Source organism: Kitasatospora sp. NPDC041917 (genome assembly GCF_055589745.1).
Genome location: NZ_JBVJBI010000053.1, coordinates 1 through 50,577, shown reverse-complemented (window position 1 = coordinate 50,577; position 50,577 = coordinate 1). Strand labels below are relative to the sequence as shown.

The window sequence follows — 50,577 nt, the reverse complement described above, 5'->3', positions numbered from 1 at the left end:
GCGGCGATCAGGTACTTGTTGAGGTTGATGCCGGCCAGGCGGGCGGCGGTGTCGTTGCCGCCGATCGCGTAGATGTTGCGGCCGATGTCGGTGTAGGTGAGCAGGGCGTGCACGGCGACGGCGGTGAGGATCAGCAGCCAGACCATGGTGGGCAGGCCGGCGATCCTGCCGCGGCTGAGGAAGACGAAGACCGGGTCGTTGAGCACGTACCCCTGGGCGCGGCCGTCCGAGACGAGCTGGGCGACGCCCTTGTAGGCGGCCAGTCCGGCGAGGGTGGCGATGGTCGGGTTGACCCGGCCGTAGACGATGACGACGCCGTTGAACAGGCCGATGCCGGCGCCGATGGCCAGCGCGGCCCCGATGCCGAGGAAGGGGCTGGAGCCGGCGGACGTGAAGACCATGGCGCTGGTGACGGAGGCCAGGCCGGCCTGGGAGCCGACGGAGATGTCGAGGCCGCCGCAGATGATCACGACGGTCTGGACGACGGCCAGCAGTCCGGAGATGGTGGCGGCCTCGGCGATGACCTGGATGTTGTCCCAGCCGACGAAGTTGGGGTTGAGCGAGCCGAACAGGGCGACGACGGCGACGAGGGCGCCGATCAGGCTGAGGTTCTGGCCGCCGATCGCGGCGAGCAGGGCGCGCGGGCCGCCGGTCCGGACGGGCAGGGCCCCGGCGTCCGGCGCCGGGGCGGTCGGGGGAGTGGCGGTGGTCATCGGGTCTCTCCGGTCTGGGCGGTGGTGGTGGCGGCGAGGTCGTCGGCCATGGCGAGGGCGAGGACGGCCTCCTCCGTCGCCCGGTCACGGGTCAGTTCGCCGGTCGTGCGGCCGTTCTGCATCACCACGACCCGGTCGGCGAGGCCGAGGACTTCGGGCAGTTCGGAGGAGATGACCAGGACGGCGGTGCCCTCGCGGGCGAGGTCGGCGATGATCTGGTAGATCTCGGCCTTGGCGCCGATGTCGACGCCCCGGGTGGGTTCGTCGAGGATCAGCAGGTCGGGCTTGCGGGCGAGCCAGCGGGCGAGGACGACCTTCTGCTGGTTGCCGCCGGACAGGGTGCGGACCTCGGCCTCGATGGAGGGGGCTCGCACCCGCAGCCGGTCGGCGTACTCCTGGGCGAGGGCCTTCTCCTGGCGCTGCTTGACGAACCGCCATCGGCTGAGCCGGCGCAGGCTGACCAGCGAGGTGTTGTCGCGGATCGTGCGCTGCAGGAACAGGGCCTGGGCCTTGCGCTCCTCGGGGGCCAGGCCGATGCCGGCGGCGATGGCGGCGCGCGGGTCCTTCAGGCGCAGGACCTCGCCGTTGAGGGCCACCGTGCCGGAGTGGATCGGGGCGTCGCCGGCCAGGGCGAGGGCGAGTTCGGAGCGTCCGGCGCCGATCAGGCCGGCCAGCGCCACGACCTCGCCGGCCCGGACGGTCAGGCTGACTCCGTGCACGTCGTCGGTGGTGAGGTCGCGGACGTCCAGCACGACGCGGTCGGTGGCGACCTGCTGGCGGACGAACAGCGAGGACAGGTCGCGGCCGACCATGAGCCGGACGAGTTCGCTCTCGTCGGTGGCGGCGGCCTCCACCACCCCGGCGACCCGGCCGTCGCGCAGCACGGCGATGCGGTCGGCGAGCCGGAAGATCTCCTTCATCCGGTGGGAGACGTAGACGACGGCGATGCCCTCGTCGCGCAGCCGCCCGATCAGGGCGAACAGGGCCTCGACCTCGTGCTCGGAGAGCGAGGAGGTGGGCTCGTCGAAGGCGATCGCCCGCGGCGGGACGGCGCCGGTCAGGGCCCGCATGATCTCGACCAACTGGCGCTGCGCGGCGGTGAGTTCGGACCCCAGCAGGTCGGGGTCGAGGACCTTGTCGAAGCCGAGGCGGGCCAGGTCCGCGGTGATGCGGCGGCGCAGCTCGGCGCGGTCCAGGCGGCGGCCGGCCCGGCGGGGCAGCGAGCCGGCGTAGACGTTCTCGGCGACCGGGACGTGCGGGATGATCTCGGGTTCCTGCGGGATGATCCGGATCCCGGCGCGGCGGGCGTCCTGGGGGGACTGCAGGTCCACGGTCTCGCCGTCCAGCAGCACGCGTCCCTCGGTGGGGCGGTGGTCGCCGGTCAGGATGCGCAGCAGGGTGGACTTCCCGGCGCCGTTCTCGCCCATCAGGGCGGTGACCCGGCCGGGCGGGAAGGTGAGGGTGACGTCCTCCAGGGCCCGGACGGAGCCGAAGCGCTTGGACACGCCCTCGGCGCTCAGGCCGGGGGCGCCGCTCGCCGGCGGGACGGGTGACGGTGCGGGTGTGGTCATCGGGGCCTCGTTGGCAGTGCGGTGCGTACGGTCTGGGGGAGCCGTGCACACGGTCGGCGGTGCCGGTGGTCGCGGTACGGTCTCCGGGAGCGCGCCGGTGCGGCGGGCGGATTCGGCAGGTCGGTGCCCGCCCGCCCCACCGGCGGCTCGGCGAGGCGTCAGCTGCAGGACACGCCCGCGGACTGCCAGGTGGCGGCGTCGACCATCGTGGTCGGGGCGAAGGCCTCCTGGGGGAAGTCCTTGCCGTTCTTGAGCTTGTCGTACATGGTCTGCACGGACAGGGCGCCGACGTCCTTGCCGTTGATGAACAGGGCGGCCTTCATCCCGGAGGGCTTGCCGGAGGCCCAGTTCTTGCACGCGAGGTAGGCGCCCAGGCCGACGCCGTCGATGTCGTCGGGGTTGATCCCGGCGTTCTGCAGGGCGGTGACGGCGCCCTGGACGTTCTCGTCGTTGCAGCCCCAGGTCACCCAGTGCTTGACCCCGGGGTTGGCGGTGATGGTGGCGGCGACCTTGTCCTGCGCGCCGGTCGGGGTGTTGTCGGTCGCGACGTCGATCAGCTGCACGCCCGGCACGGCCTGGTCGAAGGCGTCCTTGGCGGCCTTCACGCGGTCGCCGCAGACGGTGACGTCCTGCTTCCAGGCGGAGATGATCCGGGTGTCGGCCGGGTTCCAGCCGGCCTTCTTGAACTCCTCGGCGGCGCGCTGGCCGACCTGCTGGCCCATCTGCCGGCCGGAGAAGCCGATCCGGGGCACCAGGTCGGTCGCCGCGCACTGGGCCGGGGCCGGTCCGCTCGCGCAGACCTGGTCGTCGGAGGTCAGCAGTGCGGCCTTCGCGTCCCGGGCCGTCTGGACCACCTGCGGGCCGACCGCCGGGTCGGGCACCACGATGATCAGGCCGTTGCTCTTCTGCGCGATCGCGGCCTGCACCTCGCCGACCGTCTTGTTCGCGTCGTTGCCCAGGTTCACCACCTTCAGCTCGGCGCCGAGCTCGGCGGCCTTGGCCTTGGCGCCCGCGGCCTCGTCCACGAAGTACTGCTGGTCGCCCTGCTTCTGCAGGTAGGTGATCGTCACCTTGCCGGACACCGGGGCGACGGGCGCGTCCGCGCTGTTCGAGGACGTCTGCCCGGTGGAGCAGGCGGTCAGGCCGACGGAGGTGATCAGGCTCAGCGCGGCGATCGAGGCCAGGCGGCCACGGAGGGGGAGGTGCATGGAGGGGGCTCCTGAGGGTGGGGGCCGATCGGCAAGAAGCAACAAAACCAATCAGAAAGCACCACGATCAAACGTGGTGGGTCAAAAGAAAACGCCTGGCCCCGAGCTGAGTCAAGCTCATGTTTCCGGATCGGAGCCATCGAGACCGTCTCGTTATCCCGTCGCGCCGCGGATGGGGGGCCGAAGCCGGCGGATCGGGCCGCGATCTTCCGGATCGGAGCAGGTGGTGGCGTGTTCATCGGAACTTACTGATTGGTAGGTTGTTGTCGTGGACAGCTTCGGGCAAAGCCGGGGCGGCGTCAATAGCGCCTGGCAGGGGCATGCCTGAGGGGTGGTGCTGTGCCCCTGTGGCAAGCCGGCTCGGCCGCTGCCTCCTGGTGGCGGCCGGCCGATCGCGTTGTATTTCATCTGAAGTTGTTGATTACTGTTGAATGTTGGGTCTACTGTCCTCCCCGGCATGTCGGCATGCACCCGCCAGTCCCGGCCGCCCCGGCCGGGCCGAGTCCTGGTGGGCCCCGCTCCGGCCGACCCAGCCCGAGGACAGGAGTAGTCGATGACCGAACCACCCCACCCGCTCCGCCGGGGCGTCACCGCCCTGGCGGCGCTCGCACTCGGCGTCGCCGCCGCCCTGGCCGCGCCGGCCGCGGTGGCCGCGCCGGCTCCCGCGACGAAGTCCGTGACACTGGACGGCCGTTCGCCGGGGCGGGCGTACGACGGGCTCGGCGCGATCAGCGGCGGCGGCGCCACCTCGCGTCTGCTGGTCGACTACCCCGAGCCCCAGCGCAGCCAGGTGCTGGACTACCTGTTCAAGCCCGGTTACGGCGCCTCACTGCAGATGCTGAAGGTCGAGATCGGCGGTGACGCCAACTCCTCGGACGGCCCCGAACCGTCCCACATGCGCACCCCCACCGAGGTCGACTGCGACCGCGGGTACGAGTGGTGGCTCATGGAGCAGGCCAAGGCCCGCAACCCCGGGATCACCTTCTACGGCCTGGAATGGGCCGCGCCGGGCTGGCTGAACGGCGGCGTCTGGTCCCAGGACAACATCGATTACCTGGAGTCCTGGCTCGGTTGCGCCCGGCAGCACGGACTGAACGTCGGCTACCTCGGCGGCTGGAACGAGCGCGGCTACGACAAGGCCTGGTTCGAGAAGCTGCGCGCGGACCTGGACGGCCACGGCCACCAGGGCACCACCCTGGTCGCGTCCGACAGCGACGACGAACACTGGTCGATCGCCGCGGACATGGCCGGCGACCCCGCCTTCGCCAAGGCCGTCGGCGTCATCGGCCTGCACGGCACCTGCTGGCACTCGACCCCCGTCTACACCGCCTGCCCGGGCAGCGACACCGCGACCGGGCTGGGCAAGCGGCTGTGGGCCTCCGAGGACGACAACGACAGCTACGGTGCCGACCCGGCCGCGCTGGCCCGCAACGTCAACCGCGAGTACCTCGACGCCCGGATCACCTCGGACATCAAGTGGGCGCTGGTCAGTTCCTGGCCCTCGAACCTGCCGTACGCGGGCGCCGGGCTGATGGCCGCCGACCAGCCGTGGTCCGGCAACTACGCGGTCGGCCGCGACATCTGGGTCATGGCGCACACCACCCAGTTCGCCAAGCCGGGTTGGCAGTACCTGGACGGGTCCAGCGGCTACCTGACCGGGACCGGTGCCAACGGCGACCCGCACAGCGGCAGTTACGTCACGCTCAAGTCAGGCCGGGACTACAGCACGGTCATCGAGGCCACCGACGCCACCGCCGCGCAGACCCTGACCTTCAAGGTCGCCGGCGGCCTGTCCACCGGCCAGGTGCACGTCTGGGCCACCGACATGAACTCCACCGACCCGTCGAAGTGGTTCGTCCACGCCCAGGACGTGACCCCGAAGAGCGGCTCGTACTCGCTCACCGTGCAGCCCGGTTACGTCTACACCGTCACGACCACCACCGGACAGGGCAAGGGCACCGCCGTGCCGCCTGCACCCGCCGCGATGCCACTGCCGTACCAGGCCGACCTCGGCGGCTACCGCGAAGGGGCCACCGCCCGCTACTTCCACGACTGGGCGGGCGCCTTCGAGACCGCGCCCTGCCCGTCCGGAGCGACCACCCCGGTGTGCCTGCGCCAGGTCATCAGCCGGGCGCCGATCCCGTGGCACGACGACATGAACTACACCCCGCTGACCCTCCTGGGCGACCCGTCCTGGGCCCACTACCAGGCGAGTTCGGACGTTGCCCTCGAACAGGCCGGCACCTCCGCCGAACTGCTCGGCCGCATCGACCACGTCGACCACGACCGCTCCGGCTACCATCTGAAGATCGACGACACCGGTGCCTGGAGCCTGTTCAGCGAGGACCGCTCCGGCGCCGACACCGTGCTGGCGAGCGGCAGCTACCCCGGCGCGGGGGCCGGAACCTGGCACAACCTCGCGCTGGCCGTCCAGGGCCAGACCATCACCGCGTCGATCGACCGCACCCAGGTCGCCTCCGTCGCCGACGCCGGGCACGGCATCGGCCAGATCGGCCTGGGCGTCGGCGGGTTCCAGCACGCCGACTTCGCCAACACCACCGTCACGCCGCTGGCCGCGCCGGCCACCCACACCGTGACCAGCGTCAACAGCGGCAAGTGCCTGGACGTCACGGGCGCTTCGAGCGCCGACGGCGCCGAGGCCGTGCAGTGGACGTGTGCCGCAGGCAAGGCCAACCAGCAGTGGACGCTGGTGCCGGTCGCCGGGACCGGCAGCGTCCAGCTGGTCTCGGCGAACAGCGGCAAGTGCCTGGACGTCACGGGCGCTTCGAGCGCCGACGGCGCCCAGGTCGTGCAGTGGACGTGTGCCGCCGGCAAGGCCAACCAGCAGTGGACCCTCGTCCCGGACACCGGGGCCCGCATCCAGCTGGTCTCGGCGAACAGCGGCAAGTGCCTGGACGTCACGGGCGCTTCGAGCGCCGACGGCGCCCAGGTCGTCCAGTGGACCTGCGCCTCCGGCCGCGCCAACCAGCAGTGGACCGTTTCCTGACGGGACCGAGACGCCCCTGCCCCGACGTCGTGCCGGGCGCCCCGACCGGGCGCCCGGCGCGGAGCAACACCGCCCCCACCCCCTCCCCACCCTCGGAGACGCCCATGGGCCGTCAACACCCCTCCTCGACCTGGCGCACCGCCCTGAGCGCGGCGCTCGTCCTCGCCGGCGCGCTCGGCGGCCTGGCCGCGCCGCCGGCCGCCCTGGCCGCGACGGAGAGCGCCACCACCCCCACCACCCCCACCGCCGCCACCTCCACCGCCGTCACCGTCGACGGCACCAAGCCGGGCCTGACCTTCGACGGGGTCGGCGCGATCTCCGGCGGCGGTGGCAACTCCCGCCTGCTGGTGGACTATCCGGAGCCCCAGCGCAGCCAACTGCTGGACTACCTGTTCAAGCCCGGCTACGGCGCCTCGCTTCAGGTGCTGAAGCTGGAGATCGGCGGCGACACCAACTCCACCGACGGCGCCGAGCCGAGCATCGAGCACACCAGGGGCACCGTCGACTGCAACCAGGGCTACGAGTGGTGGCTGGCCGAGCAGGCCAAGGCCCGCAACCCCGACATCACGTTCATCGGCCTGTCCTGGGGCGCCCCCGGCTGGATCGGGAACAGCGGCAGCGGCGGCAACTTCTGGTCCCAGGACTCCATCGACTACGTGATGTCGTGGATGGGCTGCGCCGGCCAGCACCACCTGAACGTCTCCTACCTCGGCGGCTGGAACGAGCGCGGCTTCGACAAGGCCTGGTACGAGAACCTCAAGAGCACGCTCGTCGCGCGCGGTTACGGCGCCACCAAGGTCGTCGCCGCCGACGACACCTGGGAGGTGGCCGACGCCATGGCCGCCGACCCGGCGTTCAAGAACGCCGTCGACGTCGTCGGCGTGCACTACCCCTGCGGGTACATGAGCTCCTTCACCGAGTGCCCGAGCACGCCGACCGCCCAGGCGCTCGGCAAGCCGCTGTGGGCGAGCGAGAACGGCTCCCAGGACCTCAACAGCGGCGCCCCGGCGGTGGCGCGCGGGATCAACCGGGGCTACCTCGACGGGAAGATGACCTCGTTCATCAACTGGCCGGTCATCGCCGCGCTCTACCCCGACCTCTTCTTCTCCACCGACGGCATGTCGATCGCCAACCAGCCGTGGTCCGGCAACTACGGCATCGGGAGGACGACCTGGGTCACCGCGCACACCACCCAGTTCACCAAGCCCGGCTGGAGCTACATCGACGCCGCGAGCGGCTACCTCGGCGGCGCACGCGCCAACGGCAGTTACGTCACGCTGAAGAGCACGAACAAGCGCGACTACAGCACCGTCATCGAGACCCTGGACGCCACCGCCGCCCAGACCGCGAACTTCACCGTCACCGGTGGCCTGTCCACCGGCAAGGTCCACGTCTGGTCCACCGACCTCGGCTCCACCGACCCGGCGCAGTGGTTCGTCAAGCAGAAGGACGTCACCCCGTCCGGGGGCCGCTACACGCTCACCCTCCAGCCCGGCCGGGTCTACACCGTGACCACCACCACCGGCCAGGGCAAGGGCACCGCCACCCCGCCGGCCGCCGCGCCGATGAAGCTGCCCTACGCGGACGGCTTCGACACCCCGGCCACGACCACCTCGCCGAAGTACTTCACGGACATGAACGGCGCCTTCCAGACCGTCGCCTGCGGCGGCGGGCGCACCGGCACCTGCCTGCGCCAGATGGCCCCGACCTCGCCGATCCGCTGGACCGACGAGCGCTACAACGCCCCGTACACGATGATGGGCGACGGCAGCTGGTCCAACTACACCGTCACCGCCGACACCATGTTCGAGCAGTCCGGCACCGTCGAGCTCCTCGGCCGGGCCAACCAGCAGGGCCGCAACAACAACGGCCTGAACGCCTACCACCTGCGGGTGAGCGACACCGGCGCCTGGTCCATCGACAAGAGCGACACCAGCTGGAACTTCACCACCCTCGCGAGCGGCACCACCGCCGCCCTCGGCACCGGCCGCTGGCACACCGTCGCGCTCACCCTCGACAACGAGACCCTCACGGCGAGCATCGACGGTGCCGCCGTGGGCAGCGCCACCGACGCGAGCTTCACCAACGGCCGCGCCGGCCTCGGCGTGACCGGCTACCAGACCGACCAGTTCGACAACTTCGCCCTCACCCCCGGCACGCCCACCACCCACACCGGCCCGATCGCCTCCGCCCTGCCCGGCACCTGCGCCCGTCCCGCCGCCGGCACCAGCGGCGCCGCCGTGCAGCTCTGGGCCTGCGACGGCAGCGCGCAGCAGGTGTGGACCCGCTCCAACGGCACCCTCACCCACAACGGCAAGTGCCTGGACGTCACCGGCGGCGCCACCGTCAACGGCTCCCCGGTCGAACTGTGGGACTGCACCGGCGGCGCCAACCAGCAGTGGACGCCCCAGCCGGACGGCACCCTGAAGAGCACCCAGTCCGGCCGCTGCCTCGACGACCCCGCCGCGGCCACCGCCGACGGCACCCCGCTGGAGATCTGGGACTGCAACGGCGGCGCCAACCAGCGCTGGACCCTGCCGTAGCCGATCGACCCGCGGGGATCCGGAAGACCCCGCACGCGACCGGCCGGGTGCCCGTGACATCGCGGGCGCCCGGCCGGTCGCGCTCCTGGGTCCGGTGGCTGCTCGGCCGGGCCGGTCCCCAGGGGCACTCGTGCTCGGACTTTGCATGTTGGGTGCGTGTTGCTGCTTATTTCGCCCGCCATCTTGTCAAGAACGAGCAGAGCCCCGTACAAATGATCCGGCTGGGACCACAGCAGCCACCCATGCCCTGACCCCGAGATCCCGTGAGGTCGAAGCGTGTCAACTGCCCTCCGCCGGTGGCTCCGTACCACCGTCGCCTGCTGACGGAACCGGCTACGACGTGCTGAGCAAGCCGCTGGCCGGCGGGGACCGCGCGGTCGCGCTCTTCAACTCCTCCGACACCGCGCAGACCATCACCACGACCGCCGCCCGGGCCGGCCTGCCCGCTGCCGCCGGCTACAGGCTCGACGACCTGGTGACCAAGCAGGTCGTCGGGACGACCGGCGTGATCTCCGCGAACGTGCCGCCGCACGCCACGGTGCTCTACCGGGTCCACCCCGGCGCGACCCACGGCCTGGCCCCCGCCACAGCCGTCACCTGGCAGGACGTCAGCACGGCCCAGGAGCCCGGGACGTACCGGATCACCCTGGCCGACCACGGCGCCGTCGCGCTGAACGACACCAACCTGCGGATCAGCGCCCCCGCCGACTGGACCGTCACCCCGGCGACCGTCGCGCTCCCGCGCATCGCTCCGGGCGCAACCGCGTCGGCCACGGTGACGGTGCACGGCCCCCAGGGCGCTCCCGGGACCACGGTCACGGCGATCACCGCCACCGCGAGCTACCGGGCCCGGCCGGCCGGGGTCGACACCGTCAGCGGTGAGCAGACGATCGTGCGGACCGTGCCCTACCCGTCGCTGGAGGCCGCGTTCAACAACGTCGGCGCCACCTCCGAGAGCGACACCGCTCCCGGCAACTTCGACGGCGCCGGGAACAGCTACTCGGCGCAGGCCCTGGCCCGGGCCGGCGCCACCGCGGGCGCCGCGATCAGCGCCAACGGCCTCAGCTTCACCTGGCCGTCCGCGGCCGCCGGCGCCAACGACAACGTGTCGGCCGCCGGCCAGGAGATCACCTTCGGCGGCCAGGGCAGCGCGCTGGGCTTCCTCGGCGCCGAAGCGGGCTTCGCCTCCGGCACGGTCACCGTCGCCTACACCGACGGCACCACCAGCAGCGGCCAGTTGGGCTTCCCCAACTGGTGCTGCACCCCGACCGACGCCTACGGCGCGAAGACCGCGTTCACCACGGACCACCGCAACACGCCCACCGGACCGGGCAACTTCGGCATCGGCTACGGCGTGTTCACCAACACCGTCCCGTTGACGCCCGGCAAGACGATCCGTTCCGTCACGCTGCCCAGTGCCGCAGCGATCCACGTGTTCGCGCTGGCCGTCCAGCCGTGATCCGCGCCGCCCGGCCCACCGGACCGGTTCCCGTGGGCCGGGCGGTCGGCGTTCCCCTGCCCGGGACTCCGCCCCTGTTCCCCTGCCCGGGACTCCGCCCCTCCCCGCGAACGGCATCCAGGACCCACCCATGACCGTCACGAACCGCATCGCTCTGGCCGGGGCCCGCCTGGTCCTGCCCGGCGGCGTCGTCGACGGCGACCGCCTCGCCGTCGAGGGCGAGCGCATCGCCGGCCCCGGCGGCGACACCGAACCCGGCGACCTCGACCTGACCGGGTCCACCGTCGTCCCCGGCTTCGTCGACCTGCACGTCCACGTGGCGCTGTCGTGCGAGCCGATGGTGAGGGCGACGGTGCCGGTCGAGCGACTGGTCCGGTGCGCCCACAGGTCGCCGGTCGGGGGACGGCCCGGGCGGCTCACGACCTCGAAGGGGCGGTGGCCGGCGGCGTCGAGCGCGTCGTCCGCCACCCGTACCGCGCCGGCTTCCACGCCCGGCTCCGCGGCGCGTCGTCGTCCGCCGCCGAGCGCGTGATCGAGGCGGATGCCCCGTGCGATCCACTCTCCCCGGCGGGCGGGAGCTCGATCCGCTCCAGGATCTCGGCCGCGATCTCCGTCCCGGGTGCGGTGACGCACCCCCAGGACCGCGCGACCGCCGAGGCCGTGGACCCGTCGTCCTTTCGCTGCTCCGGCACGGGCTCAGCCGGTTCCGGCGAGGTTCTTCTCGAACGCGGCGAGGTAGTTGGGCAGGTGGTGGTCCTTGATCGCGTCGGTCTCGGGGGCGAACATGTCCTGGCGGTAGCCCTTCACCCGGTCCTGCAGGCCGGCGATGAGCGGCATGGCCTCGTGGAGCTTTCCGTCGGCGTCGAAGTAGCGGAGCGCGTCGACGTGGGTGTAGGCGGGCTCGGGCGGGAGCCGCGGAACGATGTCGTTGTTGTTGACGAAGCGGTAGCAGCGGTCTCTGAAGGCCGCGTTGTGGGCGCCGGCGAGGAGGCGTTCGCAGGTGCGGGGCTGGCCGAAGGTGTAGACGCCGTCGGGGAGTCGGCGGGGCTCCTCGAAGTACCAGCGGGCGCCGGCCAGCATGGCGAGGGCGCCGCCGAGGCTGTGGCCGGTGAACCAGACGCTCTGCCCGTCGCTGCGCAGTTCCTGGACGGTGTCGCGGATCTGGGGGTAGACGGACTGCAGGGCCTGGTGGAAGCCGTAGTGGACGAAGCCCTTGTTCGCCGGCCCGGGGACGGGCGGGGTGTCGACGTCGGTGAGCCAGTCGTAGATCTTCAGGACCTCGGTGCCCCGGAAGCCGGTGACGATCATGCGGTCGCTGGCCATGGTGTAGGCCTGGGTGTCCTCGATCGGGAACGGCATCCGGTGTGTCGACTCGAAGTGGCGTACTTCGTCGAAACCCCAGGCGTGGGCCCGGTCCTCGATGCCGGCGCGGTCCAGCACGGCCAGTCCGGCGGCCCGCGCCATCCAGTAGGCGTGGGGGAGGGAGTAGCGGGTCGTCGAGTGGTCCAGGGCGGGGATGGCCATCGGTGTCCTCCGAAATGCGCCGGCGGGTCGTCCAGCACCGTAGTGCTGTGTGCGAACGAAGAGGAGCCGGCGGCACTCGAGGTCACCCGGACGGACGCGATCGCTGCGGAAACCGGTGCCGTCGGGGCTTGTGAGGACCCGATCGCCGTAGCTCGGCGGGTCGGGGATCAGGTGGCCGGCCTCTCTCCCTCCGGCGGGTGCCGTCGCCACCCTGCCGGGCCTGCCGGAAGGGTGACCCGGTGCGACCACCGGCCGGTACTTGCGGTGCCGGTGGCAGTCCTCCGGTCGCCGGAGGACTGCCGGGCCCCTACGGTCGTGTTCTGACACGGGCCCGTCGTCGCGGAAGGCCAGGATCAGGATGCGGTACTACCGGTGGATTCTTGAGACGCAGGACGACGGCGGCCGCTGGTCCCGGCAGGACGGTGCTCCCATGCCGGACCCCGTGGAATACGAAGGGCCGCCCCAGCAGGCGGCCAATCATCTGCGGGACGTGTTCGTCCGTACCCTCTCCAGGCCCGCGCCCGGCCCCCGGGCGATCAGGCTCCGGGTCTGGGAGGGCCGGCACACGGTCGGCGAGCCCCAGGCCGAGACCGAGTGGTCACGCGAGTAGCCGGACCGGCCGCGGCCGTCGGGTGTCAGGGAGAGGAGGCCCGGTCGGTCCGGTGAGCCGGCCCGTCGGGGGAGGGGCGCTACGCGGAGAGGGCGGCGCGCCGGGGTGCCCGGCGTCGGTCGGAGGAGCCCTGGTTGTCGCGGCCGGAGGTGGCCCGGGTGTTGCCGCCGGTGGTGGCGGGGCCGCCGCGGCCGCGGCGGCCCCGGCTGGTGGACGTGCTGCGGCGCGGCCGCTCGACGACGGGGTCGGGGATCACGACGGGCACGCCGGTGGGCACCCGGGCGCCGGTGATGCGGACGAGCTCCTCGTCACCGGCGGTGACCCTGGTGGTGACGGGGGTGATGCCGGCGGTGGTCATCATGCGGGCCATCGCGCGGCGCTGGTTGGGCAGGACGAGGGTGACGACGGTGCCGGACTCGCCGGCCCGGGCGGTGCGGCCGCCGCGGTGCAGGTAGTCCTTGTGGTCGCCCGGCGGGTCGAGGTTGACGACGAGGTCGAGGCCGTCGACGTGGATGCCGCGGGCGGCGACGTTGGTGGCGATCAGCGCGGTGACCTGGCCGGTGCGGAACTGTTCCAGGGTGCGGGTGCGCTGGGGCTGGGACTTGCCGCCGTGCAGGGCGGCGGCCTTGACCCCGTTCGCGAGCAGGTTCTCGACCAGGCCGTCCGCGCCGTGCTTGGTGTCGGTGAACATGATCACCCTGCCGTCACGCGAGGCGATGTGGGCGATCGTGGCGTTCTTGTCGTAGTTCTGCACCTGCAGCACGTGGTGCTCCATGGTGCTGACCGTCGCCGCGGACGGGTCCACGGAGTGGGTGACCGGGTCCTTCAGGAAGCGCCGCACCAGGCGGTCGACGTTGCGGTCCAGCGTGGCGGAGAACAGCAGGGTCTGGCCGCCTTCGGCGACCTGTTCGAGGAGTTCGGTGACCTGGGGCAGGAAACCCAGGTCGGCCATCTGGTCGGCCTCGTCGAGCACCGTGATGTCGACCCGGTCCAGCCGGCAGTCGCCGCGCTGGATCAGGTCCTTGAGCCGGCCGGGCGTGGCCACCACGACCTCCGCCCCGCGGTTCAGCGCCTGGGCCTGGCGGCCGATCGACGTCCCGCCCACCACGGTCGTCATCCGCAGCCGTACCGCGTGCGCGAACGGGGTGAGGGCGTCGGTGACCTGCTGGGCGAGCTCGCGGGTGGGGACCAGCACCAGGGCCAGCGGCTGGCGGGGGTCGGCCTTCCGGCCGGCGGTGCGGGCCAGCACGGCGAGGCCGAACGCGATGGTCTTGCCGGAGCCGGTGCGGCCCCGGCCCAGGACGTCGCGTCCGGCCAGCGAGTTCGGGAGCGTCGCGGCCTGGATCGGGAACGGCGCGGTGACGCCCTGCCGGGTCAGCGTGGAGAGCAGGGCCTTGGGCATGTCCAGTTCGGCGAACGCCTCGACGGCCGGGAGTGCCGGGGTGGTGCTCACCGGCATCGCGAACTCGTGCTGGGCGGAGGAGCCCTGGCGGACGGTACGGCCGCCGGAGGGCCGGTCTCCGTAGAAGGAGCTGCCACCGGCGCGGGTTCCGTGGGCGCGGCTGGAACGGGAGTTGGCGTTCTGGTACGAGGAGCGAGTGGAGCGGTTCATGCGGGAGACCTTCCTCGGGGCGGCACGTCACGGGGAAGGCTCCGGGGCGCGGTGCGCCGACGGAGACCGCAAGGGAACGGGCCGAGAGCTGTGACGGGTGGGGCGTGGACGGGGCAACCGTGCGGCACGCCACCTGCGGTCGGCGCCCACCGGCATGGGCGGGAGCGAGGACCTCGAATTGAGATGTCACGGCAGGGGGGTGATTCGGACGCGGCGCTGTGCGTCTCGCGTGGGGGCGACCGCCGGTGGCGGTGCTTGTCAGGGGGCCCGATGGCCGGGGGCGCGCCCGGGGCAACGCCGAGGGGCCCGCACCGGGCATTGTGTACGCGGTGCGGGCCCCTCGCTGCTTGGCGGGTGCCGTGGCAGAAGAATTACAGCGGGCGAATGTTCTCGGCCTGCGGGCCCTTCTGGCCCTGAGTGACGTCGAACTCCACCTTCTGGCCCTCGAGCAGCTCACGGAAGCCGTTGGCGTTGATGTTCGAGTAGTGGGCGAACACGTCCGGGCCGCCACCCTCCTGCTCGATGAAGCCGAAGCCCTTTTCCGAGTTGAACCACTTCACGGTGCCATTAGCCATTAAAAATCTCCTTCAAGGGGCTTTCCGAAGCACGCACAGCGCGAGCTCCGAGTCGCCGCGATGAGCACCCACCCGGGGAAGAGCCGGGAAACAAAAATGCGCCTGCGGAATACATCAGCAGGCGCACACAAAGTTCATGGGAACCACTACTGCAACTGAAACGACTCTAGCAGGCCCGGGCGGGCAACGGGCGGATATTTCACCTCCGGTTTCGGGGCAGCCTCGTCCGGGGCCGCCGGTCCCGAGCGAGGCAGGGACCCAACAGGCTTTGAGGGCAAGATGGTTGGCATGACGAGCACGGTCCGTGGCGGCGCCTCCCACCGGGGTGAATCCTCTGGGCGCGCCGTGTCCGACCGCGCACCCCTGCGCCCTGGCGCACTCCGAACGGGACACGTCGCCGTCGGCGACCGCTTCACCCGCGACACGTACGGGGACCGGGCCGTGCCCTACCCTGGGAACCATGTCGAACCCTGATGGGCTGCTCGTCGACATCGCCGCGATGGTGGAGTCCGAGCACAGCAACCAGATGGCCTTGACCGTGGTGGTCCCCGGCGCGGTGATCACCGGCAGACTCGCACCGGTGGCCCTGTGGTGGGAACGGGTGGCGGAGGTCCTCCAGGCCTCGGATCACCTGAAGCCGTTCGCCGCCCTCTTCGCCCCGCCCACGGACGGTCCGCCCGCACGGCCCACCCACCTCCACCTCCACCGGGCGAAGATCCTGCAGGGCGACTTCGCGCTGCCCCACACCGGCGGCATGTACCGCATCGCCATCGAGGACATCAGCAGTTGGACGATCGGGGACCTCAGCTATTCCGACACCTGACAGCCCCGGCAGGCCGAGTGGTCGCAGGGCTTTGCCCCCTACACCCACATGCCTCCGTGCCCGCCGCCCCGGCACTGCGCCGGGGCGGCGGGCGGTCCGGCCACTCCTCGGGCTCCTCCGGAGGGTCGGTGGGGCCACGGGGCCACGAGCTTCGCTATCACCGTCGCCACGTCCAGGACCCTCGACTACGTCCGTGAACGGCGGCGCTCGATGCCGCGGCTGCGTCCCACCCGGCTCAACACCCCGAGCTGCTCCGCGTCCAGCGCCGACAGCGGGGCGTCGGGGCTCGGCGCCCCGCCTTCCTGGGCACTGCCACTGTCGCCACGGCTTGTACTTGACACGGGACACAGTGTTACGCACGGCGCCCCCGGCCCGGCGCAAGGCACACCTCAAGCCGCCACACGCTCGGCAGGGCGTGCAAGGGGCTTCGTGCACGTCCCTGCGGTCATGGGATGCTGAGCCGGTCCTCGAAGAAGAGCGAGAACCGGTTCGGCGCGCGGCGGACGGGCGCCGCGGTGCTCAGCTGTCCAGGCGGCGCCGGCTGAGCCAGGCGACCATCTCGGGGTCCCGGTGGTCGAAGAACAGCGTCGTGCCGGTGTCGAGGGCGGCGACGGCGGACATCTGGTCGTCGGTGAGTGCGAAGTCGAAGACGTCGATGTTCTGCGCCATCCGGTCGGGGTTGACCGACTTGGGAATGGTGACGATGTCGCGCTGGATCAGCCAGCGGAGCACGACCTGCGCCACGGACTTGCCGTGCGCCTCGCCGACCCCGGCGAGGACGGGGTTGGTGAACAGGTCGTTCCTGCCTTCGGCGAAGCCGCCCCAGGCCTGGTGCCGGACGCCGTGCTCGCGCATGAGGGCGTGGTCGGCGGCGCGCTGGAAGAAGGGGTGGGTCTCGATCTGGTCGACCGCCGGGGTGATCTCGTTGTTGAGGACCAGGTCGAGGAGTCGGTCGGGGTGGAAGTTGGCGACGCCGATCGCTTTGGCCAGGCCCTCGCGGTTGACGGCCTCCATGGCGCGCCACTGGCCGTACACGTCGCCGTAGGGCTGGTGCATCAGGTACAGGTCGACGTGGTCCAGGCCGAGCCTGGCCAGGGACGTCTCGAAGGCGCGGCGGGTGTTGGCCTCGGCGGGGGCGTCCTGGACCCAGAGCTTGGTGGTGACGAACAGCTCCTGGCGGGGGATTCCGCTGTTCTTGATCGCGTGGCCGACGGCTTCCTCGTTGCCGTAGGCGGCGGCGGTGTCCAGCAGGCGGTAGCCGGCGGCGAGGGCCTCGGTGACGGCCTGCTCGGTCCGGTCCGCCGGGATCTGGTAGACGCCGAAGCCGAGGATCGGCATCCGGACGCCGTTGTTCAGGGTGACGTGCTGCACGGGGGCTCCTGGAGAGGACCGGATGGAAAGGGGGGCGGTGGTAGGTCGGCCGGTGGCTTCGGTGATCGCCGCCAGGACGCCGGTGGAGCGCCGTCCGGCGGCCTGCTGCTCCGCCCGGGTGGCCGTCCGAGGGTCCGTGCACGTCGGTGCCGCGCCATGGTGGTTCGCACTCTATCCATGACTCGTGCGATGCGCGCCCGCGCGTCGTTTCCGCGCCGACGGAGGCGGAGCGAGCACGGGAACGGTCACCACGGACGGTGTCGGGCAGGGACTGCCCGACAAGGTCACCGGATCACCCCTCGGCCGGGGCGGCGCGCGAACCGAGGAGCTGTGCGACCGGATCGGCGCTGCCCGTGGCGCTCAGCTCCTGCACCAGCTCGCAGTTCCTGGCGATCCTGGCGGCGATCCACTCGCGCAGCCACGCGGACAGCTGGGGGAGCGGCAGGTCGGACGGGGCCAGCCCGGTGAGTACGCAGCCGGTCGCCGCCGCGCCGCCGACGTTGACGACCACGTCCGGCAGGACGGTGTGACCGGCCTCGCGCAGCAGCCGGCGGGCCGGCGCGGTGCAGCTCAGGTTCCCGCCCTCGACCACCAGGCGGGCCCGGACCGCGGGCACCGCCTCCTCGTCGACCGCGGAGGCGGAGGCCGCCAGCACCAGCACGTCGGCGTCGACGTGCAGCCACGCCTGCCCGGGGCCGTGGACCGTGGCCCGGTCGGGCAGCCGGTTCCGGTCGATCGTGCCGTCGCTGCTGGTGAGCGAGGCGAGTTCGGCGACGGGCAGTCCGCGCTGGTCCTCGACGGTGCCCCGGACGTCGGCCACGGCCACCACCCGGTGGCCGTGGGCGGCCAGGTGACCGGCCACCGCGCGCCCGACGGTGCCGAAGCCCTGGATCGCGATGCGCTGCGGGGTCCGCGCGCCGGAGGCCCGTAGAGCGCCGAGTACCGCGACGGCCACGCCGAACCCGGTGATGTCGGCCATGTGGTCCCACAGTTCGGCCCAGCCGACGGTGAGGCGGGTGGTGCCGGGGAGGCGGGTGACGTCGTACCCGGCGGCCTCGAAGGCCAGCCGCCGGTCGGCGTAGGTGGTGCCCTGGTCGCACCCCAGGTACACCCCGCCGTGCAGCAGCGGGGCCGCGGCGCGGCCGAACTCCCGCATCACCGCCTCCCGTTCGACGCCGGCGCCCGGGTCGGGGGCGATGCCGGCCTTGGCGCCACCGATGGGCAGGCCGACCAGCGCCAGCTTGTGGGTCATCGCCCTGGCGAGCCCGGTCAGCTCCTGCTCGGTCACCGTCCGGGTCATCCTGGTGCCGCCCATGGCGAGGCCGTCGACCATGGAGTCGACGACGACCCAGCCCCGGGCCCGGCACTCCGGTAGGTCCAGGGCGGTGGAGAGCACGGGCCCGGTCGCCCCGCGCGCACCGTGCGGTGCGAGCGCCGGGTTCACTGCGCACCGTCCTCCGGGACGGACCGCAGGCGCAGGCTGCGGGGGCGCATGTCGGTCCACACGCGGTCGACGTGCGCGAGGCATTCGTCCTTCGCGCCCTGTACGCCGACCTCGTGCCAGCCCGCCGGCGACTCGCGGTCGGCGGACCAGATCGAGTACTGCTCCTCGTCGTTGACGACGACCTTCCACTGCTCGGTTGCCGCGCTGGTCATGGCGTTACCTCCGGATGTCGCTGGTGGGTGGGGGGTCCGCCGGGCGGCGGACGGGTGGAGCCGGTTCGGGGCCGGCGTCGGGACGGGTGCCGAGGCGGGCGTCGAGGCCGTCCAGCCATCCCGGCAGGCTGGCGGTGCGCAGGAGGCCCGTCCCGACGAGCACACCGGCGAAGCCCTCCCCGAGCAGGCGGGCGGCGTCGTCGGGGCAGCGGATGGCCCCGGCACTCACCGGGCACCGGGTGCCGCTGTTCAGCACCGCGGGCAGGAGCGAGGAGCTCCGCCCGAGGTCGCCCGCGCCGCGTTCGCGGGTGGCGATGTCCTTGTTGTTCACCGCGACCACGCAGTCCTCGGCGCGTGGCACGCGGCTGATCTCCTCCTCGGTGGTGACCTCGACGAACGGCGTCAGGCCCAGGCGCAGGCCGAGGTCGACCAGGTGGCCCAGGGTGGCGCGGGGCAGCAGCGCGGCGGTGAGCAGGACCGCGGACGCGCCGCTCTCGCGGGCCTGGTGCAGTTGGCTCCGGCGGGTGATGAAGTCCTTCTGCAGCACGGGCAGGTCCGTCGCCTCCACGACCTCGCGCAGCAGGTCCGGGGTGCCGCCGAACCACCGCCCGGTCACCACGGACAGGCAGGGTGCGCCGACGTCCCGGTAGTCGGAGACCAGGCGGGCGGCCGACCTGTCACCGAACAGGTCGTTTCCTGCGGCGTCCTGCCGCTTGAGCTCCATGATCACCGGTCGGCGGGCGTCCAGCAGCGCCTCGATGAACTCGGCCGTCATCCGGGCACCCCGCTGCCGTCCGTCGCTCGCCAGCCGCGCCGCAGGGCCGTGACCCGGTCGCTGCTCAGCCGTCCGTCGGGGTCCCTGGCCGCCGTGTCCACGTCGATGCCCAGGAACAGGGGGTGGTCGACCACCTCCCGGTAGTCCTCCCGGTTGCCGGCCGTGATGCCGCCGGCCAGCAGGAAGGGGCGCGAGAGGCGGTCCGCGATCCCGAGGACGGCCGCGCGGTCCGCCGGTTGCCCGGTACTGCCGATCCGGCCGTCCCCGGCCACCGCGTCCAGCAGGAAGAGGTCCGTTCCCGCCCGCTCGTACGCCGCGATCAGGGACCGCTCCGCGCGGGTGTCGGTACCGAGGTGCAGCACCTTGACCACGGTGAGGTCCGTGGTGCTCTTCAGGGCGCGGACCAGGCCCGGCGGCTGGTAGCCGTGCAGTTGGACCCACGGCACCCGGGCCGCGTCCGTCGCCGCACGCAGCGCCCCGGCGTCGTTCAGGAAGGTCACGAGGACCGGACGCAGTCGCGCCGTTCGGTGCACGGAATCCGCCAGCGAAGTTAGTTGACGGGGCGTCAGATTCGTGCGACCCCCCGGTACGCCGTGCCACAGGCCGACCAGGTCGGCTCCGGCCCTGTCGAGCGAGGCCACGTCCCCGGCCGAGGCGGCTCCGCAGATCTTGACCAGCATCAGGCGTCACAGCCCCAACATGGCGGCGACGCGGTTGCGTTGGATCTCCGAGGTGCCCGAGTAGATCGGGCCGGCGACCGCGTCGCGCACGTCCTTCTCCAGCCCGTACTCGGCCAGGTACCCGCTGCCGCCGAAGATCTGCACGGCGGCCAGTGCGGAGGAGAGGTTGCTCTCGCTGGCGACGAGCTTGCTGACGGCGATGTCCCTCGTGACGTTCTCGCCCTCCGTCAGCCGAACCGCCGTGTCGTAGAGCCATTTCCGTGCGGTGTCCAGGCCGATGCCCATGTCCACGAGCTTGTGGGAGATCGACTGGTACGAGCCGATCGGATGGCCGAACTGGACGCGCTCCTTGGCGTATTCGACGCAGCGGTCGAGCCGGTACCGCATCTGCCCGGTGTTGATGACGAAGGAGCAGAGGATCTCCCACTTCATCACGTGGTCCAGGACCAGGAACCCGGATCCGACCCGGCCGATCACGGCGGACGCCGGGACCCTGCAGTCGTCGAAGTGCAGTTCACCCAGCGGAGCGGTCCGCAGCCCCATGGTGGCGACGGGTGGCCCGACGACGAGCCCCGGGGTGTCCCGCTCCACGACGAAGGCGGTGATGCCGAGCGGGCCGCCGTTCGGGTGGGTGCGCGCGTAGACCACGAACACGTCGGCCACCGGGCCGTTGGTGATGAAGGACTTGCCGCCCCGCAGCACGAAGCCGTCGTCCTCGCGGGTGGCCGTGGTCCTCATCGCCAGCGCGTCGGAGCCGCTCTCGGTCTCGCTGATCGCGTGCGCCCCGATCGTCTCTCCCGAGCAGATCCCCGGCAGGTAACGCGCCTTGAGCTCCGGTGAGCCGAACCGTTGCAGCGGGACCCCGGCGCCGACCAGGTGGGTGGCGACCGAGAAGTTCAGTCCGCCGTCACGGCATCCGGTCCCGAGCTGTTCGAGCACGTGCATGGTGGTGAGCAGATCCTGGCCCAGCCCGCCCCACCGCTCGTCGAACGGCAGGCCGAGGATTCCGGACCTCCGGATCAGCTTCCACTTGTCCCACGGGAAGGCGCCTTCGGCATCCCCTTCGAGATGGCCCGAGCTGAGTTCCTCGCACCACTGGGCGATCCCCTCGCCCAGGGCGATCTGGTCGGCGTTCCACCTGATCATCTGTCGGTCCCGTCAGTCCTGTCGGTCCTGTTAGTACTCGGAGAAATCGGCTGAGTCCAGGTTGTGGCGTTCGTCGCCGCGCAGCGCGGGCGAGAACACGCAGACCAGGCGGAGGTCCTCGTCCTGGCTCGCGATCAGGAAGTGGGCGTCGTGCCGGTCGAGCGCGTACAGCGTGCCCGGCTCGATCGGGTGGGACGTGCCGTCGGCGTCCACGACCTCGCCCGTTCCCTCGATGCAGTAGCAGGCCTCCAGGTGGCGGCGGTACTCCAGCCTCGACTTGGTGCCGGCGCGGACGGTGGTGTCCGTCATCGTGTAGCCCAGGCCGTCGGATTCGAGAAGGAACCTGCGGCTGAGCCCGTTGCCCCAGTCCACGGTCTTCGCTTCGTCAAGGCGTCGGACGATCATCGGGTGTGCCTCCTAGTGGTTGGCTGAACACGGCGAAAGGGTGTGCACGAAGGTGTGGAACTCCTCGACCACGTCGGCCCCTTCGGCGAGGGCCTGTTCGATCCGGGCGACCCCGGCGCTGCCCACGACCGCGGCGTCGGCGCCGAGGTCGTGCAGCAGGGCGATGTCCGCCCCGGAGCGGACGCCGAAACCGACGGCGATCGGCACGGCGGTCGCCGTCCGCAGTTCGGTCAGCGCGGCGGCCAGCTCCCGGCGGTCGGCCGTGAGCCTGCCGCCGCTGCGGCCGTAGTGGGCCACCAGGTACAGGTACGCGGTGGCGCACTCGGCGGCCGCGGCCTTCACCTCGGCCGTCGACGCGGCGTAGCAGGTGGCGACCATGGGCAGCCCCGCCTCCCGCACCGCTTCGAGGCAGCCGGCCCGTAGCCGCGGTGGCAGGCCGTGGACCAGCAGCCCGTGGACGCCCGAGTCGGCGACCCGCCGCACGAAGCCGGGCACGGTCAGGTCCCTGACCGTGTGGCTCCAGTCGGCCAGCAGCGCCACCCGCAGGTGGCGCAGCCGGGGCAGGATCCCGCCGAGGAAGTCGAGCACCTCGTCGAGTCCGCCGCCGTCGGCCAGGGCCCGCTGCGCCGATCGGCGGATGACGGGCCCGTCGGTGACCGAGTGGGGAAAGGGCACCGCCAGCTCCAGGCAGTCCACCCGGCAGTCGTCGAGCATCCGCATGACGTCGGCCAGTACGGGCAGCGGCGGGTCTCCGGCGTTGAGGAACATCGCCAGGCCGGGCCGGTCCGGCGGCCGGTGTGCGAAGAACCCGCTCACCGCGCACGCGCCGTGGCCGCCGTGCGGCGCGCCGGTCGGGCACGGAGGCGCTCGACGAGCTCGCGGGCGGCGCCGCCGCGCAGGGCGTCATCGGCCGCCCCGATCGCCTCCGGCCACCCGTCGATCAGCCCGCTCGCGACGGCCAGTGCGGCGGCGTTCAGGCGGACGGTCCGCGTCGCGAGACCCGTCCCCTCCCCGGAGAGCACGCCGAGGAAGTGGTCGACCACGTCCTCGCCCCTTCCGGCCGGCCGCAGTCCGGCGATCGCGTCGGTCCCGGTCCCGGTCCCGCTCCCGGTCCCCGGAGCCTCGGCCGGCAGCCGGATGCCGTCGGTGCCGTCATTGGTGAGGACGACGTTGTCGACGGAACTGACGAGCTCGTCGATGCCCAGCTCGTTGGAGCACAGCCAGATCCTCCGGCCGGCGACGGTGGCGGCGACATCGCCCAGAGTCGGCACCAGCGAACGGTCCGAGACGCCGACGAGCTGGGCGGAGACCGGCACCGCGGCCAGGAAGGGGCCGACGGAGTTGATGAATCCGCCGATCATCCGCAGGTCCATCGGCACGATGCTCCGGGCCAGCAGCGCGACCTCCCGCGGATAGACGAAGTTCCCCGGAAACGCGATCCCGAAGCGTTCCAGCAGGTCCTCGGTCTGCTCGTACGAGGTGGTCCTTCCGATGCCGAGACGGTCGAGCAGATCGTGGGAGCCACAGCTGCTCGTATAGGCGCGGGACCCCGTCTTGACGATGCGCACGCCCAGGGCCGCGGCGACGAACGCCGCCGCGGTGGAGATGTTGAACGTGGCCGGCCCGCCTCCGGTGCCGACGATGTTGGCCGCGCCGTCCAGCCGCGCGGGGACGGCCGGCCGCCGCTCGTCCAGCGAGCGGAGCATCGCGACCAGCGTGTCCCGATCGGGCATCCGGGTGGACAGCGAGGACAGCAGCGCCACCGTCTCGCCGGACCGCAGCGCGCCGTCGCGCAGCTGGTCCCAGAAGGACCCCCACAGCTCCTGGTCGACGGTGCGGTCCCGATCGATCAGCGCTCGCAGTACCTCGTGCATGACTAGTGGGAGTCCGTCCGGTGCGGCTGGGCCTCCTCGATGAACCTGCTGATCGAGGCGACGGAGCGGAAGCTGTCCGGGTCGAGGTCGAACTCCTCGACGCGCAGGTCGAAGCGGTCCTCCAGCCAGGCGATCGTCTTGAGCAGGCCGAGGCTGTCGATGACCCCGCCGTCCACGAGGTCGTAGTCGGAGTCCAGCTCGTGCGCGCCGACGTCCGGCAGGAACTCCTCGATGATGAACCGGGTGACTGTCGCGGCGTGCTTCACGTGGCCGTTCCTTCGCTGGACTGGGACTGGGACTGGAGTTGGGACGGGGAGCAGGTGCGCTCGATGGGCGTGCGGTCGGTCTTTCCGGTGGACGTCCTGGGCAGCGGGTCGTCCACGATCAGCAGGGTCGAGGGGACCGCGGTGAGCGGAAGCCGTTGTGCGCAGTGCCGGCGCAGTGCCAGCGAGTTCAGCCGACTGTCCGGGGCGCGACGGACCACGCTCCGCAGCAGGCGGCCGGCCACCGGGTCGGGCACGGCCAGCACGGCCGCCTCGACCACGTCGGGATGGTCGAGCAGCACCTGTTCGACCTCATGGGTGTTGACCCGCACGCCGCGGACCTTGACCTGGTGGTCGTTCCGGCCTTCCAGGGTGATGCGGCCGTCCCGCTCGCGCCGCACGAGGTCGCCGCTGCGGAAGTAGCGCCGTGTCTCCCCTGCGTGGCGGTGGGTCGCGAACCGGTCGGCGTTCTGGTCCCGGTCCAGGTAGCCGGCGGTCTGGAACGGCGTCGCGACATGGAGCTCGCCGGTTCCCGGCCCGGTCACGATCCCGCCGTCGGCATCGACGATCACCGCGTGGACGCCGGGCAGCGGGCGCCCGATCGGCACCGGGCCGTCCGCCGGCTCGGTGCCGTCGACCTCGTGCAGGAAGCTGTCGTTGGTCTCGGTGCAGCCGTAGACGTTGTAGAGCCGCGCGCCGGTGAACAGACGCGGCAGTTCGGCCAGGCAGCGGGCGGGCAGGCTGTCACCGGTGAAGACGACGTGCTCGACCGTGTCGAGCCGCCGGCCGCTCGCCGCGGCCGCGTCGACCAGCAGCCGGTAGAACATCGGTACCGCCTGGACGAGTTGGACCTGGTGGCGGGAGACGAGGTCCAGCAGGTGGCCCGGGTGGGTGGCCCGGGCCGGATCGACCAGGACGACGCGGCCGCCGTACTTGAGCGTGGTCCAGATGTCCAGCAGGCACAGGTCGAAGGTGAGCGGGGCGTAGTTGAGGACCGTGGTCCCCCGACGGATGCCGAACCGCTCGCCGGCCCAGGTGGTGAAGCGGTCCACCGCCCCCGTACTCAGCGGCACGATCTTCGGCCGCCCGGTGGAACCGGAGGTGGTGAACATGAAGGAGATGTCGGCGGGCTCCGTATCGCGCGGCGCCCTCGGTTCCGCAGGCCGGTCCACGGTGCCCGGTCCGGGCGCCGGGGCGCTGTCCGGCGTCAGGACGTGCCGGATTCCGGCCCGCTCCACCAGCGCGTGGGACGTTCCCCCCTCCGGCGTGGGTGCCGGCAGCAGCAGAAAGCGCCGCCCTTCGAGCAGGCAGGCGAGCACCAGGGCGATCGTCGAGGGCGACTTGGCGGCCGGGATGCCGATCGGCTCGTTCTCGTCCGGGGCGAGCCGGCCGATCCGGACGCGCTCCCGCTCTGCCAGTCGGTGGAGTTCACCGTAGGTCGTCTCTTCTCCGCGCCACACCAACGCCGGATCACCGGGGTGGCCGGTGGCGTGCGAGACGAATGAACCCACCAGGCTCTGCTGCTGCGTCATGCCTTCTCCGAGTTCATGCAAACGAAGTGGGTTCATATTCAACGGATGAGTTCATGCAACGGGTTCACCGATCTCATTCGGAACAATGAGGGGGTCGGCACGAAAGGGGCTCACCCGGCCGTCCACCTGGTGAAGGAAGAATTATCACGTGGCGCCCGCCCACGGAAGTGGGTTGGTCGACCGGAGTCATGACGGCACGTCAGAGACGGTTTCGCGGCCGGTCGCGCCGATGCTAGCCGTCGAGCGTGTTCGATCTACATAAGGAATCCGGTGGACTGGCGTAAAGATTGTCTTGATGCCTGCAACCCCGTTTCCTGTCTTGCGGAGTGAGACGGGAGCTGCCTACTATCCGCCGTACTGATCGCGATGTAGCGAATCGGCGAGGGGATTTCCGGGGCGTTCGAGCGTTCCCGATCGCCGTGAAAGGTGGATCCGTCATGCCTGGCTCCGATCGGCGCGCGCACGCTCCGACCCTGTTGTCCTTCGCCCAGCAACGGCTGTGGTTCCTCGACCGGCTGCGGCCGGGCCGGCCGGACCACAACGTCCCGACCGCGGTTCGCCTGCGCGGCCGGCTGGACCAGGGCGCGCTCGTCCGGGCGCTGACCGAAGTCGTGCGGCGCCACGAGGTGTTGCGCGGCAGGATCGTCGACACCGACGACGGCCCGCGCCACGTCACGGACCCGGTCGAGACCTTCGTGCCGACGATCACCGATCTGACGCACGCCCCGGCGGAGCAGGCCCGGCAGCGGGTCCGGGAGCTGGTGGCCGCCGATCTGGCGACCCCGTTCGACCTCGGGACCGCTCCGATGCTGCGGGCCCGGCTGATCCGCACCGCCCCGGACGACCATCTGCTGCTCCTGGTGATCCACCACATCGCCTGTGACGGCTGGTCGTTGTCGGTGCTGTGGCAGGAGATCTCCGCCGGATACGGTGCCGCCGTCGAAGGCCGGCCGATCGCCCTGGCGGACCTTCCCGTCCAGTACGCCGATTTCGCGGACTGGCAACGGGGCCACCAGGACGGAACGGCGCTGAAGGACCAACTCGCCTACTGGTGCGAGCACTTGGCCGACCTGAGCCCGTCGGTGCTCCCGACGGACCGGGCCCGCCCCGCGGTGTGGTCGGGCCGGGGCGACCAGGTCGAGATCGAGATCCCCACCGAACTCGCCGACCGCATCCGCGCACTGGGGCGCGCCCACGAGGTCACGCCGTTCATGACGCTGCTGGCCGCCTTCCAGGTCCTGCTCGCGCGCTGCACGGGACAGGCCGACGTGACGGTGGGGACGCCGATCTCCGGACGGACCCGGATCGAGCTGGAGCCGCTGATCGGCTTCTTCGTCAACACGCTCGTCCTGCGCACCGACCTGTCCGGCGACCCCGGCTTCACCGACGTGCTCGCCCGGGTGCGGCGGTGCGCGGTGGAGGCCTACGCCCACCAGGACGTCCCCTTCGAACGGCTGGTGCAGGAGCTGCGGCCCGAACGCGATCTCGGCCAGCACCCCCTGTTCACCGTCATGTTCCAGCTGGAGGATCCGCCGGCGCTCCCGTCCGGCCTCCCGGGGATCGAGGTGAGCGACCATCGGATACCGAACGAGGTGGCGAAGTTCGACATCGAGGTCTCCCTGACGGACCGCGGAGACCGCATCACCGGTGTCATCCGCTACGCCACCGACCTCTTCGACCGCGACACGGTGCGGCGACTCTCCGAGGGTTTCGAGGCGCTGCTCGACCAGCTCGTCGGCAGTCCCGAACGGCCGATATCGGCGTGGGAGACCCCTCCCGGCCTCCGTGCGAGCCGTTCCGCCCCCGCCACTCCCGCCGTGCCGCCCGCGGCCCCGCAGTCCGATGCCGACCGGGCCGGCGCTCCCGTCGCGAGGACCGCGACCGAGACCGAGCTTCTCGTGCTGGAGACCTGGGCCGAGGTGCTCGGTGCCGCCCCGGACGACGTGCACGGCGACTTCTTCGAGCTGGGCGGCCATTCGCTCCTCGCGTCGAAGATCATGTCCCGACTGGGCCGGGCACTCGACCTCGAACTGCCGGTCACCCTGCTGTTCTTCCACCCGACCGTCGCCGAACTCGCCGACGCCGTCGACGCGGCGTTGCTGGCGGACCTCGGCGCCGCCGAAGCGGAACCGCGCCCCGCCGAAGCCGCACCACTTACCGCCGAAGCCGCACCACTTACCGCCGAAGCCGAACCGCTCCCCGCCGGAAAGGCCCGTCACCCGTGAAGGCACCGCACAGTCGATCCGAGCCCGGCCGACCGACCGGCTCCACGCCGGCCACGACCCGGGCCCTGCTGGACCAACGCGTCCGCGCGGCCCGGAGCAGGGCCGCCGAGGGCGAGCCCGGGGACGCGGTCCCACGCCGCCCGGTGGGCGCGCAGGTGACCTCGTTCACCCAGGAACGCATGTGGCTGATCGAGCGGCTGTCCAACGGCCCCGCGATGTACAACGTCCACGAGGTCTTCCGGCTGCACGGCCCGCTGGACGTGGCCGCCCTCGGCCACAGCCTCACCGAGCTGGTGCGGCGCCACGAAGTCCTGCGCACCGCCTTCCCCGAGCAGGACGGGCGCCCCGTCCCCTCGGTCGAGCCGGCCCGGCCGCTCGACCTGCCCGTCACGGACCTCCGGGCCGAGCCCGCGGACCGCCGGACGCAGCTGGTCCTCGATCTCGTCCACGCCGAGATCCTGCGCCCGTTCGACCTGGCCACCGCCCCGCTGCTGCGCGCGGCACTGCTGCGGGTCGACGAGGACGAACACGTCCTGGTGGTGGTCGTCCACCACATCGCGGTCGACGGCTGGTCGATGCCGCTGCTGTGGGACGACCTGTCGGCGATGTACCGGAGCCGGCTGGAAGGCCGCGAGCACGAGCTGCCGCCCTTGCGGATCCAGTACGCGGACTTCGCCCACTGGCAGCGGGCCCGCCTCTCCGGCGAACGCCTGCAGCGCCAACTGGACTACTGGAGCGCACAGCTGTCCGGGCTGTCGCCGCTGGACCTGCCCACCGACCGCCCGCGCGGACCGGTCCGCGCGGGCCGGGGCGAGCGGATCACCTTCACCGTGCCCGAGGAACTGGCCGGGCGGTTGCGGCTGCTGGGCCGGCGGCACGGCGCGACGATGTTCATGACGCTGCTCGCCGCGTTCCAGGTCCTGCTCGCCCGCTACAGCGGACAGTCGGACGTGGCGGTCGGCACCCCGGTCGCGGGCCGCACCCGTCCGGAACTCGACCCGCTGGTGGGCTCGTTCATCAACACCGTGGTCATCCGCACCGACCTCGCGGGCGACCCGAGCTTCGCCGAGCTGCTCGATCGGGTCCGCCGGACCGCCGCGGACGCCTACGCGCACCAGGACGTGCCGTTCGAACGGCTGGTGCAGGAGCTGCGGCCGGCCCGCGGTCTCGACCGCAACCCGCTGTTCCAGGTGATGTTCGCCGGCCTGTCCGACCCGACCGCCTCCCTCCGGCTGGTGGGGACGGAGGTCGAACGGATCGAGGTCGACAACGGCACGGCCAAGGTCGACCTCAGCCTGGTGATCGCCGACGGGCCGGCCGGCCCGGGCGGGACGACCGGGACGGTGGCCTTCGACACCGATCTGTTCGACCGCGCGAGCGTGGAGCGCCTGGTCGGCCACTACCTCCGGCTGCTGGACGCCGCGTCCGGCGATCCCGACCGTCCCGTCTCGCGCCTGGAGCTGCTCACCGAGGCCGAACGCGAGGCGCTGCTGGTGGCCGCCAACGCCACCGACGAACCCTTTCCCGCGGACCTCTGCGTGCACGAGCTGGTCGAGGAGCGGGCCCGGCGGACCCCCGACGCGGTGGCGGTCCGCTGCGGCGCCGAGCGGCTGACCTACCGGGAACTCGACCGCCGGGCCAACCGGTTGGCCCGGCACCTGCGAGCCCGGGGAGCCCGGCCGGAACGCCTGGTCGGCGTCTGCCTGCCGCGCTCGGCGGACCTGGTCGTGGCCCTGCTGGCCGTCCTCAAGTCGGGCGCCGCCTACCTGCCGCTGGACCCGGACCTCCCGGCACGGCGCATGTCGTTCATGCTCGCCGACGCCGACGTGCCGCTGCTGCTCACCCAGGACTCCCTGGCCGACCGGCTCCCGAGCCACGGCGCCGCCACGGTGCGGATGGACACCGAGGCCCGGGTCATCGCGGCCCAGCCGGAGGACCCGCTGCCACCGCTCGCGACGCCCGCCAACCTGGCGTACTCGATCTACACCTCCGGTTCGACCGGCCGCCCCAAGGCCGTGCTGGTCCCGCACGAGGGCGTGGTCAACTACCTGGTGGTCCGCGGCCGGCAGCTGGACCTCGGCGGGGACGACGTCGTCGCCTCGGTGGCCTCGATCTCCTTCGACGTCATCGTCCCCCAGGTGCTCATGCCCCTGGCCTGGGGCGCGAGCGTGGTGATCGCCCCGTCGGAGGTCGCGGTCGACGGCCCGCGCCTGACGGAGATGATGCGCGAGTTCGGCGTCACCACGCTCATGGCCACACCCGCCACCTGGCTCCTGCTGCTGGACGGCGGATGGCAGGGCGGCCGGTTCCAGGCGATCTGCGTGGGCGAACCGCTCCAGCCCGCCCTGGCCCGGCGGCTCCTCGACCGGGTCTCCACGCTGTGGAACGGCTACGGTCCCACCGAGGCGTCCGTCGGCTGTGTCACCCGGCGCGTGGACGCCGAGCGGGACCTGGCCCGGCCGGGCGGGTCCGTGCCGATCGGCCGGCCGCTCGGCAACCTCCGGATCCACCTGCTGGACCCGGCGGGCGCCCCGGTGCCCGTCGGCGTACCGGGGGAGATCCACATCGGTGGGGTCGGCGTCACCCGCGGGTACGCCAACCGGCCGGGGCTGACCGCCGAGCGCTTCGTGCCGGATCCCTTCGGTGCGGCCGGCGGCCGGCTGTACCGGACCGGCGACCTGGCGCGGTACCTGCCGGACGGCAGCCTCGTCTTCCTCGGCCGCACCGACGAGCAGGTGAAGATCCGGGGATACCGGATCGAGCTGGGCGAGATCGAGGCCGCGCTGTGCGCGCGGCCCGGTGTCGCCAGGGCCGCGGTGACGGTGCGCGGCGGCGGGACGGACGCCGAACTGGCCGGCTACCTGGTGTGGCAGGACCGGCCCGGTGACCTGGGGGACCTGCGGCGCTCCCTGCGCGAGACCCTGCCCGAGTTCATGGTGCCGACGACGCTGACCGCACTCGACCGGATCCCGTTGACCACCAACGGCAAGGTGGACCGCGGGGCCCTGCCCGCGCCCGCCCGCCACGGCCACGAGGCGGGCGCGCTACCGCCGCGGGACCTGCCGGAACTCCTGATGACCGGGATCTGGGAGCGTGTGCTGGGCACCCCGCGGGTCGGCGTCCGGGACGACTTCTTCGCGCTGGGCGGGCACTCCCTCAGGGCGGTCGAGCTGGTGGAGGCGATCCGGCGGGAGTGGGGGGTCACCGTGCCGCTGAACACGGTGTTCCGCCATCCCACCGTCGAGGGCCTGTGCGCGGAACTGCCCCACGCGTCGCGGGCCCTGCGCCGGCTCGTCGTCCCGCTGGCCGAAGGTGACCGCCGCCGGGCGCCGCTGATCCTGGTGCACCCGCAGAGCGGCGACGTGTGCTCCTTCCTCCACCTGGCCGGACAGCTCACCGGGCGCCTCGCCGAATCCCCTGCGGGCGGCCGGCCCGTCCACGGCCTGGAGGCCGTCGGCTACAACACCGACGAGCCGCCCCTGGCCACCGTGGAGGAGCAGGCGCAGCGCTACCTGCGGGAGCTGCGGTCCGTCCTGCCCGACGGCCCGTACCTGCTGGCCGGCTGGTCCTTCGGCGGGCTGGTCGCCTTCGAGATGGCCCGCCTGCTGGAGGAACAGGGGAACCCCCCGGGATTCCTCGGGATCATCGACGTCGGAGCGCCCGCGTCCACCGCTGGAGCCGCCGACGGGTCGGTCGGGGACCTCCACGAACTCGACGAGCAGGACGCCCTCTCGCTGCTGCTCCACGACGCCGACGCCCGTGAGCGCCTTCCCCGGCGGGGGCGCACCGAGCAACTGCGCCGCATGGTGCGGGTCTTCACCACCAACGGCGACGCCGCCCGACGCTACCGGTCGACGGCACGGCTGCGGACACCGATCCACCTGTTCACGAGCGCCGAGGCCCACCCCTCGCTGACCGGCCCGGTCGTGGTCCCCGCCCGGTGGCGGGAACGCACCCGGGGGGCGTTGAGCGTGGTCGAGGTACCCGGCAACCACCACGACATGCTCTCGCCGCCCCATGTCGCGCCCTTCGCCGACGCGCTGTCGGCCGTCCTGGAGGAACTCGGATGAGCGACGGACACGAGTTGCCGCTGTCGTCGGCGCAGTCCGGCATCTGGTTCGCCCACCACCTGCGCCCCGGCAGCCCCGCCTACAACACCGGCGAGTACGTGGACATCCCCGGGCCGATCGACCCGGAGCTGTTCGAGACGGCCGTGCGGCGCGTGGTGGACGAGACCGAGTCACTGCGGGTCCGCCTCACCGACGGCGCCGACGGCCCCCGGCAGGTCGTCACCCCGGCGCCCGACTGGACGATGCACCACGTCGACCTCACGTCGGCACCGGATCCGCTGCGGGCGGCCGAGCGCTGGATGCGCGCCGACCTGTCCACACCGGTCGGGCTCACCCGGGACCCGCTGTTCCGCCAGGCCCTGTTCACCGTCGCGCCGGACCGCTTCCTCTGGTACCAGCGCGTCCACCACATCGTGGTCGACGGCTTCAGCATGTCGCTCATCGCGCGCCGCGTCGCCAGGACCTACACCGGACTGGTCGAGGGCAGGGGCGGGACAGGACCGGCCTTCGGGCCGCTGAGCCTCCTGCTGGCGCACGACGCCGCCCACCACGCGTCGGAACAGCCCGAACAGGACCGGGCGTTCTGGGCGGCCCGGCTGGCCGGCCGACCGGATCCGGTCAGCCTCGCCAGCCGTTCGGCGGCCGCCTCGGACGGCTTCCTGCGCCGTACCGGCAGCCTCGACGCGCCCACCCTGGCCGCGCTGCGGCGGGCCGCGCGACCCGCCGGGGCGAGCTGGCCCACCGCCTTCACCGCGACGGTCGCCGCGTACCTCCACCGCCTCAGCGGCGAACGGGACATCGTGCTCAGCATGCCGGTGACCGGGCGCACCGGCTCCTCCGCGCCGGCCGTCCCCGGCATGGTGGCGAACGTGGTGCCGCTGCGGCTGAGCGTGCACCCCGAACAGGGTCTGTCCGCCCTCGCGCGACAGGTGGCCGAGGAGGTCGCCGCCCTGCGCCCGCACCAGCGCCACCGCAGCGAGGACCTGCGCCGGGAGCTGGATCCGGCACGTTCGGAGCGGGTCCTGTTCGGGCCCGTCGTCAACATCATGTCCTTCTACTACCACCTGGACTTCGCGGGGGTCCGGGCCACCGTGCACAACCTGTCCAACGGGCCGGTCGAGGACCTCTCGTTCTCCGTCTACGACCGCTCCGACGGCACCGAGCCCCGGCTCGACGTCGACGCGAACCCCGCGCTCTACTCCGAGGCCGAACTCGCCGCCCACCAGCAGCGGTTCCTCCGGTTCCTGAACGCGGTGGCCGCCGACCCGGACCGGCCGATCGGCCGGCCCGACCTCCTCACCGAAGCGGAACGGCACCGGACCGTCGTGGCCGGCAACCGCACCGCGCGGCCGCTGCCGCACCCGACGGTGCCGCTGGCCTTCGCGGCCGAGGCCGCGCGCAGGCCCGATGCGCCCGCTGTGGTGTCAGGGCAAACCACCCTGTCCTACGCGGAGTTGAACGCCCGCGCCAACCGGCTGGCCCACCGGCTCATCGCCCTGGGTGTCCGCTGCGACACCACGGTGGCCGTGCTCATGGAACGCTCCGCCGACGTGGTGGTGGCGGTCCTGGCGATCGGCAAGGCCGGCGGCGCCTACGTGCCGCTGGACACCCGGGCCCCGACGGCCCGCCTGCGGCGCGTCCTGGACGACACCGGGGCGTCGGTGCTGCTCACCCACCGGGCCACCCGGGAGCACGAACTGTCCCACGGCATACCGGAGGTCGTCGTCGACGCCGACCCCGGCCTCGCCGACGAGCCGGCCACCGATCCCGTCGTGCCGCTGCGCCCGGACCACCTGGCGTGCGTGCTGTACACCTCGGGGTCCACGGGCACGCCGAAGGGCGTGGCCCTGAGCCACCGCAACGTCATCAGCCTTACCGCACAAGGCTGTTGGCGCGAACAGGACGGCCCGCGCGTGCTCGCGCACTCCCCGCACGCCTTCGACGCCTCCACCTTCGAGTGGTGGGTACCGCTGCTCAACGGGGGCCGGGTGGTCGTGGCCCCGCCCGGGGAGCTGGCGCTCTCCGACCTCCACCGGCTGATCGTCGACCACCGGGTCGGTGCGCTGTGGTTGACGGCCGGGCTGTTCCGGGTGTTCGCCGAGGAGTCGCCCGGCACGCTGGCCGGGGTCGGCCAGGTGTGGACCGGCGGTGACATCGTGCCGGCCGACGCGGTACGGCGCGTCCTGGCACGGTGTCCGGACTCCGTGGTGGTCGCCGGGTACGGCCCGACCGAAGCCGCCACGTTCACCACACGCCGGGTGCTCCGCCCCGGTGAGGCGGTTCCCGACGTCGTCCCCCTCGGCCGGCCGATGGACAACAGGCGGGTGTACGTCCTGGACGAGGCGCTGTCGCCGGTGCCGCCGGGGGTGGCCGGCATGCTGCACGTCGCCGGTGCGGGCGTGGCGCGCGGGTACCTGAACGACCCCCGCCGGACGGCCGGCCAGTTCCTGCCGTGCCCGTTCGGCGAACCGGGGGAGCGGATGTACCGCACGGGCGACGTGGTCCGCTGGAACGCGGAGGGGGAGCTGGAGTTCCTCGGCCGCGCGGACGAGCAGGTCAAGCTCCACGGCTTCCGCATCGAACTGGGCGAGATCGAGGCGGTGCTGGCCGGGCACCCCGCCGTCGCCCAGGCGACCGTGGTCGCCGGCCCGGGTGCCCCGCCCGGCCGACGCCTGATCGGCTACGTCGTCCCGGCCGGGGACCCGGCGCTCGACCCGGCGTCGGTGCGGGAGCACGCCTCGGCGGTGCTGCCGGACTACATGGTGCCCTCGGTGATCGTCACGCTCGACGCCTTCCCCCTGACCCCCAGAGGGAAGATCGACCGGGGTGCGCTGCCCGTCCCGGACCCCGCACCGGCGCCGTCCGGCCCCGGGCCGCGCACCCCGGCGGAGCGGACGATGTGCGCGCTGTTCGCCGAGGTGCTCGGCCGGCCCACGGTGGGCGTCGACGACGGTTTCTTCGCGCTGGGCGGCAATTCCCTGCTCGCGACCAGGCTGGTCAACCGGGTGCGGGTGAGGTTCGGCCGCGAACTCACCCTCGGCGCCCTGTTCCAGGCGCCCACGCCGGCGCGCCTGGTCGACGCGCTCGACGACGCCCCGGACGCCGCGGCCGTACCGGACCTCTCACCACGTACACGACTCTGACGACTCTGACAGCTCTGACAGCGATCACAGGAAGCACCTCGGCATGGCCCACACCCTCTCCCAGCCCGACGAGACACCGGCAGCGCCGGCACCACCCGAAACCCCGATCACGGCAGCACCCCCGACGGCCCCGGACCTGGGAGTGTCCCAGGTCCGCCGGTACTACCAGCTCGTCGACGCCGGGGACGTGCCCGCGCTGGTCGCCCTGTTCACCCCGGACGCCCGCTACCACCGCCCCGGGTACCGACCCATGGTCGGGCATGCCGAACTGGAACGCTTCTACCGCGACCAGCGGGTGATCCGCACCGGCGTGCACACCCTGGCCACCGTGGTCACGACCGACGACGAGGTGGCGGTGCACGGCCTGTTCCGCGGCGTGCTGCACGACGGCGGTGAGGTCGAGCTGCGGTTCGCGGACTTCTTCCGGATGACGCCGCAGGGCCGCATCGCCGCGCGGGACACCTTCTTCCACGTGCCCGCGGTCTGAGCCGCGGCTCCAGCGGCGACGGCCCACGCGGTCGCGCGTTCAACCCCGACGGGGAAACTTCAGCACAGGAAAGCGGGAAGCAGTTGACCAAGACCGTCTTCACCTCCGACATCCCGGCGTTCGTCGGCAGCGGACGGCCACCGTTCGACGCCCGGGCGATCCACGAGCTGGTCGCCGAACAGGCGGAGCGGGCCCCGCACGCGCCCGCCGTCACCTGCGACGGACGGACCCTGACCTACCAGCAGCTCAACGACCGCGCCCACCGGCTCGCCGGGCGACTGCGAGCGGCCGGACTGGCGCAGGAGGACGTCGTGGGCGTGCTGGTGCCGCGCTCGCCGGAGCTGATCGTGGCCCTGCTCGCCGTCCTCGTCGCGGGCGGGGCGTACCTCGGACTCGAACCGGACGACCCGGCGAGCCGCCACGCGCTGCTGCTCAAGGACGCGGGCGCGGGCATGGTGATCACCGAAGAGTCCCTGCGGGAGCAACTGCCCGGCACCGTCGTCACGGTGACGGAAGGCCGCCCGGCGCAGGATCCGGCCACCGGGCCGGCGGCTCCGGCCCGCCCCGGCGATCCGGACCGGCTCGCCTACGTCAGCTACACCTCGGGCTCCACCGGCGAGCCCAAGGGCGTCGGCGTGCCCCACCGGGCGATCGACCGGCTCGTCCGGGGCGCGGACTGGATGGACGTCCGCGCCGAGGACGTCTTCTTCCACCTCGCGCCGGTCGCGTTCGACGCGTCCACGTTCGAGATCTGGGCCCCCCTCGTCAACGGCTGCCGGCTGGTCCTCTTCCCCCCGGTCGCCATCACGCTGGAGCACGTTGCGCGCGTCGTCCGGGCTGAGCGCGTGACGGTCCTGCTGCTGACCACCGGGCTCTTCCACCAGATGGCGAGCTCCCACCCGGAGGCGTTCGCCGACGTGCGGCACGTCCTCACCGGGGGCGACGTGGCCTCGCCGAACCACGTCCAGCACCTGCTGGCCCGCCACCCGGAGCTGCTCTTCACCAACGGCTACGGACCGACCGAGAACACCACGTACACGACCTGCTGGACCAGCAGCACCCTCCCGGAGCTGCGGAGCGTGCCGATCGGCCGCCCGATCAGCGGCACCAGGGTCGCCGTGCTCGACGGCGACCTCGGCCCGGTGCCCGTCGGCGAGTGCGGGGAACTGTACGTGGCCGGGGCGGGCCTGGCCCGCGGCTACCTGGGCCGCCCGGCCGCCACGGCCGAACGGTTCCTGCCCGACCCGTTCGGGACCGAGCCGGGCGCCCGGATGTACCGGACCGGCGACCTCGTGCGATGGCTGCCCGACGGCACCCTGGAGTTCGTCGGACGGGCGGACGACCAGGTCAAGGTCCAGGGCTACCGTGCCGAACCGCGCGCCGTCGAGGTCGAGCTGGAACGGCTCGCCGGGGTGCGGCACGCGGTCGTGCTGCCGCAGCCCGACCCGGCGGGCGGCACCCGGCTGCTGGCCTACGTCGTGCCCGCGGAACCCGAGCCGGCGGGCAACGCCGAGCTCGGCCGGCGGCTGCGCCACGAACTGCGGGACCGGCTGCCGGGTTACCTGATCCCCTGGGCGATCCTCGTCCGTCCCGAGCTGCCGGTGAACCGCAACGGCAAGATCGACCGCCGGGCCCTGCCCACCGCCACCCGGGTGCCGCGCAACGTGCCCAACGAGTTCGTCCCGCCCCTCACCGAGGTGCAGACGCGACTGGCCGAGTTGTGGGGCGACGCCCTCGGCGTCGAACCGGTCGGCGTCGACGACGACTTCTTCGACCTCGGCGGACACTCCCTGCTGGCCACCGACCTCCTGGTCGCCACCCAGCGCGAGTTCGACGTGGACCTCCCCGCGCAGACCCTGTACCTGTCGCCGACCGTCGCCGAGCTGGCGACGGCCCTCACCGCCCGGATGCGGACGCCGGGCCCGGACGGCCCGACGGACGGCCCGATGGGGGACCCGGCCGACGGGGCGGGGGAGGGGCAGCCCCGATGACGGCGGTTCCCCCGACCACGCGCTGCCCGGTCCTCGCCCCGCGGCCGGTCGATCTGATCGACCCCGACCTCTACCTCTCGGGCGGGGCGCACGAGGCGTGGCGACGGCTGCGCCGCGACGCCCCGGTGAGCTGGCAGCCGGTCGGCGACATCGGCTACTGGTCGATCGTCGCTCACGCCGAGGCCAACCGGGTACTGCGCGACCACGACACGTTCACCTCCGAACAGGGCACCCTGCTCAACCTCCTCGGCAAGGGCGACCCCGCCGGCGGCCGGCAGATGGCCGTGACCGACCCGCCCCGGCACTCGCGCCTGCGCGGCCCGCTGCAGCAGGCGCTGTCGATCAAGACGGTGGAGAACGACCGGGAGGCGATCCGCCGGGCCGTCGTCGAACTGCTCCGGCCGCTGGCCGACGGAGGCCCGTACGACTTCGCCGCCGCCATGGCCACCCTGCCGATGGCGGTGATCGGCACCATGATGGCGCTACCGGAGCAGGACTGGCCGCGGCTGGTCCGGCTCGCCCACGCCTGCATCGCCGCGGACGACCCCGAGTTCCAGCTCGCCGCCGGACCGCGGGCCACCCTCGTGACCGCCCACCGCGAACTGTTCGCCTACTTCCAGGACCTCGTCACCGCGCGTCGGCGCGCACCGGGCGGCGACCTGATCAGCGTGCTGCTCACCATGGAACTGGACGGACGCCGACTGTCGCCGGGCGAGATCGTGTCCAACTGCTACAGCCTGCTGCTCGGAGCGACCGTCACCACCGCCCAGCCGCCGATCGCGGCGATGGCCGAACTGGCCGGGACCGCCGTCCTGGACGACTGGGCGGCCCACCCGGAACTGCTCGGCAGCGGCGTGGAGGAGGCACTGCGGTGGGCCTCGCCCACCCAGCACTTCATGCGCCACGCCACCCGCGACGTCGAGATCCGGGGCGTGCCGATCCGCGCGGGGGACGCCGTCGTCGTGTGGCTGGCGTCGGCCAACCGCGACGAGACCGTGTTCGCCGACCCGGACACCTTCGACATCCGGCGGCGGCCCAACAAGCACATCGCGTTCGGCGTCGGCGCGCACTACTGCATCGGACACACCGTCGCCCGGGTGGCCCTGCGGATCCTCTTCGCCGAACTGCTCGGCCGGTTCACCGGCTTCGAACTCGCCGGGACGCCGCGGCGCATGCGCTCGAACATCATCGCGGGCTTCACGCACCTGCCGATCACCGCGCGGACCCGCTAGGAGCCGTCACCGCGGCCGCTGTCACCGCCGCTGCCGAACCCGAGAAGAAACCCCCCACACGGAAGGTCATCAGTGGACGCTCCGACGGCCCGTACCCGCAACAAGTGGTTCCTGCGCGAGCCGTCGCCGGTGGCACCGGCGCGGCTGTTCTGCCTGCCCTACTCCGGCTGCGGTGCGAGCATGTACCGCCAGTGGCCGTCACAGGTCGACGGCGTCGAGGTCTGCCCCGTGCAGCCGCCCGGCCGGGAGAACCGGATGCGCGAGCCCGCCCACACCACCTACGAGGCGCTGGCCGACGACCTCTGCGAAGCGCTGCGCCCCCACCTGGACCGTCCGTACGCCCTGTTCGGCCACTGCGGCTCCGCGCTGGCGGCGTACGAGACCGCCGTACGGCTGGTCCAGCGGGGCTGTCCCGCCCCGACCCGGCTGTTCGTCTCCTCCGAGGTCGCGCCGCAGGACGGCCCCTACGGCCGCTTCCTCGGCATGAGCGACGACGAGCTGGCCGACGAACTGCGCCGGCTCGTCGCGGAACTGGGCGGCACCCTGGAACCGAGCCTGCTCGCGCTCTACCTCGGCGTCCTGCGCAACGACGTCGACATGAACAAGCGGTACCACGTGGCCGAGCCGGTCCGGCTGCCGTGCCCGGTCACCGCCATCGGCTGGACCGAGGACACGGGCATCGCGCCGTCCCTGATGACCGGATGGTCGGCCTGCGGCGAAACGACCTTCGAACTCCTGGAAGGGGGCCACTACCGCTTCATCGAGGCGCCGGCGGACCTGTTGGCGCTCCTGGTCGCGGACCTGACGCCCACCCGCTCCCGCACGCCCTGATGGGATGCGTCGGATCCATTCGCCGCCGGCTACCGGGTCTACGCGGTCCATCCGAAGCGGGCCGCCCGGTTCAAGGAGCGCTACGGCACCTCCGGGGCCACGAGCGACAAGGGCGACGCGCACGCGCCGGCCGACATGGTCCGCGTCGACCGCGACCAGCTGCGGCCGATCGCCGGGGACAGTGACAAGGCCCAGGCCGTGCGCATCGTCGCCCGCACGCACCAGACCCTGATCCGGGAGCGCACCCGCACCTTCCAGCGGCTGCGGAGCACGCTGCGCGAGTACTTCCCCGGCGCGTCGGCCGCCTACGCCTCCCTGGAGCTCACCAGCACCGACGCACTCCATGACGAGGCCACCGCCTGGTCACACCACGCGACCATCCCGGCCGCAGCATGACACCGCTACGGCATGGGATGTCTGACACCGGATCCGAGCGCGAGCAGCGGGGAGCGGCGGAGCCGGCACGGCGCCCTCCCGTTCGTGCACCCGGGCGGCCCCGGACGCGCCCGCCGTCCGACGCGGCGCCCTCCGCCCGACGCGCCGTCCGAATGCCGCCAGCACGCGGCCCCGTCCAAGGGCGACGATCGGAACAGCCCGACCGTGCGCCGCCCGCGGCCCTCCCGGTCTGCGGGCCCCTGCCCTCGCCCGTCCCCGCCCGCCAAGGATCCCTCCCGTGAACGACACCCTCCTCGCCACCGGCGCGCCCACCACCGCGGCGCCCGCCCCGGGCCCGGCCGTCCTGCCCGCGCTCGACTCGCTCGACTGGCAGGGCGTGCACGAGCAGTTGGACCGGGACGGTGCGGCGCTCACCGAGCCGCTGCTGTCGCCCGCCCAGTGCCGGGAGCTCGCCGCGCTCTACGACCGGCCCGAACTGTTCCGCACCACCGTCGACATGGCCCGCCACCGCTTCGGCTCCGGCCAGTACCGCTACTTCACCCACGACCTGCCCGAACCCGTCGCCGCCCTGCGCGAGGCCCTCTACCCCCGCCTGCTCACCGTCGCCCGTGCCTGGGCCGACAAGCTCGGCCGCCCCGCCCCCTGGCCCAACACCCTCGCCGAGTGGACCGCCAGGTGCCACGCCGCCGGTCAGGACAAGAGCTCCCAGATCCTGCTGCGCTACGGCCCCGGTGACTGGAACGCCCTGCACCGCGACGTCTTCGGCGACCTCGTCTTCCCCCTCCAGGTCGTCATCGGCCTCGACGCCCACGGCACCGACTACACCGGCGGCGAGTTCCTCCTCGTCGAACAGCGCCCCCGCGCCCAGTCCCGCGGCACCGCCACCGTCCTTCCCCAGGGGCACGGCCTGATCTTCACCACCCGCGACCGCCCCGTCCCCTCCGCCCGCGGCCACCGCGCCGGCCCCGTCCGCCACGGCGTCAGCACCGTGCGCACCGGCCGCCGCCACGCCCTCGGCCTCGTCTTCCACGACGCCTGAACCCCGCCGCATGGCCGCCACCGGCACGCCCGCGCCCATACCCACACCCGCGCCCACCGTCGCCACCGCCCCGGTCCTATCGCGCCGCTACACCCTGACCGGACCCGACAACCGCCCCTACTCCAGCACCACGCCCGGCACCCTCGGCGGCCACCGGCGAGGCCGCCGCTACGGCCGCCTCGACTGCCCCTCGGCCCTGCGCGCCATCGCCGCCGGCGGCTACGTGCGCCACCGCGTCTTCTTCGCCGACGAGGCCACCGCGATCGCCGCCGCCTACCGGCCCTGCTCGGTGTGCCTGCCCGGGAAGTACCGGCAGTGGAAGACCCGCCAGAAGGACCGCACCCCATGAACCCCCGCCCCGCACCCGACCGCTCCCCGCTCCTTCCCGAACCCGGGCCCACCGCCTACGGCGACCTCCCCGCACCCGCCCCCCACACCGCCCCCGAACTCGCCGCCCTGCTGCGCCTGCTCGCCGAGCACCGCCGCCCACCCCTGCGCAGCGTCACGATCGGGCACAGCCGCGACGACGCCTCCCGCACGGCCGCCGCCGCGTTCGCCGACGCCTGGCACGCCGCCGGCAACGCCGTCCTGGCCGTCGTCGACTGGCCCGAACAGGCCGCCTCCTGGCTACGGCCCGCCCAGCGCCTCACCGACCGGGAACCCGACGCCCTCGTCATCGCCGCCGCCCCGCTCGGCTGGGCACAGCTCGCCCGACGCCTGCGCCACAGCACCTCCTGGCGCCCGGACCGCACGTTCGGCTTCGCGTCCCTCGCCGAGCCGGTCGCCGCTGCGCTCGCCGGGCCCGGCGTCCTGGACGGCGTGCGCGGCGCGAGCGCGGACGGCGGCACCTGGCGCATCGAATCCGGCTGGACCGCCTCCTTCCCGCCCCTCGCCCCGGGCGCCGCCGTGTGAACAGCACCCCCGCGCTGTTCGGCCCGCCGCCCGCCGGCTACGAGCGCCGCGAGATCGCGCCGGGCGCCGTCCACCTGCCCGGCTGGCTCACCCCCGACTGGCAGCGCGAGCTCGTCGCCGCGTGCCGCGCCTGGGCCGTCGGCCCCGTCCCGATCCGGCACACCCGGCTGCCGGGCGGTGGCGTCATGTCCGTGCAGACCGTGTGCCTGGGCTGGCACTGGCAGCCCTACGCCTACACCCGCACCGCCGACGACGTGAACGGCCGCCGCGTCGCCCGCCTCCCCGACCGGCTCGCCGACCTCGGCCGCCGGGCGGTGGCCGACGCCTACCAGGACCCCGACCAGGGCGCCGCCTACGAACCCGACGCCGCGCTGGTCAACTTCTACGACGCCGACGCCCGGCTCGGCATGCACCAGGACAAGGACGAGCGCTCCCTCGCCCCGGTGGTCTCCCTCAGCATCGGCGACACCTGCCTCTTCCGCTTCGGCAACACCCGCAGCCGCAACCGGCCCTGGACCGACCTGACCCTCGCCTCCGGCGACCTCCTCGTCTTCGGCGGCCCCTCCCGCCTCGCGTACCACGCCGTGCCGAAGATCCTCCCCGGCACCGGCGACCCCGCCATCGGCCCCGCCCGGGGCCGCCTCAACATCACCCTGCGCGTCACCGGCCTGACCGACCCCGCACCCGCTCCGACCGGATCGGCCCGGTGACCGCCCCCGCCCGGTGACTGCCCCCGCCCGGTGACTGCCGCCGCCCGGTGACTGCCGCCGCCCGGTGACTGCCGCCGCCCGGTGGCTGCCGTCGCCCGGCCACCGGCCGGGATCAGGGCGTTGAGGCCGCGTCAACCCCGGGCGCGCCGAATGTGAACGCCGCATTAACCCAAACTGGTCAGTGTGTGACATATTCTTCCTCGGCGGATGAATTCGGACCAATCGTCCTGAACCCGCCCGGAGGGCATCCCCTCACCCTCCCGTACCCTCAAGCACTCCCAGGAGACCTACCTTGAGCGACCGCATACCATCCGTCACGAACGCGGTGCGGCCGATACCCGGACCCCGGGCCCGGCGCGTGCCCGGTCGTGCCGTACTCGGGGCTCTCGCCACCACGACGCTCGTGCTCGCGTCGTCCGTGCCGTTCGCCGTGCACGCCGCCGCGGCACCGCCGGCGAAGGCCGGTACGAGCGGGGCGCAGCGGCCGATCGGGCCGAAGCCGGCGCTGGATCTGCTGGCGCACGGCAACCTCACGATGGCGTCCAACTCGGTGGTCTCCTGCGACCCCGAGGACAGCGACTGCGACCTCAACGCCTACAACAACAACCGGGTCAACTGGGTCAAGACCGACCCCAAGGCCCCCGGCAACACCGCCTCCGCGGCCACCCTGACCGTCCCGCCGGGTGCCAAGGTGCTCAACGCCCGGCTGTACTGGCAGTCCAACCCCGTCGGAACCTCGCGGCTGTCCACCTCCGGTGACGCCTCCAAGGCCGACCAGGTCGAGTTCAAGGTCCCCGGCGCCACCGGCTACCAGCGGCTCACCGCCGACACCTACGACTGGTTCGACCAGAAGACCGGCGGCACGCCCCCGGCCCCGCTCACCGCCCACGCGGGTGTCAAGGACGTCACCGACCTGGTGCGGGCGGCCGGTTCCGGCGAGTACACCGTGGCCGACATCCAGGCCTGTCAGGGCCGCTCCTCCACCTCCGACTTCGGCGGCCAGAACGTCGGCTGCTGGGGCGGATGGTCCCTGGTCGTCGCCTACGAGGACGCCAAGGAGCCGCTGCGCTACCTGCAGATCTGGGACGGCTACCAGCTCATCCGCCCGCCCGAGCCCAGCGTCACCATGACCCTCGACGGCATCCGCACCCCGGCCGGCCGCGCACCGGCCGCCACCATGGGCGTCATCGTCGGCGACGGCGACGCCCCCATCGCCGGGGACTCCCTGGAAGTCGGCCCCGACGCCGGCCGGCTGACACCGCTGCTGATGCCGACCGCCACCGGACCCGCCCCCGACAACGCCTTCACCAGCCGCATCGACCGGGTCGCGCCCGACGGCACCGGCACCAACCTCACCGACCGCAACCCGAACACGGTCAACAACGTCGGCTACGACGCCCGGACGATCGACGTCACCGGCAAGCTGCCCGCCGGCAGCAAGCAGGCCGTGGTCAAGGTCACCGGCCAGGGCGACGCGCTGCACCCCCAGGCGGTCTGGCTCGCTGTCGAGGCCCTGGAACCCGACCTCCAGGTCGTCAAGGCCAACACCCCGGCCGGTACCACCACGAACAGCCCGCCCGGGCTCGTCGACCCCGGAGCCGAGATCACCTACACCTTCACCATCGCCAACCGGCACCCCGACGGCACCACCGCCGACCTCGACACCGCCAGCGGCGTCACCCTGACCGACGTGCTGCCCCAGGGCACCAGTTACGTCGACGGTTCCGGCACCGGCTGCACCGCCACCGGACGCAACGTCAGCTGCCCCACCGCCGACCTCGCACCGGGCGCCGAGACCACCGTCTCCTTCCGGGCCAAGGTCGACGCCGGCCTCGCGCCGGGCACCAGGCTCGACGACACCGCCTCCCTCGCCTACCGCGGCACCCAGACCGGCCGCGAACAGCACCGCACCAGCAACACCGTGCGCAACACCGTCGCCGAGCACACCGGCTACCGGGTCACCAAGACCGCGGACAGGAGCCAGGCCGCCCCCGGCGACACCGTCACCTACCACGTGGACGTCACCAACACCGGGAACACGCCCCTCACCGCACTGACCGTCACCGACGACCTGAGCGCCGTCCTCGACGACGCCACCTACAACGGCGACGCCACCGCCACCCTCGGCACCCCCTCCTCCACGCAGCCGGTCCTCACCTGGACCGGCGACCTGCCGGCCGGCGGCAACGCCCGGCTCACCTACACCGTCAAGGTGAAGGACCCCGCCGCCGGGGACCACACGCTGCGCAACACCGTGGTGGCCGACCGGCCCGGCGGCAACTGCCCGCCCGGTGCGACGGCCGGGGAATGCACGGCCACCGTGACGGTGACCACGTCCTCACCGTCCCCGACGGCCTCCCCGACCACGTCGCCCTCCACCACGCCGACGTCCTCGCCCTCGCCGACCGCGACCGACGGCAACGGCGTCGACCCGGCGCCCACCGGCAAGCCGCAGCAGCCGGGCGGTGGCGGCGGTCTCGCCGCGACGGGCAGCCAGGTCGCGCTGATCGGCGGCATCGGCGCCGCCGTCCTCCTCGGCGGTGCGGCCCTCGTCCTCGCCTCCCGCCGCCGGCGCCACCGGCACTGACACCCCGTCCGACCCCTGACGTGGGGGCGGCCACCGACCCTGTCGGAGGCCGCCCCCACGGCTGCCCGGCAGCGCCCGTCCACCGGCCCGGCACGGCGCCGGCGGGCGCCCATACCGGCGCGCGGTCCGGCTCAGCAGGGGCTGAGCCACCAGACCCAGTCCCAGGAGGCTTCAACGTCCCAGCTCAAGCCACCGGGTGAAGTCCAGCCGAGATTCCCGTTGCGGTCGTAGAACGTGGCGTGCAATGCGGCCCGCTGATTGTTGATCCACGATCCGGTCCCGGTCCAGGTGATGCGATTCAGCTGATTGCAGGTGAAGAACTGCAGGGACGTGCCCCAGAAGTTCGGCAAGCTGAAAGCGCATACCTAGGTGTACGGGCAGAACTCTTCAGGACCGTCCGGCGCGGAGAGGTCACGAGACAGCCCCAGGTCCCCGGCGGTGAGCGGGCGGAGCCGAACGAGTACGGGCCCGTCGTGGAGAATCACCTCCATGCGCATCCTGATCGTCACCACCGGCTCCCGCGGGGACGTCGCACCGTTCACGGGCCTGGGCCGGCGCCTGATGGACGCCGGGCACCGGGTCGCCGTGGCCGCCCATCCGACCTTCACGACACTGATCGAGTCCTGCGGCCTGGAGCACCGGCCGCTGCCGGGGGACCCGGAGGAACTCATCCGCGCCAGGGCCCGCGCGACCTCCCCGGAGGAGACCCGCGCGCTGATGACCGCGTTCGTGGACGGACTCGCCGACGGCGTGGCGGACGCCGTGGCGGGCGGAGCCGACCTGCTGCTCACCGCCTTCGCCCCGTCGCCGCTCAGCCGCACGGCCGGGGAGGCCCACGGCGTGCCCGTCCTCGGCACCTACCTCACGCCCGCCTTCGCCACCAGGGAGTTCCCGCTGCCCGGCCCCGCCGGCAGCGAGGACCTGGGACCGGAGGGCAACCTGGCCGCCGGCCAGGAACGGCTCCGGAGCGCGGACCGGCTGTTCTCGGGCGCCGTGGCCCGGATGCGCGAGCGCCTCGGCCTGCCCGGCACGACACCACCGCCGCCGCTCGGACACACCCGACCGGTCGTCCACGGCTACAGCCCCCTGCTGCTGCCGCGCCCGGCGGACTGGCCGGCCCCGGTCGACGTGGCGGGCTTCTGGTGGCCCGCCCGGCCGCTGGACTGGCAACCCCCGGCCGAACTGCTCGACTTCCTCCACGCCGGTCCGGCCCCGGTGTTCATCGGCTTCGGCAGCATGGCACCGGGCGAGGGTGCCCGGCTCGGCGAACTGGTGACGGCGGCCGTGCGGCAAGCCGGCGTGCGCGCAGTCGTCCAGGCGGGCTGGGCCGGCCTGGAGGCGGCGGGCGACGGCATCCTCTCCATCGGCGACCTCCCCCACGACTGGCTCTTCCCCCAAACCGCCGCCGTTGTCCACCACGCCGGAGCCGGCACCACCGGCGCCACGCTGCGCGCCGGCGTCCCCGCCGTACCGGTGCCCGTCATGGTCGACCAGCCGTTCTGGGCGGCACGGCTGCACCGGCTGGGAGTCGCCCCGCAGCCCGTGCCGTTCGCGGACCTCACCGCCGAACGCCTCGCCGCCGCCATCACGGCCGCGCTGGCCGAGCCGGTCCGCCGCCGTGCGGCCGTCGTCGCCGGGCTGATGGCAGCCGAGGACGGCGCCGGCGCCGTCCTCGACCACATCGCCCGGATCGACGAGAACCCCGGCCGCTGAGCCCCGCCGCCCGCCGACGGCCCGACCGCCGACGGCCCGACCGGGGCGGCGGAGCCGAGCCGATCATGGGTGCTTCGCAACGCACAAGATCACGCCGAGGCCGTACTGCTGTCCGGTGGACGACCAGGCCGTGACGGTCTCAACAGGCGGCCCGAAGAGGGGTGTTGGCGGCACGGGTCAGCTGCGTCGGCCGGCCCTGATGTCGCAGCGGGTGGACCAGCCGCCGACGGGAACCAGCCGCTCTCCGCTCACCCGCACGACGACCGGCTTCCCGTCCTCGAAGCCGATTCGATCGCCGACGGCCAGGAAGAGCGGTCTTGCCGGCTCGAAGGCGTAGCCGTTGTCGGTTTCAAAGTCCTCCACCAGGACCAACCGCGAGGTCGGCGTGGCCCCATCGGCAATCAGTCGCATGCCGAGATGGTCCCACGCCGTGCGATGCCACCACGGGCCAATCCAGCAGGCCGGCAGGCCAGAGGGACTGCCGGCACTAGCATGCGTGGATGGACCTTTCGCATCTCGGCACGCCGATCGGGCCGATGACTCGCGTCCACGGCGGGTTCGCCAACCGGATGTACCGGCTCGACACCGACCAAGGGTCCTTCGCGGTGAAGGAGTTGAACCTCGTCGACCGCCGCTGGACCTATCGTGTCGAGGACGTGTTCAGGTTCGAGCGGGCGGCCTTCGCCGCCGGCATCCCGATGCCGGAGCCGATCTCGGCCGGCCACCGCACGCTCGTTCATCGATGGGTCGAGGGAGAGAAGGTGCCGGAGGCACCGGTGTCGGCGGCGTACGCGTTCGAGATCGGTGAGATCCTCGCGCGCATCCACGCGCTCGACGTCGCGTGGCCCCATGAGTCGATCGAGGAACCGACGTCACGGGACTGGCCCGAGCTCGCCGCGCGGGCGGCGGCGACCGGACAGCCGTGGGCCGACGAACTCGCCTCTCACGTCGAGACGTTCCTCGCGATCGCCCACTTCGTCGACACCTGCGAACGGCCGGGCCCCGTGGTGCTGACCCACAGGGACATCCAGCCGTGGAACCTGCTCGCTCGGGAGGGGCGGCCGGTGGTGCTCGACTGGGAGCTCTCGGGGATGCTCGACCTGTCCGGCGAGCTGGGCTCGACCGCGCTGAGCCTCGCGAAGGGGCCCGGCTTCGACGGCATCGAGCCCGCCGTCTTCCGCTCGGTCCTCGACGGCTATGTCACGGGGGGCGGAGCGCTGCCGCCGTCTGGTCCGAGCTGGTTCGTGTTCATGGTCGCCGGCTGGCTGGGGCACACGAGGTGGAACATCCTCCGGTGCCTCGCCGGTGTCGAGGCGAGCACCGGCCCCGGCCTCGCGCTGTCTCACGAGTCCGTGCGCAACGGCGTGCGCGGCCTCCCCGACCTGTTCGGCCGGCTTCCGGAGCTCGGGGCGCTACTGGTGGGCTCGCGTATTCAACCGTCGCGAGTCGACCCACCTGACTTCGGCGCTGCTGGTGAGTGTGACAGCCGTGGGGGAGATCCTGGGTGTCAGGGGCATCCGCTTGGATGAGCACGTGACTGTCCATGACGTAGCCCGCCGGCTCCCTTCGATCGCCGACCTGCGGAACCTGTGCCGCTCACTGGCGATGCTCGATGCGATCTTGAGCCCGGACTGGGAAGGCCGGTACTACTCCTGCTTCGCCGAGGACTCCTACGAGGTTCCCGTGGACCTGGAAGCGGTGCGCGACGTCTATGCCTTGCGACCGCTGAGCCGGAAGCTCGTGTCATCGCTGAACTCGGAGCTCAGCCTCGTGGACCTGGCCGAGGACATCGCCGAGATCGGCTACCCGCAGCCGGTCCGGGGCGTGATCCGAGCTTCGTGAAAGCGACGGGCCCGATATCGACGGAGCGGTGTGAAACGACCCCGGCGGCCGTCAGGCCGCCGGGGTGGGTCCCACGATGTTGAGGGTCGGGCCTTCGCCGTCCGGGACTTCGGAACCGAAGACGACGCCGGGTGCCGGGCGGCGCCCGTTTCAGCTTTCCGGACCGCCGAACCAGCGGTCCGCGGCCCGCTCGAACGCTTCACGATCAGGTGCGCGATCGCCTGCCCAGGCGACCACGCCGTCGGGCCGGACCAGCACGGCACCCAATCCGAGGTCGTCCTTCGCCGGACCGGCCGCGTACCGCATCCGGCTCTCCCAGCCCCTCGCCGGACCGTGCAGGCATCGGTCGGCGCTGAAGTCGAGCGTGACGCCCCGTCCGTCCCGCATCAGGTCGCCAAGACGGGTGCCGTCTTCCAGGCAGAAGTCCGGGGCGCTGCGGCCGGCCAGCGGGTGCTCGCTGCCGAGGTCGTAGCGGATGGACGATCCCGATATTCGCTCGAACACGTAGGTCGTTCCGTCACGGGTGTTGATCAGGTCGCGAATCACCCCTTGGACGGCTTGGCCGTGCGGGTCCGGCCGCATGGCCGCCACCTGTGCGCGCGACCAGTCGAGCACCGCCGACCCCACCGGATGGCGCTCGCGGCCGTAGGTGTCGAGAAGTCCGTCCGGCGCGTGTCCGTGCACGGCCGCCGCCAGCTTCCAGCCCAGGTTCAGGGCATCGCCGATGCCGGCGTTGAGTCCCTGCCCGCCCAGGGGCGAGTGGATGTGAGCGGCGTCGCCCGCGAGCAGGACGCGTCCGTGCCGGTAGGCCGTCGTCTGCATCGCCCGATCGGTGAAGCTCGACGCGAGACGGACCTCGCTCAGTGTCACGTCGGTGCCGGACACCCGGCGCAGAACCGTCTGGAGATGGTCGCGCGTCGGCTGCCGCGAGCGATCGAACGCGCCGCCGTCGAAGTCCAGCACGGCGATGTAGTCCCCCGCGGGCTGGAGGTACATGCCCGTGGGTGTCAGATTGAACCCGGGGCTCAGCTTCTCGGGGTCGGCGACGGTGGCGAGCATGGTGTAGCCGGTGCACAGCGGCTCGGTCCCGACGAAGTCGAAGCCCGCGAGCCCGCGTACGGTACTGCGTCCGCCGTCGCAGCCGACCAGCCAGCGTGCCGTGTACGCGTGTTCGCCCGCCTGCGCGATCACGCTCCCGTCGTTGTGCGCGATGGCCGAAACCGTGACGCCGCGCCTGACGTCCACGCCCAGCTCGGAGGCCCGCTCGGCCAGCACCGCCTCGATGGCTTCGACGTGTGTCGGCATGCCCTCCGGTGCCGGGTTGGGCAGCCGGTACGGCAGGGCCGCGGAGTCGATCCTGGCCGGATCGAGCATCATGCCGGCGAAGTGGCCACCGCGACGGGGAACCGACGGCGCGTCCGGTCCCGGGTGCGCGCCGGGCTCGTCGTCGACGCCCGATGCCTTCACCAGCCGTTGCAGCATCCCGCGGCGGTAGAACGCCTGGACCGAGGCGGAGGACAGGCCCCGGATGCCGAGCGGCAGCGCCTTGAACGGCGAACGGGGTTCCGGATCCCGTTCGAGCACCAGGACCGAGCAGCCCGCGAGGCCGAGCTCGCAGGCGAGGAACAGCCCCACCGGACCGGCGCCCACGATCACTACGTCATGCACAAGAGATCCCCTTCCCCTGAATCCGCAGCCGGATCGGCACCCGGCGGGACCTCTTGAAGGTCCCAGAGCCCACCTGCATCTGACCGGCGCATCACCGACAGGCCGCTGACACCCGACCGGCGGCCTGCCGGGCACGCCGCCCTCCGCGCCCCCGGTCCGTGTCCGGTCCCGGGGTTCCCGCGGGGCTGCCCGGTCAGCGGAGCGCGACGGCGTCGCGGGCGGCCCACTCGGCGAAGGGGTGAGGGACGTGGCCGAGGACCCGCCGGCGACGGCCCCACCACCGTGCGTGCGGTGTGACGTCTACGGGCGGGTGCCCTTGACGTTGGGCTGGGTCTTCTGGTTGTAGATCTCCTTGCCGTCCGCGTTGTAGGCGTGGACGTAGGG

The 50,577-nt window shown here is 72.7% G+C and carries 42 protein-coding genes and 1 pseudogene; 22 read left to right on the top strand and 21 right to left on the bottom strand.

All coding sequences use genetic code 11. The features are described from left to right. From ACZ6EM_RS36330 to ACZ6EM_RS36320, 3 genes are all read right to left on the bottom strand, one after another. Nucleotides 1–713, bottom strand: a 713-nt coding sequence (locus ACZ6EM_RS36330; RefSeq protein WP_401056650.1) for an ABC transporter permease, incomplete at its 3' end; no start/stop codon positions are given. Continuing rightward, complete coding sequence (locus tag ACZ6EM_RS36325) at nt 710–2,284, bottom strand: sugar ABC transporter ATP-binding protein (RefSeq protein WP_452180874.1); 1,575 nt, start codon at nt 2,282–2,284, stop codon at nt 710–712. The genes ACZ6EM_RS36325 and ACZ6EM_RS36330, both read right to left, overlap by 4 nt. Before the next feature lie 158 nt (nt 2,285–2,442). Further along, nucleotides 2,443–3,492: a substrate-binding domain-containing protein gene (locus ACZ6EM_RS36320; protein WP_452180873.1), complete on the bottom strand. Its 1,050-nt coding sequence runs from the start codon at nt 3,490–3,492 to the stop codon at nt 2,443–2,445. A 553-nt stretch (nt 3,493–4,045) separates the two neighbouring features. Here ACZ6EM_RS36320 and ACZ6EM_RS36315 point away from each other — a divergent pair. From ACZ6EM_RS36315 to ACZ6EM_RS36300, 4 genes are all read left to right on the top strand, one after another. Further along, nucleotides 4,046–6,499 carry an RICIN domain-containing protein gene (locus ACZ6EM_RS36315; RefSeq protein WP_465774280.1) on the top strand — a complete coding sequence of 818 codons (2,454 nt, stop codon included), beginning with the start codon at nt 4,046–4,048 and terminating at the stop codon, nt 6,497–6,499. Between the two features lie 104 nt (nt 6,500–6,603). After that, nucleotides 6,604–9,042, top strand: coding sequence for a ricin-type beta-trefoil lectin domain protein (locus ACZ6EM_RS36310; RefSeq protein WP_465774279.1), 2,439 nt, complete (start codon nt 6,604–6,606; stop codon nt 9,040–9,042). A 340-nt stretch (nt 9,043–9,382) separates the two neighbouring features. Beyond that, a complete protein-coding gene (locus tag ACZ6EM_RS36305) occupies nt 9,383–10,501 on the top strand; it encodes an NEW3 domain-containing protein (RefSeq protein ID WP_465774278.1) in 1,119 nt (372 codons plus the stop codon). A 130-nt stretch (nt 10,502–10,631) separates the two neighbouring features. Then, entirely contained in the window at nt 10,632–11,033 is a 402-nt protein-coding gene (locus ACZ6EM_RS36300; RefSeq protein WP_465774277.1) for a hypothetical protein, read from the top strand. A 164-nt stretch (nt 11,034–11,197) separates the two neighbouring features. Here the strand turns inward: ACZ6EM_RS36300 and ACZ6EM_RS36295 are convergent, their stop codons facing one another. Then, on the bottom strand, nt 11,198–12,025 hold the full coding sequence (locus tag ACZ6EM_RS36295) for a lipase family protein (RefSeq protein WP_465774276.1): 828 nt from the start codon (nt 12,023–12,025) through the stop codon (nt 11,198–11,200). 430 nt (nt 12,026–12,455) lie between these two features. Between ACZ6EM_RS36295 and ACZ6EM_RS36290 the strand changes: the two genes are divergently transcribed. Continuing rightward, nucleotides 12,456–12,635 carry a hypothetical protein gene (locus ACZ6EM_RS36290; RefSeq protein WP_465774275.1) on the top strand — a complete coding sequence of 60 codons (180 nt, stop codon included), beginning with the start codon at nt 12,456–12,458 and terminating at the stop codon, nt 12,633–12,635. A 79-nt stretch (nt 12,636–12,714) separates the two neighbouring features. Here the strand turns inward: ACZ6EM_RS36290 and ACZ6EM_RS36285 are convergent, their stop codons facing one another. Further along, on the bottom strand, nt 12,715–14,247 hold the full coding sequence (locus ACZ6EM_RS36285) for a DEAD/DEAH box helicase (RefSeq protein WP_452179126.1): 1,533 nt from the start codon (nt 14,245–14,247) through the stop codon (nt 12,715–12,717). A gap of 371 nt (nt 14,248–14,618) precedes the next feature. Beyond that, nucleotides 14,619–14,822 (bottom strand): cold-shock protein, encoded by a 204-nt coding sequence (locus ACZ6EM_RS36280; RefSeq protein WP_045694210.1) that lies wholly within the window; start codon nt 14,820–14,822, stop codon nt 14,619–14,621. A 460-nt stretch (nt 14,823–15,282) separates the two neighbouring features. Here ACZ6EM_RS36280 and ACZ6EM_RS36275 point away from each other — a divergent pair, with 460 nt between their 5' ends. Beyond that, complete coding sequence (locus ACZ6EM_RS36275) at nt 15,283–15,645, top strand: hypothetical protein (RefSeq protein ID WP_465774274.1); 363 nt, start codon at nt 15,283–15,285, stop codon at nt 15,643–15,645. Between the two features lie 185 nt (nt 15,646–15,830). On the opposite strand, the gene ACZ6EM_RS36270 is transcribed toward ACZ6EM_RS36275, so the two are convergent. The 12 genes from ACZ6EM_RS36270 to ACZ6EM_RS36215 form a co-directional block, all read right to left on the bottom strand. After that, on the bottom strand, nt 15,831–15,986 hold the full coding sequence (locus ACZ6EM_RS36270) for a hypothetical protein (RefSeq protein WP_465774273.1): 156 nt from the start codon (nt 15,984–15,986) through the stop codon (nt 15,831–15,833). Between the two features lie 178 nt (nt 15,987–16,164). Next, entirely contained in the window at nt 16,165–17,016 is an 852-nt protein-coding gene (locus ACZ6EM_RS36265) for an aldo/keto reductase (protein WP_465774272.1), read from the bottom strand. A gap of 292 nt (nt 17,017–17,308) precedes the next feature. Further along, entirely contained in the window at nt 17,309–18,460 is a 1,152-nt protein-coding gene (locus ACZ6EM_RS36260; protein WP_401051019.1) for a Glu/Leu/Phe/Val dehydrogenase dimerization domain-containing protein, read from the bottom strand. Continuing rightward, a complete protein-coding gene (locus ACZ6EM_RS36255) occupies nt 18,457–18,672 on the bottom strand; it encodes an MbtH family protein (protein ID WP_465774271.1) in 216 nt (71 codons plus the stop codon). The genes ACZ6EM_RS36260 and ACZ6EM_RS36255 overlap by 4 nt, the downstream gene beginning before the upstream one ends. A gap of 4 nt (nt 18,673–18,676) precedes the next feature. Further along, nucleotides 18,677–19,447 carry a beta/alpha barrel domain-containing protein gene (locus ACZ6EM_RS36250; RefSeq protein WP_465774270.1) on the bottom strand — a complete coding sequence of 257 codons (771 nt, stop codon included), beginning with the start codon at nt 19,445–19,447 and terminating at the stop codon, nt 18,677–18,679. After that, nucleotides 19,444–20,127 (bottom strand): phosphoribosylanthranilate isomerase, encoded by a 684-nt coding sequence (locus ACZ6EM_RS36245; protein ID WP_465774269.1) that lies wholly within the window; start codon nt 20,125–20,127, stop codon nt 19,444–19,446. Before ACZ6EM_RS36245 ends, ACZ6EM_RS36250 begins: the two co-directional genes overlap by 4 nt. 6 nt (nt 20,128–20,133) lie before the next feature. Continuing rightward, on the bottom strand, nt 20,134–21,273 hold the full coding sequence (locus ACZ6EM_RS36240) for an acyl-CoA dehydrogenase family protein (RefSeq protein ID WP_380550365.1): 1,140 nt from the start codon (nt 21,271–21,273) through the stop codon (nt 20,134–20,136). A gap of 30 nt (nt 21,274–21,303) precedes the next feature. Continuing rightward, the gene (locus ACZ6EM_RS36235) at nt 21,304–21,678 is read right to left on the bottom strand and encodes an ectoine synthase (protein ID WP_380550362.1); all 375 of its coding nucleotides are present in this window, start codon (nt 21,676–21,678) and stop codon (nt 21,304–21,306) included. 12 nt (nt 21,679–21,690) lie between these two features. Continuing rightward, entirely contained in the window at nt 21,691–22,494 is an 804-nt protein-coding gene (trpA, locus tag ACZ6EM_RS36230; protein WP_401047662.1) for a tryptophan synthase subunit alpha, read from the bottom strand. Next, a complete protein-coding gene (locus ACZ6EM_RS36225) occupies nt 22,491–23,552 on the bottom strand; it encodes an anthranilate phosphoribosyltransferase (RefSeq protein ID WP_465774268.1) in 1,062 nt (353 codons plus the stop codon). The genes trpA and ACZ6EM_RS36225 overlap by 4 nt, the downstream gene beginning before the upstream one ends. A 2-nt stretch (nt 23,553–23,554) precedes the next feature. Continuing rightward, complete coding sequence (locus ACZ6EM_RS36220; protein ID WP_359908886.1) at nt 23,555–23,818, bottom strand: phosphopantetheine-binding protein; 264 nt, start codon at nt 23,816–23,818, stop codon at nt 23,555–23,557. Continuing rightward, nucleotides 23,815–25,347: an AMP-binding protein gene (locus ACZ6EM_RS36215; RefSeq protein WP_465774267.1), complete on the bottom strand. Its 1,533-nt coding sequence runs from the start codon at nt 25,345–25,347 to the stop codon at nt 23,815–23,817. The genes ACZ6EM_RS36220 and ACZ6EM_RS36215 overlap by 4 nt, the downstream gene beginning before the upstream one ends. 437 nt (nt 25,348–25,784) lie before the next feature. Here ACZ6EM_RS36215 and ACZ6EM_RS36210 point away from each other — a divergent pair, with 437 nt between their 5' ends. From ACZ6EM_RS36210 to ACZ6EM_RS36150, 13 genes and pseudogenes are all read left to right on the top strand, one after another. Further along, on the top strand, nt 25,785–27,572 hold the full coding sequence (locus ACZ6EM_RS36210; protein ID WP_465774266.1) for a condensation domain-containing protein: 1,788 nt from the start codon (nt 25,785–25,787) through the stop codon (nt 27,570–27,572). Between the two features lie 155 nt (nt 27,573–27,727). Beyond that, nucleotides 27,728–31,642 carry a non-ribosomal peptide synthetase gene (locus ACZ6EM_RS36205; protein WP_465774265.1) on the top strand — a complete coding sequence of 1,305 codons (3,915 nt, stop codon included), beginning with the start codon at nt 27,728–27,730 and terminating at the stop codon, nt 31,640–31,642. Beyond that, on the top strand, nt 31,639–34,785 hold the full coding sequence (locus tag ACZ6EM_RS36200) for an amino acid adenylation domain-containing protein (RefSeq protein ID WP_465774264.1): 3,147 nt from the start codon (nt 31,639–31,641) through the stop codon (nt 34,783–34,785). The genes ACZ6EM_RS36205 and ACZ6EM_RS36200 overlap by 4 nt, the downstream gene beginning before the upstream one ends. A gap of 43 nt (nt 34,786–34,828) precedes the next feature. Further along, complete coding sequence (locus ACZ6EM_RS36195; protein WP_465774263.1) at nt 34,829–35,272, top strand: nuclear transport factor 2 family protein; 444 nt, start codon at nt 34,829–34,831, stop codon at nt 35,270–35,272. An 83-nt stretch (nt 35,273–35,355) separates the two neighbouring features. Continuing rightward, nucleotides 35,356–37,263, top strand: a complete 1,908-nt coding sequence (locus ACZ6EM_RS36190) for an amino acid adenylation domain-containing protein (protein ID WP_452179115.1) — start codon at nt 35,356–35,358, stop codon at nt 37,261–37,263. Further along, nucleotides 37,260–38,495, top strand: coding sequence for a cytochrome P450 (locus ACZ6EM_RS36185; RefSeq protein ID WP_401054097.1), 1,236 nt, complete (start codon nt 37,260–37,262; stop codon nt 38,493–38,495). The genes ACZ6EM_RS36190 and ACZ6EM_RS36185 overlap by 4 nt, the downstream gene beginning before the upstream one ends. 72 nt (nt 38,496–38,567) lie before the next feature. Then, the gene (locus ACZ6EM_RS36180; protein ID WP_465774262.1) at nt 38,568–39,326 is read left to right on the top strand and encodes a thioesterase II family protein; all 759 of its coding nucleotides are present in this window, start codon (nt 38,568–38,570) and stop codon (nt 39,324–39,326) included. A gap of 33 nt (nt 39,327–39,359) precedes the next feature. Beyond that, nucleotides 39,360–39,722: pseudogene (locus ACZ6EM_RS36175) on the top strand (IS110 family transposase); the annotation flags it as partial. 343 nt (nt 39,723–40,065) lie between these two features. Continuing rightward, the gene (locus ACZ6EM_RS36170; RefSeq protein WP_465774281.1) at nt 40,066–40,761 is read left to right on the top strand and encodes a 2OG-Fe(II) oxygenase; all 696 of its coding nucleotides are present in this window, start codon (nt 40,066–40,068) and stop codon (nt 40,759–40,761) included. A gap of 10 nt (nt 40,762–40,771) precedes the next feature. Next, nucleotides 40,772–41,110, top strand: coding sequence for a metal-binding protein (locus tag ACZ6EM_RS36165; RefSeq protein WP_465774261.1), 339 nt, complete (start codon nt 40,772–40,774; stop codon nt 41,108–41,110). Then, complete coding sequence (locus ACZ6EM_RS36160; RefSeq protein WP_452179113.1) at nt 41,107–41,673, top strand: hypothetical protein; 567 nt, start codon at nt 41,107–41,109, stop codon at nt 41,671–41,673. Before ACZ6EM_RS36165 ends, ACZ6EM_RS36160 begins: the two co-directional genes overlap by 4 nt. Beyond that, the gene (locus ACZ6EM_RS36155) at nt 41,670–42,383 is read left to right on the top strand and encodes an alpha-ketoglutarate-dependent dioxygenase AlkB family protein (protein ID WP_465774260.1); all 714 of its coding nucleotides are present in this window, start codon (nt 41,670–41,672) and stop codon (nt 42,381–42,383) included. Before ACZ6EM_RS36160 ends, ACZ6EM_RS36155 begins: the two co-directional genes overlap by 4 nt. 403 nt (nt 42,384–42,786) lie before the next feature. Next, nucleotides 42,787–44,970, top strand: a complete 2,184-nt coding sequence (locus ACZ6EM_RS36150; protein ID WP_465774259.1) for a DUF7927 domain-containing protein — start codon at nt 42,787–42,789, stop codon at nt 44,968–44,970. A 131-nt stretch (nt 44,971–45,101) separates the two neighbouring features. On the opposite strand, the gene ACZ6EM_RS36145 is transcribed toward ACZ6EM_RS36150, so the two are convergent. Continuing rightward, entirely contained in the window at nt 45,102–45,320 is a 219-nt protein-coding gene (locus tag ACZ6EM_RS36145) for a hypothetical protein (RefSeq protein WP_465774258.1), read from the bottom strand. Nucleotides 45,321–45,459: 139 nt separating this feature from the next. Here ACZ6EM_RS36145 and ACZ6EM_RS36140 point away from each other — a divergent pair, with 139 nt between their 5' ends. After that, nucleotides 45,460–46,683, top strand: coding sequence for a glycosyltransferase (locus tag ACZ6EM_RS36140; RefSeq protein WP_401048887.1), 1,224 nt, complete (start codon nt 45,460–45,462; stop codon nt 46,681–46,683). Between the two features lie 177 nt (nt 46,684–46,860). Here the strand turns inward: ACZ6EM_RS36140 and ACZ6EM_RS36135 are convergent, their stop codons facing one another. Next, nucleotides 46,861–47,094, bottom strand: coding sequence for a hypothetical protein (locus ACZ6EM_RS36135; RefSeq protein ID WP_401048885.1), 234 nt, complete (start codon nt 47,092–47,094; stop codon nt 46,861–46,863). Nucleotides 47,095–47,183: 89 nt separating this feature from the next. Between ACZ6EM_RS36135 and ACZ6EM_RS36130 the strand changes: the two genes are divergently transcribed. Together ACZ6EM_RS36130 and ACZ6EM_RS36125 are read left to right on the top strand one after the other, a co-directional pair. Further along, on the top strand, nt 47,184–48,212 hold the full coding sequence (locus ACZ6EM_RS36130) for a phosphotransferase family protein (RefSeq protein WP_401048883.1): 1,029 nt from the start codon (nt 47,184–47,186) through the stop codon (nt 48,210–48,212). After that, on the top strand, nt 48,205–48,525 hold the full coding sequence (locus ACZ6EM_RS36125) for a hypothetical protein (protein WP_465774257.1): 321 nt from the start codon (nt 48,205–48,207) through the stop codon (nt 48,523–48,525). Before ACZ6EM_RS36130 ends, ACZ6EM_RS36125 begins: the two co-directional genes overlap by 8 nt. A 150-nt stretch (nt 48,526–48,675) precedes the next feature. Here the strand turns inward: ACZ6EM_RS36125 and ACZ6EM_RS36120 are convergent, their stop codons facing one another. After that, a complete protein-coding gene (locus ACZ6EM_RS36120; RefSeq protein ID WP_465774256.1) occupies nt 48,676–50,193 on the bottom strand; it encodes an FAD-dependent monooxygenase in 1,518 nt (505 codons plus the stop codon). Nucleotides 50,194–50,577 lie beyond the last annotated feature (384 nt).

Excerpts from the sequence above, each read along its gene's own strand:
- ACZ6EM_RS36325 (WP_452180874.1), bottom strand. The coding sequence starts at position 2,284 with ATGACCACACCCGCACCGTCACCCGTCCCGCCGGCGAGCGGCGCCCCC.
- ACZ6EM_RS36320 (WP_452180873.1), bottom strand. The coding sequence starts at position 3,492 with ATGCACCTCCCCCTCCGTGGCCGCCTGGCCTCGATCGCCGCGCTGAGC.
- ACZ6EM_RS36315 (WP_465774280.1), top strand. The coding sequence starts at position 4,046 with ATGACCGAACCACCCCACCCGCTCCGCCGGGGCGTCACCGCCCTGGCG.
- ACZ6EM_RS36310 (WP_465774279.1), top strand. The coding sequence starts at position 6,604 with ATGGGCCGTCAACACCCCTCCTCGACCTGGCGCACCGCCCTGAGCGCG.
- ACZ6EM_RS36300 (WP_465774277.1), top strand. The coding sequence starts at position 10,632 with ATGACCGTCACGAACCGCATCGCTCTGGCCGGGGCCCGCCTGGTCCTG.
- ACZ6EM_RS36295 (WP_465774276.1), bottom strand. The coding sequence starts at position 12,025 with ATGGCCATCCCCGCCCTGGACCACTCGACGACCCGCTACTCCCTCCCC.
- ACZ6EM_RS36290 (WP_465774275.1), top strand. The coding sequence starts at position 12,456 with ATGCCGGACCCCGTGGAATACGAAGGGCCGCCCCAGCAGGCGGCCAAT.
- ACZ6EM_RS36285 (WP_452179126.1), bottom strand. The coding sequence starts at position 14,247 with ATGAACCGCTCCACTCGCTCCTCGTACCAGAACGCCAACTCCCGTTCC.
- ACZ6EM_RS36280 (WP_045694210.1), bottom strand. The coding sequence starts at position 14,822 with ATGGCTAATGGCACCGTGAAGTGGTTCAACTCGGAAAAGGGCTTCGGC.
- ACZ6EM_RS36275 (WP_465774274.1), top strand. The coding sequence starts at position 15,283 with ATGTCGAACCCTGATGGGCTGCTCGTCGACATCGCCGCGATGGTGGAG.
- ACZ6EM_RS36255 (WP_465774271.1), bottom strand. The coding sequence starts at position 18,672 with ATGACCAGCGCGGCAACCGAGCAGTGGAAGGTCGTCGTCAACGACGAG.
- ACZ6EM_RS36250 (WP_465774270.1), bottom strand. The coding sequence starts at position 19,447 with ATGACGGCCGAGTTCATCGAGGCGCTGCTGGACGCCCGCCGACCGGTG.
- ACZ6EM_RS36245 (WP_465774269.1), bottom strand. The coding sequence starts at position 20,127 with ATGCTGGTCAAGATCTGCGGAGCCGCCTCGGCCGGGGACGTGGCCTCG.
- ACZ6EM_RS36240 (WP_380550365.1), bottom strand. The coding sequence starts at position 21,273 with ATGATCAGGTGGAACGCCGACCAGATCGCCCTGGGCGAGGGGATCGCC.
- ACZ6EM_RS36235 (WP_380550362.1), bottom strand. The coding sequence starts at position 21,678 with ATGATCGTCCGACGCCTTGACGAAGCGAAGACCGTGGACTGGGGCAAC.
- ACZ6EM_RS36225 (WP_465774268.1), bottom strand. The coding sequence starts at position 23,552 with ATGCACGAGGTACTGCGAGCGCTGATCGATCGGGACCGCACCGTCGAC.
- ACZ6EM_RS36215 (WP_465774267.1), bottom strand. The coding sequence starts at position 25,347 with ATGACGCAGCAGCAGAGCCTGGTGGGTTCATTCGTCTCGCACGCCACC.
- ACZ6EM_RS36210 (WP_465774266.1), top strand. The coding sequence starts at position 25,785 with ATGCCTGGCTCCGATCGGCGCGCGCACGCTCCGACCCTGTTGTCCTTC.
- ACZ6EM_RS36200 (WP_465774264.1), top strand. The coding sequence starts at position 31,639 with ATGAGCGACGGACACGAGTTGCCGCTGTCGTCGGCGCAGTCCGGCATC.
- ACZ6EM_RS36195 (WP_465774263.1), top strand. The coding sequence starts at position 34,829 with ATGGCCCACACCCTCTCCCAGCCCGACGAGACACCGGCAGCGCCGGCA.
- ACZ6EM_RS36185 (WP_401054097.1), top strand. The coding sequence starts at position 37,260 with ATGACGGCGGTTCCCCCGACCACGCGCTGCCCGGTCCTCGCCCCGCGG.
- ACZ6EM_RS36165 (WP_465774261.1), top strand. The coding sequence starts at position 40,772 with ATGGCCGCCACCGGCACGCCCGCGCCCATACCCACACCCGCGCCCACC.
- ACZ6EM_RS36160 (WP_452179113.1), top strand. The coding sequence starts at position 41,107 with ATGAACCCCCGCCCCGCACCCGACCGCTCCCCGCTCCTTCCCGAACCC.
- ACZ6EM_RS36140 (WP_401048887.1), top strand. The coding sequence starts at position 45,460 with ATGCGCATCCTGATCGTCACCACCGGCTCCCGCGGGGACGTCGCACCG.
- ACZ6EM_RS36135 (WP_401048885.1), bottom strand. The coding sequence starts at position 47,094 with ATGCGACTGATTGCCGATGGGGCCACGCCGACCTCGCGGTTGGTCCTG.
- ACZ6EM_RS36130 (WP_401048883.1), top strand. The coding sequence starts at position 47,184 with ATGGACCTTTCGCATCTCGGCACGCCGATCGGGCCGATGACTCGCGTC.